This window comes from Ruegeria sp. HKCCA4633, from assembly GCF_013034605.1.
Classification (GTDB): domain Bacteria; phylum Pseudomonadota; class Alphaproteobacteria; order Rhodobacterales; family Rhodobacteraceae; genus Ruegeria.
This window is the reverse complement of sequence record NZ_WQGJ01000002.1, coordinates 519,044-576,714: the sequence shown is the minus strand read 5'-3', so window position 1 is coordinate 576,714 and position 57,671 is coordinate 519,044. Positions and strand designations below refer to the sequence as shown.

Annotated in this window: 52 protein-coding genes (2 of these 52 running past the window's edge); 21 read left to right on the top strand and 31 right to left on the bottom strand. The window is 57.5% G+C overall.

Annotated elements, in window-relative coordinates:
* From napF to GOV85_RS09050, 21 genes are all read right to left on the bottom strand, one after another.
* A protein-coding gene (gene napF / locus GOV85_RS09150; RefSeq protein WP_245224427.1) for a ferredoxin-type protein NapF crosses the window boundary here: on the bottom strand, positions 1–74 show its 5' end (the start). The gene continues 463 nt to the left of window position 1, outside the view; the window shows 74 of its 537 coding nt (coding positions 1–74); it begins with the start codon at positions 72–74; its stop codon lies beyond the left edge, outside the window.
* A gap of 109 nt (positions 75–183) precedes the next feature.
* Positions 184–1,080, bottom strand: a complete 897-nt coding sequence (locus tag GOV85_RS09145) for an FAD:protein FMN transferase (protein ID WP_171177192.1) — start codon at positions 1,078–1,080, stop codon at positions 184–186.
* Positions 1,077–1,592: a nitrous oxide reductase accessory protein NosL gene (locus GOV85_RS09140; protein WP_171177189.1), complete on the bottom strand. Its 516-nt coding sequence runs from the start codon at positions 1,590–1,592 to the stop codon at positions 1,077–1,079. Before GOV85_RS09140 ends, GOV85_RS09145 begins: the two co-directional genes overlap by 4 nt.
* Positions 1,589–2,410 carry an ABC transporter permease gene (locus GOV85_RS09135; protein ID WP_171177187.1) on the bottom strand — a complete coding sequence of 274 codons (822 nt, stop codon included), beginning with the start codon at positions 2,408–2,410 and terminating at the stop codon, positions 1,589–1,591. The genes GOV85_RS09140 and GOV85_RS09135 overlap by 4 nt, the downstream gene beginning before the upstream one ends.
* Positions 2,407–3,300 carry an ABC transporter ATP-binding protein gene (locus tag GOV85_RS09130; RefSeq protein WP_171177185.1) on the bottom strand — a complete coding sequence of 298 codons (894 nt, stop codon included), beginning with the start codon at positions 3,298–3,300 and terminating at the stop codon, positions 2,407–2,409. Before GOV85_RS09130 ends, GOV85_RS09135 begins: the two co-directional genes overlap by 4 nt.
* Positions 3,290–4,546 (bottom strand): nitrous oxide reductase family maturation protein NosD, encoded by a 1,257-nt coding sequence (locus tag GOV85_RS09125; protein ID WP_171177183.1) that lies wholly within the window; start codon positions 4,544–4,546, stop codon positions 3,290–3,292. Before GOV85_RS09125 ends, GOV85_RS09130 begins: the two co-directional genes overlap by 11 nt.
* A gap of 3 nt (positions 4,547–4,549) precedes the next feature.
* Positions 4,550–6,457, bottom strand: a complete 1,908-nt coding sequence (gene nosZ / locus GOV85_RS09120; RefSeq protein ID WP_171177182.1) for a TAT-dependent nitrous-oxide reductase — start codon at positions 6,455–6,457, stop codon at positions 4,550–4,552.
* 15 nt (positions 6,458–6,472) lie between these two features.
* Positions 6,473–8,596 carry a NosR/NirI family protein gene (locus tag GOV85_RS09115; RefSeq protein ID WP_217358287.1) on the bottom strand — a complete coding sequence of 708 codons (2,124 nt, stop codon included), beginning with the start codon at positions 8,594–8,596 and terminating at the stop codon, positions 6,473–6,475.
* A 44-nt stretch (positions 8,597–8,640) separates the two neighbouring features.
* On the bottom strand, positions 8,641–9,105 hold the full coding sequence (locus GOV85_RS09110; protein WP_171177177.1) for a DUF2946 family protein: 465 nt from the start codon (positions 9,103–9,105) through the stop codon (positions 8,641–8,643).
* Positions 9,106–9,193: 88 nt separating this feature from the next.
* The gene (locus GOV85_RS09105) at positions 9,194–9,457 is read right to left on the bottom strand and encodes a hypothetical protein (RefSeq protein WP_171177174.1); all 264 of its coding nucleotides are present in this window, start codon (positions 9,455–9,457) and stop codon (positions 9,194–9,196) included.
* Positions 9,414–10,937 (bottom strand): nitrite reductase, encoded by a 1,524-nt coding sequence (locus GOV85_RS09100; RefSeq protein ID WP_171177173.1) that lies wholly within the window; start codon positions 10,935–10,937, stop codon positions 9,414–9,416. Before GOV85_RS09100 ends, GOV85_RS09105 begins: the two co-directional genes overlap by 44 nt.
* A 73-nt stretch (positions 10,938–11,010) precedes the next feature.
* Positions 11,011–12,228 carry a heme d1 biosynthesis radical SAM protein NirJ gene (nirJ, locus tag GOV85_RS09095; protein ID WP_171177171.1) on the bottom strand — a complete coding sequence of 406 codons (1,218 nt, stop codon included), beginning with the start codon at positions 12,226–12,228 and terminating at the stop codon, positions 11,011–11,013.
* Positions 12,229–12,231: 3 nt separating this feature from the next.
* Entirely contained in the window at positions 12,232–12,714 is a 483-nt protein-coding gene (locus GOV85_RS09090) for an AsnC family transcriptional regulator (protein ID WP_171177169.1), read from the bottom strand.
* On the bottom strand, positions 12,711–13,160 hold the full coding sequence (locus tag GOV85_RS09085) for an Lrp/AsnC family transcriptional regulator (protein ID WP_171177167.1): 450 nt from the start codon (positions 13,158–13,160) through the stop codon (positions 12,711–12,713). The genes GOV85_RS09090 and GOV85_RS09085 overlap by 4 nt, the downstream gene beginning before the upstream one ends.
* Complete coding sequence (locus tag GOV85_RS09080) at positions 13,157–14,146, bottom strand: AsnC family transcriptional regulator (protein WP_171177165.1); 990 nt, start codon at positions 14,144–14,146, stop codon at positions 13,157–13,159. Before GOV85_RS09080 ends, GOV85_RS09085 begins: the two co-directional genes overlap by 4 nt.
* Before the next feature lie 3 nt (positions 14,147–14,149).
* On the bottom strand, positions 14,150–15,295 hold the full coding sequence (locus GOV85_RS09075) for a cytochrome D1 domain-containing protein (RefSeq protein WP_171177163.1): 1,146 nt from the start codon (positions 15,293–15,295) through the stop codon (positions 14,150–14,152).
* A complete protein-coding gene (locus tag GOV85_RS09070; RefSeq protein ID WP_245223280.1) occupies positions 15,292–15,672 on the bottom strand; it encodes a cytochrome c in 381 nt (126 codons plus the stop codon). Before GOV85_RS09070 ends, GOV85_RS09075 begins: the two co-directional genes overlap by 4 nt.
* Positions 15,665–16,426: a uroporphyrinogen-III C-methyltransferase gene (gene cobA, locus GOV85_RS09065; RefSeq protein WP_171177160.1), complete on the bottom strand. Its 762-nt coding sequence runs from the start codon at positions 16,424–16,426 to the stop codon at positions 15,665–15,667. Before cobA ends, GOV85_RS09070 begins: the two co-directional genes overlap by 8 nt.
* A 188-nt stretch (positions 16,427–16,614) precedes the next feature.
* Entirely contained in the window at positions 16,615–17,016 is a 402-nt protein-coding gene (locus tag GOV85_RS09060; RefSeq protein ID WP_171177158.1) for a plastocyanin/azurin family copper-binding protein, read from the bottom strand.
* A 54-nt stretch (positions 17,017–17,070) separates the two neighbouring features.
* Positions 17,071–18,855, bottom strand: a complete 1,785-nt coding sequence (locus GOV85_RS09055) for a NapC/NirT family cytochrome c (RefSeq protein WP_171177157.1) — start codon at positions 18,853–18,855, stop codon at positions 17,071–17,073.
* A gap of 123 nt (positions 18,856–18,978) precedes the next feature.
* Positions 18,979–20,655, bottom strand: coding sequence for a cytochrome D1 domain-containing protein (locus GOV85_RS09050; RefSeq protein WP_171177154.1), 1,677 nt, complete (start codon positions 20,653–20,655; stop codon positions 18,979–18,981).
* Positions 20,656–20,899: 244 nt separating this feature from the next.
* Between GOV85_RS09050 and GOV85_RS09045 the strand changes: the two genes are divergently transcribed.
* The gene (locus GOV85_RS09045) at positions 20,900–22,096 is read left to right on the top strand and encodes an NnrS family protein (protein ID WP_171177152.1); all 1,197 of its coding nucleotides are present in this window, start codon (positions 20,900–20,902) and stop codon (positions 22,094–22,096) included.
* Between the two features lie 20 nt (positions 22,097–22,116).
* Here GOV85_RS09045 and GOV85_RS21600 read toward each other — a convergent pair whose 3' ends face one another.
* Positions 22,117–22,608, bottom strand: coding sequence for a Hint domain-containing protein (locus tag GOV85_RS21600; protein ID WP_253282814.1), 492 nt, complete (start codon positions 22,606–22,608; stop codon positions 22,117–22,119).
* Between the two features lies 1 nt (position 22,609).
* Positions 22,610–23,224: a Hint domain-containing protein gene (locus GOV85_RS21595; protein ID WP_253282816.1), complete on the bottom strand. Its 615-nt coding sequence runs from the start codon at positions 23,222–23,224 to the stop codon at positions 22,610–22,612.
* A gap of 239 nt (positions 23,225–23,463) precedes the next feature.
* On the opposite strand from GOV85_RS21595, the gene GOV85_RS09035 reads away from it, so the two are divergent.
* From GOV85_RS09035 to GOV85_RS09010, 6 genes are all read left to right on the top strand, one after another.
* Positions 23,464–23,913, top strand: coding sequence for a cytochrome c (locus tag GOV85_RS09035; protein ID WP_171094608.1), 450 nt, complete (start codon positions 23,464–23,466; stop codon positions 23,911–23,913).
* A gap of 16 nt (positions 23,914–23,929) precedes the next feature.
* A complete protein-coding gene (locus GOV85_RS09030; protein ID WP_171177150.1) occupies positions 23,930–25,297 on the top strand; it encodes a cbb3-type cytochrome c oxidase subunit I in 1,368 nt (455 codons plus the stop codon).
* A complete protein-coding gene (locus tag GOV85_RS09025; RefSeq protein WP_171094613.1) occupies positions 25,297–26,112 on the top strand; it encodes a CbbQ/NirQ/NorQ/GpvN family protein in 816 nt (271 codons plus the stop codon). The genes GOV85_RS09030 and GOV85_RS09025 overlap by 1 nt, the downstream gene beginning before the upstream one ends.
* A gap of 9 nt (positions 26,113–26,121) precedes the next feature.
* On the top strand, positions 26,122–28,047 hold the full coding sequence (locus GOV85_RS09020; protein ID WP_171177148.1) for a nitric oxide reductase activation protein NorD: 1,926 nt from the start codon (positions 26,122–26,124) through the stop codon (positions 28,045–28,047).
* Complete coding sequence (locus GOV85_RS09015) at positions 28,044–28,592, top strand: cytochrome c oxidase subunit 3 (RefSeq protein ID WP_171177146.1); 549 nt, start codon at positions 28,044–28,046, stop codon at positions 28,590–28,592. The genes GOV85_RS09020 and GOV85_RS09015 overlap by 4 nt, the downstream gene beginning before the upstream one ends.
* A gap of 83 nt (positions 28,593–28,675) precedes the next feature.
* Positions 28,676–28,885: a nitric oxide reductase F protein gene (locus GOV85_RS09010; RefSeq protein WP_245223281.1), complete on the top strand. Its 210-nt coding sequence runs from the start codon at positions 28,676–28,678 to the stop codon at positions 28,883–28,885.
* Between the two features lie 56 nt (positions 28,886–28,941).
* On the opposite strand, the gene hemA is transcribed toward GOV85_RS09010, so the two are convergent.
* Complete coding sequence (hemA, locus tag GOV85_RS09005) at positions 28,942–30,165, bottom strand: 5-aminolevulinate synthase (RefSeq protein ID WP_171177142.1); 1,224 nt, start codon at positions 30,163–30,165, stop codon at positions 28,942–28,944.
* A 184-nt stretch (positions 30,166–30,349) separates the two neighbouring features.
* Between hemA and GOV85_RS09000 the strand changes: the two genes are divergently transcribed.
* Positions 30,350–31,042 (top strand): Crp/Fnr family transcriptional regulator, encoded by a 693-nt coding sequence (locus tag GOV85_RS09000; protein WP_171177140.1) that lies wholly within the window; start codon positions 30,350–30,352, stop codon positions 31,040–31,042.
* 175 nt (positions 31,043–31,217) lie between these two features.
* Here GOV85_RS09000 and GOV85_RS08995 read toward each other — a convergent pair whose 3' ends face one another.
* The 7 genes from GOV85_RS08995 to GOV85_RS08965 form a co-directional block, all read right to left on the bottom strand.
* Positions 31,218–34,523: an adenylate/guanylate cyclase domain-containing protein gene (locus GOV85_RS08995; protein ID WP_171177138.1), complete on the bottom strand. Its 3,306-nt coding sequence runs from the start codon at positions 34,521–34,523 to the stop codon at positions 31,218–31,220.
* A 173-nt stretch (positions 34,524–34,696) separates the two neighbouring features.
* Positions 34,697–35,251 (bottom strand): thioredoxin family protein, encoded by a 555-nt coding sequence (locus tag GOV85_RS08990; protein ID WP_171177135.1) that lies wholly within the window; start codon positions 35,249–35,251, stop codon positions 34,697–34,699.
* 109 nt (positions 35,252–35,360) lie between these two features.
* On the bottom strand, positions 35,361–36,620 hold the full coding sequence (locus GOV85_RS08985; protein WP_171177133.1) for a TRAP transporter large permease: 1,260 nt from the start codon (positions 36,618–36,620) through the stop codon (positions 35,361–35,363).
* Positions 36,617–37,150, bottom strand: a complete 534-nt coding sequence (locus GOV85_RS08980; protein WP_171177131.1) for a TRAP transporter small permease — start codon at positions 37,148–37,150, stop codon at positions 36,617–36,619. Before GOV85_RS08980 ends, GOV85_RS08985 begins: the two co-directional genes overlap by 4 nt.
* Positions 37,151–37,213: 63 nt before the next feature.
* The gene (locus tag GOV85_RS08975; protein ID WP_171177128.1) at positions 37,214–38,188 is read right to left on the bottom strand and encodes a TRAP transporter substrate-binding protein; all 975 of its coding nucleotides are present in this window, start codon (positions 38,186–38,188) and stop codon (positions 37,214–37,216) included.
* 24 nt (positions 38,189–38,212) lie between these two features.
* Positions 38,213–38,755: a 3-hydroxyanthranilate 3,4-dioxygenase gene (locus GOV85_RS08970; RefSeq protein WP_171177126.1), complete on the bottom strand. Its 543-nt coding sequence runs from the start codon at positions 38,753–38,755 to the stop codon at positions 38,213–38,215.
* 106 nt (positions 38,756–38,861) lie between these two features.
* Entirely contained in the window at positions 38,862–39,815 is a 954-nt protein-coding gene (locus GOV85_RS08965; RefSeq protein ID WP_171177124.1) for a dihydrodipicolinate synthase family protein, read from the bottom strand.
* A 145-nt stretch (positions 39,816–39,960) separates the two neighbouring features.
* Between GOV85_RS08965 and GOV85_RS08960 the strand changes: the two genes are divergently transcribed.
* From GOV85_RS08960 to GOV85_RS08900, 13 genes are all read left to right on the top strand, one after another.
* Positions 39,961–40,734, top strand: a complete 774-nt coding sequence (locus GOV85_RS08960; protein WP_171177122.1) for an aspartate dehydrogenase — start codon at positions 39,961–39,963, stop codon at positions 40,732–40,734.
* 2 nt (positions 40,735–40,736) lie between these two features.
* The gene (locus GOV85_RS08955) at positions 40,737–41,702 is read left to right on the top strand and encodes a LysR substrate-binding domain-containing protein (protein WP_171177120.1); all 966 of its coding nucleotides are present in this window, start codon (positions 40,737–40,739) and stop codon (positions 41,700–41,702) included.
* 81 nt (positions 41,703–41,783) lie between these two features.
* Positions 41,784–43,214 carry an NAD-dependent succinate-semialdehyde dehydrogenase gene (locus GOV85_RS08950; RefSeq protein WP_171177118.1) on the top strand — a complete coding sequence of 477 codons (1,431 nt, stop codon included), beginning with the start codon at positions 41,784–41,786 and terminating at the stop codon, positions 43,212–43,214.
* A gap of 172 nt (positions 43,215–43,386) precedes the next feature.
* Positions 43,387–45,567, top strand: a complete 2,181-nt coding sequence (locus GOV85_RS08945) for a PAS domain S-box protein (RefSeq protein WP_171177116.1) — start codon at positions 43,387–43,389, stop codon at positions 45,565–45,567.
* Between the two features lie 139 nt (positions 45,568–45,706).
* Positions 45,707–46,810 carry a cytochrome-c peroxidase gene (locus GOV85_RS08940; protein WP_253282818.1) on the top strand — a complete coding sequence of 368 codons (1,104 nt, stop codon included), beginning with the start codon at positions 45,707–45,709 and terminating at the stop codon, positions 46,808–46,810.
* An 11-nt stretch (positions 46,811–46,821) separates the two neighbouring features.
* Positions 46,822–48,006, top strand: coding sequence for a cytochrome-c peroxidase (locus GOV85_RS08935; protein WP_171177114.1), 1,185 nt, complete (start codon positions 46,822–46,824; stop codon positions 48,004–48,006).
* 5 nt (positions 48,007–48,011) lie between these two features.
* A complete protein-coding gene (locus GOV85_RS08930; protein WP_171177111.1) occupies positions 48,012–48,581 on the top strand; it encodes an arsenate reductase (azurin) small subunit in 570 nt (189 codons plus the stop codon).
* A gap of 14 nt (positions 48,582–48,595) precedes the next feature.
* Positions 48,596–51,277, top strand: coding sequence for an arsenate reductase (azurin) large subunit (locus GOV85_RS08925; protein ID WP_171177109.1), 2,682 nt, complete (start codon positions 48,596–48,598; stop codon positions 51,275–51,277).
* Positions 51,278–51,418: 141 nt separating this feature from the next.
* A complete protein-coding gene (locus tag GOV85_RS08920; protein ID WP_171177107.1) occupies positions 51,419–53,629 on the top strand; it encodes a HEAT repeat domain-containing protein in 2,211 nt (736 codons plus the stop codon).
* 14 nt (positions 53,630–53,643) lie between these two features.
* Positions 53,644–54,129: a plastocyanin/azurin family copper-binding protein gene (locus tag GOV85_RS08915; RefSeq protein WP_171177105.1), complete on the top strand. Its 486-nt coding sequence runs from the start codon at positions 53,644–53,646 to the stop codon at positions 54,127–54,129.
* Positions 54,122–55,366, top strand: a complete 1,245-nt coding sequence (glp, locus tag GOV85_RS08910) for a gephyrin-like molybdotransferase Glp (RefSeq protein WP_171177103.1) — start codon at positions 54,122–54,124, stop codon at positions 55,364–55,366. Before GOV85_RS08915 ends, glp begins: the two co-directional genes overlap by 8 nt.
* A 107-nt stretch (positions 55,367–55,473) precedes the next feature.
* A complete protein-coding gene (locus tag GOV85_RS08905) occupies positions 55,474–56,205 on the top strand; it encodes a response regulator (protein WP_171177101.1) in 732 nt (243 codons plus the stop codon).
* Positions 56,206–56,443: 238 nt separating this feature from the next.
* Positions 56,444–57,671 carry the 5' portion of a sarcosine oxidase subunit beta family protein gene (locus tag GOV85_RS08900; protein ID WP_171177099.1) on the top strand. The gene runs 23 nt beyond the window's last position, so the window shows 1,228 of its 1,251 coding nt (coding positions 1–1,228); its start codon is at positions 56,444–56,446; the stop codon falls past the right edge of the window.

Below are 57,671 nucleotides of genomic sequence, written 5' to 3'. Positions count from 1 at the left end.
CTAAGTATGCGCGCGCTGAGAAAAGCGCGTCTACTCGTCATCTGGCTCATGGCTGGTGACTCGAATGTGGACATTTTTTGTTCGCGTGTTTGTTTTGATAACCGCCAAGTCGCGAATCTGACTTGATCCAAGTCATATTCGTTCAGAAATTTTATTGATCACTTTGACACTTTGGCGGCTTTCTTAGGCGTTCAATTCAATCCGGGTGCCGGGAAACCGTTGAACAATTTCCTCTGCGTGACTGTCTGGGGCGGCGCATATGGCGGTTGAAAGCCCATCTGCTAGGCTTGCGTTCGGTGCTGAAACCGAAACTGTTCTGTTGCGGCGCACTGGCCCTGCAGAGGTGAGGATATGTCCAAGCCCGTGACCTAGCTGTGTGCCCAAGGATGACGACGTAGCAACGGCGCGGTTCCGCAACGCAATGCGTTTCAACACCCTTTGATCCGGTTTGGCCAACCCAACTTTCCAAGGCGTTCCATCGCTTCGCGTGCCCAAAGCGGCGACCTCTCCCATGTTTACCAGAACATCTCGCAAGCCAAAGTCGCGTAGCAGAGCAGCGATGCGATCGGTGATGGCACCCTGCGCGATGCCGTTCAACGTCAAGGCCGATTGGCCCGGATCCGGAAGGCGCACATTAGACGCGTCAAAAGACACTTTTTCCCAACCAACCAGGCGTTGAGCCTCAATCAAGTCTTTGGGGCGAGCCCCGTTCGCCAAACCCAACCACATCGGTTGAATACTTGGATCGAACGCACCTTTCGAAGCTTGGTGCAGGGCTGTGCACAAGCTCAACACATTCAACAATTCCTGAGCCGGAGCAGTAAGTACACCGTCCCGGTTCAACCGGCTCAGCTGCGAGTCTGGGCGGTACAAGCTAAAGATGTCTTCCAGTCGGGAAATTTCCGCTTCAACAGCAGCAATGATCGGTGCGGCATCCGTGTTCGACAAACCAACCAGCCGCAAACTTGCAGCAGCACCCAACGCCGTTCCATTCCATCGCGCGTCCGAGGCCCATGCCGGGTTCGCCGCCGCGCACGCGGCTGAGATAAACAGAAATCGACGGCGGGATAGGGCGGTCATACAGGGGTCTCCAACGACAGATCAAGATCAACAGGGCCGAGCACTTCTGCATCGGGGATGTCTGGAAGGGGCATCGCCGTCCCGCCGTAAGTGTCAACAAATGTCTGAGCGTCAGTGGGATTGGCAAACGGCACCACCTCGCGCGCGCCCATGCCCCCGGCCACATTGCCGCCGACGACAAAGGTCGCGTCATTTGCGGCGATCCAGTTGGATATCCCCGGCTGGCGCCAACTTGGCGCAATTCCCATATCGCTGACATAAACGGCCGTGATTTTCGCGTCACGTTCCGGACTTTTGAGATATGCCACCATGTCCCGCACTTGCGCAAAGAACAGTGGGGCTGGGTAGCCTTCCAGGTGAATCTGTCCCTTGGGTCCGCCATGCTCGGCGATGTTCATCTGGCAGAAGAAACTCAGCGCATCTGGGGTCAGATCGACCGGATCGGGGGCTTCGGCGACCTCTTCCTTGCAAGCCGCCAGCGCGACCAGCGCGATCAGCGCGAGACGTTTCATGGTTCAACCCTCCGGAATGCAAGCCGGGCGAGGGCGAAGGCCAACACGGGCCAGATCAGCAGAGACGCAGGCGCGGCCCAGACGGGAAGGGCTTGCGCAGCCCCGGTCATGCCGGATGCCATGGCCACGCCTTCGGTCGCGGCGATGTTCCACAGTCGGAATGCGTCGGCCGGGTTGGCCACCATCACCCATGGAAAGACGGATTGGGTGAAGGTGCCGCCCTTGTCCATGACGACGGCCCCCAACAGGCCCAGATCATAGAGGACGACAAAAACCAGCCAGAGCCCGGCCGACAAACCCGCCGCCGCCGTGGCCCCCTTTGCCAGGGCAGACAGAAGGTATCCCAGCGCCAAAAACACGGCGCCCAACAGGATCGAAGTGAGGATGAGGCGCGCCAGTGCCATTAGGCTTTCGGGCCCTGCGCCGCCAAAGAACGCGGCCACCGCGCCTGCGGTGCCGAAGCCGACGGCCATGGCAAAGGCCAGCGCCGCCAGATGGGCGGTGAACTTACCCAACAGGATTTCCCCGCGACCCGCCGGGTAGGACAACAGCAGCGACAGGCTGCCCCGATCCAAGTCGCCTGCAATCGCGTCGAACGAGATCATTAGGGCCAGCAAGGGCGCAAGATAGACCGACAAGGTGGTCATCGACGCGACCGAGACGGTCAGCATGTCCACGCCCAGTGTGCCGGTTGGTGCGCTGCCCGCAAATGTAAGGGCTAAAGCGAACAGCACCATGATCAATGTCGCAACCAGCAGCCAGCGGTTGCGGCTCAGGATCAGCATTTCGGTGCGGGTGACGGCGAGGAAGCGGGTCATTTCAATTCCTCCTGTGCGTAATGGCGATAGAGGTCTTCCAGTTTCGGCGGTGTCATCTCGACATCCGCCACCGCGTCGCCCATGCCAGCGATGCGGCGCAGGGCTTCCATCTTGTCGGCTGGGCTACAGAGTAGTTCCACCGACGCGCCGTTGATGCGGCTGCCGCCCAATTCGGCGGCCAAGGCATCAGCATTGACGCTGGCGCGTACTTTCAAGCGGATCGGTAGACCGGCCAAAGCCGACAGATTGTTCAGCGTGTCGTCGGCGACCATCTGACCCTTGCGCATGATAGCGATCAGATCGGTGCGAGCCTCGACCTCGGTGAGCGCGTGGGATGCGATCAGTACGGCGGTGCCTTGCGCAGCCAGCTCGTCGATGATGGCATAAAGATCCTGCCGGGAAATCGGGTCCAAGCCGCTTGTCGGCTCATCTAACAGCGCCACTTTTGGCTGGCCCAGCAGCACCTGCGCCAGACCTAATCGCTGCCGCATGCCTTTCGAATAGGCACCAATCCGGCGGTCCAGCGCGTCGCTCAGGCCAACGCGTTCCAGAAGGCCGGGCACATCAGCTTTTGCGCCGGACAGTTTCGCAAACAGAGTCAGTTGCTCGCGTCCGGTCAGGGCAGGGTGGAACGACACTGCCTCGGGAAGGTAGGCCGTCTCGCGCCGCGCTTGCGCGCTGCCCGGGGTTGCCTCTCCGATCCGGATTGTTCCACCGTTGATCGGCGTCAGGCCGAGGATGGATTTGATCAGCGTCGACTTGCCCGCGCCGTTATGGCCCAGCAGCGCAACGCGCTGTCCAGAGGCAAGAGACAGGGTGATGTCGTCAAGGACGCGGGTTTTGCCTCGGTCCTTGAGAACATGGTCGATTGACAGGGCCTTATCCGTCATGAGGCACCTTTTTCATTGCTGGGGGTTCAGGGGCTTGCATCAGTGGATTGCTGTCCATCACACCCCCCGGCAGCAGCGCCGGGAAGGCCGATTGCGACCAGCGCACCAGCTGCACGGCAGGGGAGCCGAGCAGCAGTTTGGCTGCGGGTTGGGTCCACAGCACATGGTCCATCGAGTCATTGGGGCGATAGGGGGCATCGGCAATGCCGTTGCCGTCCACATCAAAGGCGGCGAAATCGGACCAGTAATTTCCGCGCCCGTCCTCAGACCACTCGACCCACTTGGTCGAGACGTATTTCACCTGTGTCCGGTTGCCGACAAAGGCGTTTCCAACGATGCGATTGCGCTCGCTACCAGCGGTAAAATGGATGCCGATGCCGCACCCCTGGAACCAGTTGTCGGTGAATTCGTTCTTGTTCGAGTTATACAGAAAGGTGCATTTCTCTTTCGCACCTTTCACAACGTTGCCGGTGATGACGCTCTTGTTGGCATAGTTCAGCATCACGCCATGTTCGCGGTCGCCAATCGAGACATTGTTGGCCACGGTCACATTGGTCGTAAACATCACCGCGTAGCCCAGATCGTTACCGATCGAGACATTGTCGCTGACCACTGAATTGTCCGCGTACATGTAATGCACCGCGAAACGCAGATCGCGGAACAGGTTGCTGGTAAAGGTGTTCTTCTTCGACGAATTCACAAAGATCCCGTCGCGGCCATAGCGAATGTCGTTGTCTTCAACCCGCGCACCCGGCGCATTCCAGACATAGACGCCATTGCCGCGGTCGTTCATGCGCTGGTCTTGTCGTCCTTCGATCCGGTTGCGCCGCACGATGCTGTCTTTCGCACCGTGGATGTCGATGCCATAGAGATTGCCTAGCAGGACATTATCCTCGACCACCGGTGCGAATGCCGTCTTGGTCAGCTGGATTCCGCTGTCGATCCCGTCATGGTCCGAGCCTGAGCCGATCACCGTCAGCCCGCGCACCGTCACGCCCGGCCCGGTCACGGTGATAACGCTGCCTTGGCCTTGTCCGTCGATGGTGGCCTGTCCCAGCCCGTCAAGGGTGACGGGCCGGTCCAGAACCAACGTTTCAGTATAAACACCGGGGCTCAGGCGGAGGGTGTCTCCATCCGCCGCCTGCGCCAGTATCTCGTTGATGGCCCCCGCCCGGTTGGGCACATCCCAGTCCGCCGCCCAAAGGGGCGAGCCGAGCAGGAGCGGTATGAGCAGGGACCAGCGCATTGCTTATGCGCTCCGCGGCTCAACAAACATCCGGCCGCGCATCTCCATGTGCAGCGCATGGCAGAACCACTGGCAATAATACCAGTGTACACCAGGACGGTCGGCGATGAAGGTGACAGACGCGGTGGCTTGTGGTGCCACTTCCATTGCGATACCGAAGTTCGACAGGCACAGCCCGTGGGTCACGTCATCCACGTCATCCAGGTTGGTGACATAGATGGTTACTTCATCACCCTGTTTGACTGTGAACTTCTCCATGCTGAAAACTGGCGCGGTCGAGGTCATGTAGACGCGGACCTTATTGCCGTCCCGGATGGGCTCTTCGGCACCTTCGTCCAGATCAACACCATCGGCCTCGGCCTGTTTGCGGGCATCTTCCCACATCGGATCATTTCGATCCCAGACATTGACCGGGTTCACTTTGGACCGGTGCACAAGGATCGAGTCGTGCGGTTCCGCGAAGGTCGGGCCATCATGAACTACCTTCATCTTGTCGCCCGAGATGTCGATCAACTGCTCGTTTTCAGGCTTCAGCGGACCCACGTTCAGGAAGCGGTCTTTCGAGAACTTGTTCATCGAAATCAGCCACTTGCCATCGGCTTCGGCGGTCTCACCCATCGAGGTCGAGTTGTGGCCGGGCTGATACTGCACATCCACCTTGTCGAGGATCGGATCAACGTCCGAACCACCATAGGCTTCGATGGCCTTGGCGATGTCCCATTTCACCACCTGGCTGTCCAGGAACAGGGTGGTGTAGGCGTTGCCCTTACCGTCGAACGCAGTGTGAAGCGGGCCAAGACCCAGCTGCGGTTCAGCCACGATCGCGGAACGCGGGTCAGCGTTGTCTGCAAACAGCGCGTCCACTTTTTCGACATCAATCACGGACACGGTCGGCGAAAGCTTACCGTTGATCATGATATGCTTCTTGTCGGGCGCGGCGTTCACACCATGCGGCGAGTTCGGGATCGGGATGTAACGGGTCAGGTTGCCGCCTGCCTCTTTGCGCCCGTCCACGACCTTGACGCCGTTCAACTCTTGATAGTTGCCGGCAGCAACGGCCTCTTCGATGCCTTTCAGGTTGAATACGACCACGTGGTCCAGTTCATTCTCGGTCATCTCGGCCAGATTCATGCCCATTTCCGAGTTATATGAGGTGGAGAAGGCGTATTTGCCCTGATAGTCGCAGTCGGTGTTGTCGAGGTTACCAGAGACCATCACCTGCCACGCGATCTCCATCGTATCACCATCGATGGCGGTGAAGATGTTCACGTATTGCGACGGATCGTCGAGAATCTGGCCGTCGTTGACCAGCGGTGCCTCGTGTTCGCCATTGGCAAAGACATAGCCGGTGCGTGGATATTTCTGCGGACGCAGGCCGTGAATATCGTGTGCGTTCGGGATCTCGATGATCTTGTCGCATTTCATCACGTCGCAGCGTACGCGAGCCACACGGGTGTTGGCCTTGTCGTTCATGAACAGGTAACGACCATCATAGGTGCCATCGGTGAAAGACATGTGTGGGTGGTGCAGGTCCCCGTTGTCATAGGTGACCTTGCCGTTCGCGGCTAGGAACTCTTTGGTTTCGGGCAGCAGGCCTTCGGTCAGAATTTTCAGCGACTCATTGGTCTGACCCCAGCCGGTGGCCGAACAGCGATTGAATACTGGCACCCGCATCAGCTCACGCATCGAGGGCACGCCCAGAATGCGCAGCTCACCGGTCTGGCCCGAGGACCAGAAGCCATAGTACTCGTCCAACTCGCCGGGCTCCAGATGAGCATTAGCGGCGGCGCTGGCCTCTTTGGCGGTCATCAGGGTGCTGCCCAGACCGGTCCCGGCCAGCACGGCGCCAGTTGCAGATGCACCCAGCAGCCCGCGGCGTGTGACGTTTAGTTTCTTGTCATGTTCCGACATGATCGTTCCTCCTTTTTAGGAAACGGATTGCGGTTTGGCGTTCGGATGGTTCGCCGGTGGTTGCCCGAGGGGGGTATTAGGTGTGACCGACCCTGTCTTGGCCCGCCGTTTCAACTGGCGGATAACGACGGGACATTTGTCCTCGGACTGGTAGAGCACCTGACAATGCAGGCAGGTGACGCACTCGTTCGGATTGATCTCGCCTGTGGGGTGGATCGCCTGAACGGGGCATTCGTTGGCGCAGGTCTGACAGGGGCTGCCGCAATCCTTGTAACGGCGCAGCCAGTCGAACATGCGGATACGGGCTGGGATCGCGAGCGCCCCGCCCAGCGGGCAGAGGTAGCGGCAGTAGAACCGTTCGATGAACAGCCCGATCCCCAGCAGAGCCAGCGCAAAGACCACAAATGGCCAGTCGCGCATGAATTTCAGAATGATCGCGGTCTTGAACGGTTCGATCTCGGCATAGGTTTCTGCCAGCGGGATTGACACAAAGCTTAGGCCAAAGAGGCCAAGGAAGATCATGTATTTCGCAGGCCAGAGCCGTTCGTTCAGACCCCAGGGCAAAGTCCATTGCGGCACCTTGAACGCCCGCGCGATCTTGTTGGTCAGTTCCTGCAGCGCGCCGAACGGGCACAGCCAGCCGCAATAGGCCCCGCGCCCCCAAAACAGCAGCGCTGCGGCCACGGCGAACCATTGGATGAACACCAGTGGATCCAGCAGGAAGGCATCCCAGCTGAAACCGGTGCGCAGGCTGCCTGCCAGCGCCATCAGGTTCACCACGCTCAGCTGCGCATTGGCGTACCAGCCGATGAAGAACAGAGTCATGGTCAGGTATCCGATGCGGAACCAGTAGAAGACACGCGCGTCCATGGTGGCATGGAACTGGAAGAAGAACGTCGCTGTTAGCACCAACAGCATCACACCCAGAACCGCGATCTCGACAGTACGGTCCTTCCAGATGCGCTGCCATAGTGCGGCTTTGGCGGCGGCTTCACCGGTGGCGTCATCGACCACCACGGGCGCGGCGACCGGCAGCAGGTACTGTTCCGGCAGCTTGTAACCCAGATCGAAGGTTAAGAATGTCTTTTCGACAGCACCAATCGCGCGTTGCACCAGCAGTTGCAAACGGAACGGTTCAGCCGGATCAAACTCGGCATCGGCGGGGATTTTGAAGATGTCGAGTTCGGTAAAGCTGGGTGCATCCGGCGCGGCAACCTTGCCCAAACGGCGCTGTTGTTTGTCAAAAAAGCGCACCGAGCTGTCGCCTTGGATCAGCTGAATCCGGTCAAAGATGCCACCCCGCACATAGCCCGATCCCTTGAAACTGTAAGCCCCGCGTCCCAGCACCAGAATGGCTTGCTCGCCCTCATCCAGCCAGTTCAACAGGTTATGATATTCGGCCTCGCCCAGCAGCGACTTGCCGATCGACGGAACCGAGACAAGCGCCATATGCATGTCGATGAAGGTGTCATCCGGTTCGCCTGGTTCCGGGCGTTTGATGGCCCGTTGATCGCCAGTGGCCTCGAACGCCGCGTTGACCTGCCCGATATCCAGCGTCAGCCGCCGGACCGAGCCTTCGCCCGACAGGGTGGTCCAGTCGTAAACCGCATCCTGCGCCAGATCGACCTCGCGCTTCGGTCCATCGGCCTGCAGCGGAGACAACCCACCCAGCCCCAGCGCCCGCGCCACCTTGATGCCGCCGCGCACAAGGCTGTCGTCGATGACCATGATCGTGACCGTCGCGCCCGAGATGATGTCGAGGTCATGCCCCTCGCCACCGGTTTCGGCCTCGACCCTAAGGTCCAGACCGGCATAGCCTTCGGTCAGCTCGACCATGCGGGAATTGGGGATCCCGATCAGAACGATGGGTTCCGAATGCTTGACCAGTTGCACGCCAGTCAGCACCGCATCCTCATCGATACCGGCGACCACATGGATGGGTTTGCCGGAATACCCTGTCGTGCCCACAAAGTCAGACGTCAAGAATGCCCAGGCGACAGTTTCGCCATCCTTCAGGACAGGCGCTACCGGAACGTCGTCACGTACCGGGCCAAAGGAATCGGCACCGGGGGCCAGATCGGCGGGTTCAATCTCGGGCAGGAAACTGGCCAGACTGTCGGCATGGGCGCTGATCGCCATCAGGCAGGACAGGGAGAAAGCCAGCAGGAAATGGATTGCGCGACTTACGACCACGGCGCACCTCCGAATATTTGGGTGGACGCCATGGACGCGCGCAGGGCGCGTTCAGATTCTTCTTGGGTCGTAAACGGGGGCCCTCGGGTTTCGGGCCACAGTCGTTTCGAGTTATGGTAATTACACGGATCACCAATCCCAGGGAGTACAATTTGCTGGGCGCGGTCCGCGACCAGCAGCGGAGTGTCTGGCACAGGTCCGGCTGTTGTTACCGCGCATAGCGCACAGTCGGCGCATTTCGGGCAGGGCGCGGTTGGATCGGTGTTTTCCTCTTCAAGGTCCACCTCAACCCAAACCGCGCCTGCCTCCGAGCAGATCTCTACCCACATGCTTTGTCCGGGACTCGCCAGCACAGGACCAAGCATTTGCAACAACAGAAGAAGGGCGCCCGCCACTCCACAGACCGCACGCAAGACGCGGTCAGGGAGGATGTGGAGAAAGTGATAGGCGGACATGGAGAATCCAACTCGGAAGTCTTTCCTGAACCGTATGGGATTCCTGCTTGCCGATACTTGACTTTGGTTAGGCAGACGGACTCTTTGCTCAGCCGTCTGCTTCGTCCATCAAACCGCGTACCCAGCGGCCTGCCAGCCATGTCGCTGGAATGCCCAAAGGGACGGACCACAGAAGTGCGGGAACTGGTTCAATCGCTCCGAACCCGATGCCGTGTGAGATTAAACCCAACAAAAACAGGTTGATAGCCACGGTCAGAGCCGTGGCGGGATAGAGCAGAATGGCAAGTTTCCAAACCGGCCATTTGCCGTCAGTGGCTGGTGCCTTCCGAGAAGGTGATTTTGTTCCAGACATTGTACTTTCCAGACGGTTTGCGCATCGGCAGGCGACGGACTTCTTCCAGCGTCTGCGCGTCATAGACGATCACTGCGCCATCATCTTCCCAGATCGAAACCAGCGCGTGGCTACCATCTTTGGTGAACTCCACGTGAGCCACGGTTTTGCCTGGCGCGGGGCGCAGAGTTTTCACGATTTCAAGGCTCTGCTTGTCGATCACGTGCATCGCGTCCTTGTTCGGGCCAAAAAACACATCGGCCCAGACATAAGGCGAGTTTTCATGACTGCGCATGAAGAACCCGGGTCCCTCTGTCTTGATCCGTTTGACGGTTTCCCAGCTTTCCATATCGATCACGGAAACTGTGCCGTCGGTCAGGTGCGGCGTTGCCATCACGGTCGTATCACCATGCTTCCATGTAATCCCAGAACCAAGATGCGGCATCCCCGGTAGATCCAGATCGGCGACCTTGTGCCCGATCACCAGATCAATCACCTGACCGCCTTTGCCACCACGGGACGCCCCCATGACAAACTCATAGCTCTGATCGAAAAAGAAATCGTCCAGATAGTCTGGCGTGGTGATCTTGCGCACGGGGAAAGGATTAGGATTCTTGAACTGGCCTTCAATGCGGAAATCATGCCCGATTCCGAATTGCGGCGGATTGGCACCATAGAACACCTCCCAAATTTCGGGCACGTCCTTCAGGGCCAAAACAAAGCTCTCCCGCGGTGGAGCCTGATAGACGGCAGACACCCTGCTGGGCACGCCTTTCTTGCTTTTGACTTCAATGACAGTGGCAACCGAGAGGTCCGCGGTCGACAGCAGGGACAGGCTGTTGGGCAAGTAATTTGCAACGGCCACCCATTTTCCGTCGCCTGACATGGCGATGTTGCGACTGTTGAGGCCCGCGCGAACGCGTCCAACCTGCTTCAACGCCCAGATGTCGTATTTCTGAACCCAGCCATCGCGGGACATGATGAAAACGTATCGGCCATCTGGGCTGAATTTTGGCCCGCCATGAACGGCAAAAGGGGTCTCGAACCGGTCCAGCACTTCAAACGTGTCGCCATCCAGAACGCTGACGTGATGATCACCGGTCTCCACCGCCAGCGTGATGTTCATCGGGTCACTATCCCACACGGGTGCTTCGACCGGGGTGTAATCCTCGTCCAGAATACGGCTGGCCATGATGTCAGCTTCACCCCATTCCGGGTCGCTCTCGAGCGGAGATTTTAGCCACCCCGCCAGTTCTTCGATCTGCAAAGCGTCGAGCTCATGTGAAAACGCAGGCATCTGTGTCGCGGTGCGGCCCTCGGCGATCACCGCTGCAACCCGCGGTCCCCGCATTCGCTTTAACGTCTCGGGGATCAAAGCTGGCCCAACGCCGCCTAAGCGGTTCTCGCCATGGCATGACGCGCAGTGCTCAGCGTAATCCGCTGGCGCGTCGGCCCATGCCGAACCAGCCGTCAGAACGGAACACAACAGTCCGATCTTCATCTTTTTCCAAATACTCCCGCCGGAGGCTCCCGCAGGCTCCACAGGTGGCACGATTTGCCGGAACAGGGAGGGGTTATCCAAAGAACTGATGCGCCGGATCATGGCTTTTCCCCCGGAACGGCGTGACCTGCAGGCGCTCTCCTGTGTCATCCACGCCGATTTCTTCGTTAGACAGGTAACAGGCCGGATCTTCGGCCCAGGGATCGCCTGTCAGTTGCAAGGCGCGAATACGCGTGTTGCCACCGCAGACGTCCTTCAGCTCACACGCACCGCAGCGACCTTTCAGTGGGCGAGGACGGGTCCGTAACATGGCCAGCATCGGGTCATCGCTGGTCCAAAGCTCGGAAAACGGTTTGGTTTTCACGTTGCCGACCGTGTAATCGGACCAATAGGTGTCCGGATGAACCCGACCCAGATTGTCGATATTGGCGACTCCCAACCCGCTGGAGTTTCCACCCCATGCGGCCAGATGCGTACGCACATGCGCGGCCTTTTCGGCATCAAAGTGCGCACGGATCCAGTTCAGGAAATACCCTGCATCGGCGTCATTGTTGCCCGTCACGATATCCAACGGTCGCCCGCCTGACGCGGCTTCCCACGCGCGCTCCAACAGCAGGTCCAATCCCTTGCGAGTAAGTTGATGTGCGGCGTCTTCGCCTCGGTTCTTGTCGCCCCGCCCGGCATAGACGAGGTGAGACAAGTAGAACTTGTCGACCCCTTCTTCATCACAGAGCTTCAGCAAGTCAGGCAAGTGATGCTGCGTGCCTTCGGTCAGGCAGAACCGAAGGCCGACCTTGATGCCACGTTTCTTGCATTCACGCACACCGCGCAAGGCGTCAGCAAAAGCGCCTTCGACGCCACGAAACCAGTCATTCGTTGCTCCAATTCCGTCCAGAGAGATGCCCACATAGTTGAACCCCACATCGGCAATCATATCGGCGGTTTCCTCGTAAATCCGCGTGCCGTTGGTCGACAAAGCCAGCATAGGCACCAGATTGCGGGCACGTTTGGCGATGTCGAAGAAATCGAACCGGTCAAGCGGCTCCCCACCCGAGAGGATCAAGGCCGGGACGCGAAACTGGCCAAGATCCTCAAGGGTTACCATGGCTTGCTCATGGCTGAGCTCACCGGGGAACGCCACATCTGCTGAGACGGTATAGCAATGGCGGCACTTCAGGTTGCAGCGTCGCGTCAGGTTCCAGATCACCACCGGCTTCACTGGGCCCGGGCGGCGTTTGCGCACCGGGGTCGGGTTGACCAGTTGGTGCATGTACTCTGTCAGGCGGAACATGTCTCAGCCTTTCTTTTTCAGGCGCAGCCCGGTCTTTTTCAAGATGCGCGTGGAATAAAGGATATCCTTGGCCCGGCAGGCGTCGCCCAGAATTGCGGCGATCTCGGCGCGCTTTTGTTCAACCTCATCGCAGTTGGTGCCATGCACCATGGCAAACAGGTTGTAAGGCCAGTCGGGCAGGGCGCGGGGCCGTTCATAACAATGGGTCACAAAGGGCAGCGCACCGATCTGTGCACCCAGCTTGGTGATGCAGGCATCGTCCACATCCCAAACCGTCATGCCGTTCGAGGTCATGCCCAGTTTGTAGTGATTGGGTGCCGCAGCAATGCGACGGATCACACCCCGTGCTTTCAGGGCTGTCAGCCGTTCAAGCAGATCGGTTTCCTGTAGCTCAAGATCCTTGGCAACCTGCGCATACGGGGTCGGCGACAAGGGTAAGCCCCCTTGCAACGCCTCGATAATCTGTCTGTCGGTTGCATCGATCATGCTGCCACCCGGAAGCCAATGAAAAATTCCTGGAGTTTGGGGAAACGGAGAACATCGATCCCCGTTTCCCGTTCGATGGCATCGGCGGCGGCCTCGATCCCCGCAGGTGTTTCGGTGGCCAGCACGAACCACATGTTCAGCCGGTGCGTACGTTCATAATTATGGGCGACCTCCGGGTGTGCATTGACTTTCGTCAGGACGGTTTCGAAATTTTCAGCCGGAACAGCCATGGCGCAAAGGCAGAAGGCCCCGCCCATAGCAGCAGCGTCGAAAAACGGACCAAAGCGTGTGATGACACGGTCTTCCTTCAGCCGTGTCAGACGCTCCAGCAGCTCGGTTTCGGACAGGCCAAGCTCGTCGGCCACTGCCGCATAAGGATGAGAGGTGAGCGGCAGATCGTCCTGCATCCGGTTCAGGATCGCGCGGTCTTTGTCGTCCAGAGTCATGCGGCAACCTCCCGCGCTTGAATCAAGGCTCCGGTCTGCTTGAAACAGCGGGTCGAAAACAAAACTTTGTTCCGCGCGCCGGCCAACTCGGGCAACTCCATCGCGCCAGCCAGCACACCCAGAGCCTCGTTCCGGGTCCGGGCGTGGATCATCGAATAGAGGCGATAGGGCCAGACATCTTCAACCGGATTTCGCTCATAGCACAGCGTGACACCGGGATAGGCGGCCAGCGCCGGACCGGCCGTGTCAATTTGTTCCGCTGGCAAATCCCAAACGACCATCGCGTTGGCGGACCACCCCAGTGCCCGGTGGCGCACGATAACGCCGAGCCGTGAAATGATACCGGCGGAGTGCAAGGCAACGATCCGCGCCATCACATCATTCACGTTCCGGTTCAATGAACGAGCCAGAGCCTCATAGGGCTCTGCGACCAGTGACAGGCCCGAACTGAGTGTCTGCAGCAAGCAACGATCTCCGTCGCGCATGGCCGATGCGTCGACTTTGCGCGCACTAGGGACGTTCTTGGCGCCAGCAGTCATGCGAAACCCAAGGTCCACGTTGAACGGCCGGACAAGACGCAGATCCAGCACCTGCAACCCCGAGGTCCGGCTGATCCGGGCCAGTGTCTCGTTGACATGTTCCCGGTCCGGGCCTGTTGCGACAAACCAAAGGTTCCAGGCATCCTCTCGCTGGTAATTGTGGTTCACCCCAGGTTCGGCATCGATCAGGGCGGCAACTTCTTCCAACCGATTTTCCGGGGCGGACACAGCTGCCAGAGTGCTGGCCGTCACCGCGCCGGGCGTGATGGTTGCGCCAACCCGCGTGATGCGGCCGGTGGCACGCATCCGGGTCAGCCGGTCAAGTACTTCGGTTTCGTCCAATCCCAGCGCGTCTCCCAGCACTTGAAAAGGGCGCTCTGTGATCGGGAAATCGCGCTGAAAGTCGTCCAACAGGCGGCAATCGATTGGGTCGGTGATATGCTGCATCCGTCAAAGCCCCGTTTTGTGCGCGCGGGCCGTGAAGAAGATGCCCGAAGGGCTGTCGGCATCGATTTCGCGCAATTTCTCAAACGTTTGCGTGTCGTAGACCATCACCTTGTTGGCATCGCGCACGCTGATCCAGACTTCATGCCCGCGCGGCGTGAATTCCATATGCAGCACGGCGGGGCCGGGTTTGAATTCGTGAATGATCTCCTTGCTGACGCTATCGATCACTTGAATGGTATCGTTCAACGGGTGGGCGAAATTCACCCAGACTTGCCGTCCATCAGGGCGGGCCATGGCAAAGACCGGCTGGCCGTGTGTCTTGGTACGCCCGGTTTCCGACAAAGTGTCGGCATCGACCCAGAGCACCTCGTGATGACCCACTGCAGGCAGCACGAATTCGCGCCCGGTCAGCGCCCAGCCTTCCAGATGAGGCATCTTGTAGACGGGCATTTCCTCTTGCCCGCGCCCATAGTCAGGCAGCACACGGATGGGTTCCAGGGTGTCGGCCCACAGATCAAGCGCGGTCAGGCCGTCTTCGCCAAACAGGCCGGTGATATAGGTGCGGCCATTGGCGGTGATCAGCGCGTCATAGGGGTTCTTGCCCATGTCAGGTATCTTGGTGATCGCGGGCTCGCCTTTGGCGAAATCGGCAATCCATGTCTCGCCCGTGTCCCACATGGTGAAGACAAACCGACGTCCTGGCGCGTCCACAAGACCGATGGTTTTGCTGTCGGTGGGTATGTCCGCAACCATTTCCAACGTGTCAGCATCAAACAACCGCACACCACCGGGTTCGTAGTTCGACACGGCAACAAGTGTTCCGTCGTCCGAGATGGCACCGCCAATGGCGTTGCCCGCTTGAACAACGCGGTTCACGATCTGGCGGGTGACGATGTCAACCTTGGTCAGCCCGCCGTCACGGCCAAAGACATAGGCAAAGCGTTCATCGGGCGAATAGACCAGCGAGGCATGGGACAAATCGCCCAAGCCTTCGATACGGGCCAGAGCTGCACGGTCGGATTGATCGACCAAAAGGACCGATCCCTTGGCGCGTTCGATCACAAGACCAAGATCGCCGGTCGCTGTGGGTTCAGCATGTGCGGTGGTCAACATCAATGAGGCTGCAAGGCCGAGTATGAGATGTTTCATTGTGCCTCCTGTTCCAGCAGGTAGCGGGCAATCCATTCGGCCTCTTCTTCGCTGATCAGGGGCCGCCAGGGGGGCATCGCGGTGTCTGGGATGCCGTCAAGGATGACGCCGGTCAGGACGTCCGCATCATAATGTTTCAACGTCTCGCTGCGCAGATCGGGGCCGAGACCGCCTTTAAGCGACAAACCGTGGCAAGAGCCGCAGTCCTGGTGGACAAGGCGTTTCAGGGCGTTGGGGTCGAGGGTGTCAGCGGCGAAGGCGGATGTCGCAATGAGAACAGCCGTTGTCAGCAACACCGAAGGCACCGAGTGCCGCCGCGCGACAGGGCGCTGTACGCCACAGCTTATCGCACCTGTTCTGCACCCCAGCTTAGCCATTGGCTTGCTCCAAAAGCTCGGCCACAGGCCGTTCTGCGTAAAGCGACACAACCTTGCCAATTATGAAGAGCGTGGGTGCTTTCAACCCGGCCTCGCGCACGTCGGTAGCCAATTGGTCCAGCCGAGATACCATGCGGCTTTCATCCGGTGTGGTCGCTTTGCCCACAGCCAGAACCGGTGTGGACCCGGGAAGGTTTTCAGTCATCAGGCCCATGGCGATCTGGCCGATATTGGCAACCCCCATGTAAACCACCAGCGTCGAATCCGGATCGGCCAGACGTTTCCAGTCGAGGTCCAGCACCTTGTCAGCTTGACGGTGCCCGGTGACATACTGCACCGAGGTCGCCAGCCCGCGATGGGTCAGCGGAACGCCGGTAGAAGCGGACGCACCCTGTGCCGCCGTAATGCCAGGCGCATATTCGACAGCAACACCGTGGGCCATCAGATAGGCGGCCTCCTCTGAGCCGCGGCCAAAGATCATCGGGTCACCGCCTTTGAGACGGGCAACCGTGTGACCCGCACTGGCCTCTTCGAGCAGAATGTCGTTGATGCGGTCTTGTGGAACCGTATGGCACTTGGGGGCTTTGCCAACCGGGATCAGCCGTGCGCCTTCCGCGTGAAGGTTCAGGATGTCGGCAGACACCAGCCGATCATAGACCACCACATCTGCTTCTTGCAGCATCCGTAGTGCACGTAGGGTCATCAACTCGGGATCGCCAGGGCCTGCGCCAATCAGAAAAACCTTACCGCTCATGTGCAAACTCGCTTGGTCTGAATGTCATCGAAACCCGAATCTGCCTTGCGCAATAGGGACGTCGCTGGGCCTGCCGGGCGTGTCATGAGAGCAAGGTGGCGCAATCGCAAACCAACCTCCTTGACAAAAGTTAAGGAGCGCGGGATTTGCGCCCACGCTCCTGTCTTTTTTGCCTGTATTTTATTGCCTTAGGGTTCGACGGTGATCATTCCGATCATGTTCTGTGTTTCCCAATGCGGGCCGCACAAATATTCCTGCGGGCCGGGTGTGAGAAACGTCAGATCAACCGATTCCTCAGGGAACAAACGGTCGCTTTCCGGTTCGCTGCCATCTTTCAAAAGAACTGAGTGGCTGGTTCGTTTGTCGACATTCACCCAGCGGACAGTTGTGCCTGCCTTCACGGTCAGCTCAAACGGGCAGAAGTTATATTTATACATCAGCACCACTTCGGCGTCCTCAACGGCAGATGAAGGCTGACCAAACAGCTCGACATAACGCTCTTCTGCCTCGGCACACAGCTCGGCGGTCTCACCCGCCCAAGCAGGCGCGGCCAGGAGCAGCAACGCGGGAAGAAGGCGTGGGGGTTTCATCGTCCAAGTCTCCTCTTCTTGGTGGAAGGGGCCGGATCGCCCGGCCCTTTTTCTTTACTGTTTGACCACGTTGATGAACGCGCTGTCGTCGTCCAGTGCCAAGCTGGTATCCAGCGTCACGTGGTGGAACCTTGCGGCTGCAAAGTCATCGTGGATGGCAAACCCAACAGTGTAGGTCTGGCCTGCCTCCAGCGGCACATCTCCTGGCGCGCCCGAATTCAGAGGGCGGGTTAAAACCACGGTCCATATACCAGCGTCCAAGCTGGCCGAGGCCGTGATTTCGCCGTCATTGACCACGCGTTGCTCCAGCAAGTAGCCATTGGTGGCACTGCCGTCTGCATAGACGCGCATCAGGTCAAGATAGGTGCCGTCGGCCAAGTACTGCTCGATCTGATCCGCAGCCTGCAGCTTGTCCCAACCGCCCAGCGCCTTGCCGCGACGGCCTTTGATTTCGACCTCGGTTCGGCTTTCGCTGATGTATTTGGTCACGGTGTCCTGAGTGTTAAGTCGGCCTGCCGCATCCGCATTGGCGGCAATTGCCTCGGCACCGGGATCAAACGGCATGTAAGAGTTATCCGCGTGGCACGATGCCCAACAGCCCACCTGATCGCCCAGCTCGATTCCTGTACCGGTGATCATCATGGCGACTTTGATCTGGTTGTCGGGGTCCATCTTGCCACCATCGACAAACGGGGCAGGGTTGTGACCAGCATCCGGCCACTGCAAGCGGATATACAGGTTCTCGTCGTCATGCGCTGCCTGGACGGTTGCGTCGATCACACCGCGCTTGCCAGGGATCGGAGTAGGCTCCAGTTCGCCTCCCGCAACGATCTTGTTGCCGATCGCATCCAGTTCCTTAGCGTGACATGTGGTGCACTGATCGCCACCCTTGGTCAACGGCCGCGCGCCACCGTGGGACCTGCCGTTCTGAACCCATTCAAACGAAGCCTGACCAGGATAGAACAGTTTCATGTCCGCACCTGGAACAGCCGCCCAATCGATGCCTGTCCCGACATCACTGCCTCCACCTGCGGGGGCTGTGGCCTCTTCACCTGCTGCTTTGGCGCGTTCTTCGGCCACGGCGGCATCCATAGCCGCGGCGATCTGGGCCTGAACGGCCTCTTGCTGCGCCACACGTGCGGCTTTTTCAGCTTCGGCTTCGGCTGCCTCCTTGGCTTCGACCCGCTCAAGGCTGGCCAGGTATTCGGCGGGGATTTCGCGAATGAAATCAGGATTCGGAGCTTCAAGTTTTTCGAGATACTCTTCGTCGGCCCGGTCACGTGCGTCGGAATGCGCGATGCCCTTGTGGCAGTCGATGCAGGTTTGACCAGCGGACATCGCGTTTAGGTGCTGCTGCCGGGCGCGGGGTTTTTGAAATTCTGGCATCATCGATTCAAAATCGTGACAGTTTCGGCACTCGCGAGAGTCGGTTGCTTTCATCCGCTCCCATTCATTCATCGCCAAATGCACGCGCTTTGCTTCGAACTTTTCTCGGGTGTTGATGGTGCCGACCATTTTGCCATAGAGCTCTTTCGAGGCCTTTATCTTGCGGATGATCTTGTGGGTCCAGTCCTTGGGCACGTGGCAGTCTGAACATACAGCCCCTACGCCGGATCGGTTCACATCGTGGATCGTACCGGTGTATTCCTCGTAGACGAAATCGCGCATCTCGTGGCACGAGACGCAGAATTCCTTGGTGTTCGTGGCTTCCATGGCGGTGTTGAACCCACCCCAGAAGATGATACCGGCAGCAAAGGCTGCGGCAATGCCGGCCACGGGCATCCCCCATAGGAAATACCGGCGCCAGATCGGTGGTTTTTTATCAGGTTCGGAGGTCATATCCGGGCTCCGTCTTGGCTGTCTTGACTGGCGCGGCGTGTTAGGCCGACGCGTTTAGCTGATGGGGAAAACGAAGAAAGGGCGGGCGAGGGGCCCGCCCTTTCTGTTTCATGTGTAAATCCGTCAGGTGACGTGGTTTGACCGATTGTAGACGTTGAACTTGCCGGTGGGCGCAAACAGACCCTTCACGCGGCCGATTTCTTCCAGCGTCTTGGCGTCAAAGATCACGATCTCACCGTTTGGTTCTTTCGAGGTCGAGCGGTTCCACTTGGAAACCCAGACCTCAGACCCATCCTGGTTGAACTCGAAGTGGACGGCGACGTTGCCTTCCTCTTCAGTGATCTGGATCGTTTTCACGATTTCACCGGTTGCCTTGTCGATGACCTGCACCGATTGCTGGATCTCAGGCTCGGGGTGCTTGGTCTGGTCAGCCCAGATGTAGTCTGATTCCGGGTGTGTCCGAATGAACAGACCGGGTCCGTCGGTTTCGACTTCGTAGCAGACCTTCCAGGCATCATCCGGGCGACCTTCGGGGTCGTTGCTCCAAACGGTCACGGTGCCTTCACCCAGGTGGGTTGTACCGGCAACAGGGCCGCAATTCGGATCATCCCAGTTGGCGCCCGGGCCGGGGTGCGGCAGCGGCGCGGTGTCGATCAGAGCTTCCAGCTTGTGGGTTTCGGTATCGACCACAACCATCTTGTTCGACGCGTTCGCGGCGATCTGAAAGTAACGGCCGGTCGGGTCAAAGAACCCGTCATGCAGGAACTTGGCGCTGTCGATCTTGTCGATCCGCAGGTTTTCCAGATCGGTGTAGTCGACCTGCCACAACTGACCCAGTTCTTTCACGGCAACGATCCAGGTGGGTTCGTTTGGAGTGGTGTAGATCGCAGCCACGCGGGCCTCTTCCACATAGTCCCCATCGACGTTGTAGCCGCGGGTCGAGACAACCTTCTTCGGCTCCATGGTTTCGGCGTCGACAATGGCGAAGTGCGGAGGCCAGTAGGCCCCACCGATCACGTATTTACCGTCGCCCGAAACTGCCACGTCGCGGGCGTCATAGCCAATGGTCACTTCGGCCACCAACATGTTCTCGGGGTTCTGCCACAGGTCGATCTTGGTCATCTTGCCGTCGCGACCCATCGTGTACCAGAAGCGGCCCGGGTTTTCCGGTTCTTCCAGTTTATGGTGTTCGGAGGCTTTCAGAACGTGCACGGCGTAACCCGTCGGGATGTGCGCCAGAACTTCCTTGGTGTCACCGTCGATCACGGCCACCTTGCCCACGTCACGTTCGATGACCACGAAGAAGTTTTCCCAGTTGCGGCCATGTAGTGGCTCGGTCGGGTAGTCTTCGGGTTCAACATAGACCTTGCGTGTCGCCATCATCTGTTCAAGCGACATTTCCGGTGGCTGGGGCGGTTCCATCTGGATGTAGGTTGCCATATCGCGGATTTCTTCTTCGGACATAACGTCCGAAAAGTTGTTCATCCCGCCTTCGGTCCCCCAGGCGATGATCTTTTCAAGCCGTTCCTGACCCAGCTTCAGGGTGCCGGATTCGGTTACGGTACCGTCGGCGTTTTTGGTTTCCACCAATGGCTCAAGGCTTTTACCTGTCGCCCCTTTGCGCAGCACGCCGTGACAGCCGGCGCAGCGTTCAAAGTACAGTTGTTTGGATGATTCAAAGGCTTCCTTGCTGAGAGTTGGCTCTTCGGCGAAGGTTGGAGCAGCGACGCTGCCCAACAACATTGCCAATCCGACCCCCAATGTGCGGCCAGTTTTGTTGTAGCTGATTCCAAGTGACATGATCACTCTCCATTTGCGTGGTGAGGCAGGAGAGAGACTGAGCCATCACGGAGATGTCATCCTTGACCAAAGTCAACGGCAAGAGCGCAAACTGAGACTTCCAGGTAAAATTAAAGCGTCGAAACGCCAATAAAACTTGACATTTTCACACATGTTTTAAGGGGGTCTTGATTTCTGTTAAGTCCGTGCACCTGCTGCTGCGATAGAGCTTGATCAACGGCAAGCGAGGCTATGGAGAGCAGGGATGTCTTCCGTAATTACACGCGTTTTCAGTGAGGGTTTTCGTGTCTTTTTCCTATTAGCGGGCCTTTACGGTGTATTCGCCGGCGTTGCCTGGGGCGTGTGGTTGGCTTCACTGGACGGGTTGTTGCCGTTTGTAAACCAAAGCTATGCCATGCCACCTGTTATGTGGCACGCGCACGAGATGATCTTTGGATATGCAACGGCAGCATTGGGCGGGTTTTTCTTGACAGCCGTCCCAAATTGGACCGGAGCGCCCGAGGCGCGGGCACGCTTTATCACTGTGGTGGCGTTACTCTGGATTGCTGGCCGGATTGCAGTTTGGTTTTCCGGTTCGTTGTCCCCCGTGACCGTCGCTTTGGTGGATCTGAGTTTCGTGCCTATTCTGGCGCTGAAGGTTGCAAGCCAGTTGATCCGACGTCCCAAGCCGCAGAACATTGTCTTTTTGTATCTTCTCGGTTTGATCTGGACCGCCAATCTTTTGATCCATCTGGATTGGATCGGGGTCACTTCGGACACCTTGATCACAGGCGTTCGGGCGGGCTTGCTTGCCATATGTTCGATGATTGCGATTTTAGGGGGTCGGATTACGCCTGCTTTTACTCGCAACGCAATGAAGCGGGAAGGTCAGCCCGAGGCGTCCTGGCCCGTTTCCGTGCCGCAAGTCGACAAGGCGGTGATGATCTTGGCCTTGCTTTTGCCTCTGCTCGTGCTGACATTTAACATAAGCCCGGTGGCGGGTGGTGTTGCCCTTCTGCTGGGCTGTGTTCAACTGGTGCGCATGGCGCGCTGGAGGGTTGGCTGGGCTCTGCGTAGGCCAATCCTTATCGCGTTACATCTGGGACTGAGTATGCTGGCATTGGGGCTGATTCTCTGGGGTCTGGCAACGGTCGGGTTTGGCAACGAGATCGGCGCGCTTCACATTCTGGGAATTGGGTGTGTTGGCGGTATGACTTTGGCCGTTATGAGTCGTGCCGCCTTGGGTCACAGCGGGCGTCCTCTGGTTGCGCCTTCTCCGATGGTGGTCGCATACGGTCTTATGGCGGCGGCGGCTCTGGTGCGCTGGCTGGGGTCAGAGCTTACAGGCGGCTACATGGCCGCCATGCTGGCGGCTGATGGCCTTTGGATTGCAGCTGTTGGGCTGTATGTCTTTGCGATGTGGCCTGCATTGACAGGACCTCGGGTATCCAGGCCAAGCTGAAAAACCCGATCCGGCCCGACCTAATTGTCAGAGATCAGTGGGCGTTCATTCTTGATATGGCGGAAAACGAGCGCGCGTGCGCGTCTGCCTTGTTCTGGAATGTGACGGGCTGGTTGAGGGACGTAACCCGGTTGCGCAAGCTCCGGAAACAGTTCAAGGATCTCGGCGCGACCATCTAGATGGATGCTGGCCAAAGCTTGTGTGCCGGTAAACAGGCTTTCGGAAGGTGCACCTTCGGCAAAGACGATCTCGTGCCGGTCGAAAAGAATGTGGTAGTAGACAACGTCCTGCGCACCTGTCTCAACCGTGATGCCGGGAATGCCAACAAGTTTGTGCGCCGGAAGCAGAACCTCTGCGCTGTCAAACATACGCACTGCAATTGGTGAACGCAGCATCATGCGGTGTTGTGGTGACACCACGAGATCTCGTTTGGGCAAGCCACTGCCAAGGCTTCCTGCCGCAATCCGAATGGGCTTCAGCTTGGGACGCGGGGCCAGATCCGCAGCATTCAATTTACGCGCTCCAATCCAGCGATTTTTTTTGCGATCCGTTATCCGCAGTTGCGACCAGATCGCCGACCCTTAGATTTTCGATTGAGACAGGTCCGTCCTGTGTCGTGATCTGTGTTCCTGCTGCGACGCAGGGAACATCGACAATCGCCGTAGGGTCAGACGTATCCGGTGCGTTTGTCGGGGTGACGTTCGATCTGACAAAGGAATAGTTCGTTCCGGGGACCAGCGGTTCTGAGGTGATGTATCCAACCAGATTACCTTCAACTTCGACCCGAAATACATCGATGGTGCCGCCGCCGGGTTTGGCGAGGCTATAAGATTCCTCAAGATAGATAGCGCCCGAATCTATCGTAACTGACCCATCAAGGTTGGTCACGACCCCGGATTGGGTCAGGTCGTCGCCGAATTCGTTGTTGAATCGATCGCCGTTAAAGTCGGTTCCGTTGTCTGGGTCGCCATTGACCAGTGTGCCACCGGCCGTGTCAGTTACGTCAAAGCCCCGACGGTCCGTGGCAGCATCATAGGTCCCGGAAAGCGTAATAGTGCCAGTGCTGAAACCGGTAAAATTGACCGAAATGACCCCCGGATCGTAGCCGATATATGAATAGTTCGCCATTGATTAACCCGTCACCTATTACTGCTGATCAGAAGCGTTGATTCACACTTCCGCCATTTCGCGCCGTACCTGTTATCATTGTATGAATTTAAGTCATTTTAGGGCGTATTTTGGTTTCCTGTCAGCAATTTCAGCCACCTGCGCGCGCTCAGTTTCGTGGTCTTGACTTTCGTTAAGGCACCGCTGCGCACCTCCCGCCATTGTGCAAATACTAGCTAATCTGCGCAAAGGAGAGCGCGATGCGAGAAGTCATGACAAAGAGCATGGCTCGCAACATATTCTATGGCGGGTCACTGTTCTTCATCCTCATCTTTCTGGCCCTGTCGGCCCATTCGCACCTGTATATCGTTAACTCGGAAAACGCCGCCAAACTTGATGAAAGCGTGATCCGCGGCAAGCATGTCTGGGAAAAACACGCCTGTATCAACTGCCACACTATCCTTGGGGAAGGGGCTTACTATGCTCCCGAAGTGGGCAATGTGATGACCCGCTGGGGCGTTCTGGATGACCCGGAATCGGCCTTTGAATCGCTCAAGGGCTGGATGGAAGCACAACCGACCGGCATTCCCGGCCGCCGACAAATGCCCAATTTCAACCTCAGCGACGAAGAAATCCGTGATCTGACCAACTTCCTGATCTGGACGGACAATATCGACGCTCAGGACTGGCCGCCCAACGAGGCAGGCTGAGAAAGGGAACGGAGCAATGAAATACGAATCCCAAAAAATCGCCTACGCCTACTTCGCTGTAGCCATGGCCTTGTTCGCAATACAGGTGATCGGCGGCCTACTGGCCGGTTTCATCTATGTATTCCCAAACTTCCTGAGTGAGCTTCTGCCATTCAACATCGTGCGGATGCTGCACACCAACTCTCTGATCGTCTGGCTGCTGCTCGGTTTCTTCGGTGCAGCGTACTTCCTGATCCCGGAAGAGACTGAACGCGAAATCCATTCGCCAACGCTGGCCTACCTTCAGCTGATCATTCTTGTGGTCGGCACCTTGGGTGTCGTCGTCACCTATGTCTTCAACCTGTTCGAAGGCAACTGGTTGCTGGGCAAAGAGGGGCGCGAGTTCCTTGAACAACCCAAATGGGTCAAGGCGGGCATCGTCGTGGCCGCGCTCATGTTCCTTTACAACGTGTCGATGACCGTCCTGAAGGGCAAAAAGACCGCCATCTCCAACATTCTTCTGTTGGGCCTGTGGGGTCTGGCCTTGCTGTTCCTGTTTGCCTTCTACAACCCCGGCAACCTGTCCCTCGACAAGCAGTACTGGTGGTATGTTGTCCACCTGTGGGTGGAAGGCGTCTGGGAGCTAATTATGGCTTCGATCCTGGCCTACCTGATGCTGAAGCTGACCGGTGTGGACCGTGAGGTGGTCGAGAAATGGCTGTATGTCATCGTCGCCGCCGCGCTGTTCTCGGGCATTCTGGGGACCGGGCACCACTACTACTGGATCGGTACGCCAGCCTATTGGCAGTGGATCGGGTCGATCTTCTCGAGCCTCGAGGTGATCCCGTTCTTTGCAATGATGGCCTTTGCCTTTGTCATGGTCTGGAAGGGCCGCCGTGACCACCCCAACAAAGCCGCGCTGCTTTGGTCGTTGGGATGTGCCACGCTTGCCTTCTTCGGCGCCGGTGTCTGGGGTTTCCTGCATACGCTGCATGGGGTGAACTACTATACCCACGGCACGCAGATCACTGCCGCACACGGCCATCTGGCCTTCTACGGTGCTTATGTCTGCCTCAACTTGGCGATCTTCACCTATGCTATGCCGATCCTGAAAAACCGCGATCCGTATAACCAGGTGCTGAACATGGGCTCGTTCTGGCTGATGACCAGCGGTATGGTCTTTATGACCTTCGTCCTGACTTTTGGCGGAACCGTGCAAACGCACATGCAGCGCGTGGTTGGTGACTACTTCATGGACGTGCAGGACCAGATCGCGGTCTTCTACTGGATGCGTCTTGGTTCCGGTGTGGTTGTGGTTCTTGGTGCGCTGCTGTTCATCTACTCGATCTGGGTGCCCCGGAAAGAGGTCATTGAACCCGGCGCAGCCGAAACCCCTGCGGAGTGATGGATATGGACGGCTCCATGAAACTGAATGAGGGGGCGGCAAACGCCCCCTTCTACCTGCCCCAAGGCGATGAATGCGATGTGTTCTGCGCCGCGTATAACAACGACCTGCCGGTTCTGCTGAAAGGTCCAACAGGCTGCGGAAAGACCCGCTTTGTCGCTCATATGGCGGCCAAACTCGGCCGCCCGCTTTACACCGTGGCCTGTCACGATGATTTGGCCGCAGCCGACCTGATCGGGCGCTATTTGCTGAAAGGTGGCGAAACCGTCTGGGTCGATGGCCCCCTGACCCGGGCGGTGCGCGAAGGCGCGATCTGCTATCTTGATGAGGTGGTCGAGGCCCGTAAGGACGTCACCGTCGTCCTACACCCGCTAACCGACGACCGGCGTATCCTGCCGATTGACCGCACAGGTGAAGAGCTTGAGGCTGCGCCCGGCTTCATGCTGGTGGCTTCATATAACCCTGGATACCAGAATATCCTGAAAACCCTGAAACCCTCGACCCGTCAGAGGTTTATCTCGCTCGAGTTCGACTTCCCGTCGCCTGAAATGGAGGCGCAGGTCGTCGCTCAGGAAAGTGGGTTGCCGCTGGAGCGGTGCAAACCGCTGGTGCGACTGGCGAACAAGCTGCGCGGGCTCAAGGGTCAGGACCTTGAGGAAGGCGTTTCCACCCGTCTGGTCGTTTATGCCGCGACGCTGATTGCGCAAGGCATGTCCACCGACCGCGCCATCCTCGCCGCTATGGTTGAACCTCTGACAGATGACGAGGACATCAAACGCGGGCTCCTCGATCTTGTCACGGCTGTCTTTGGGTGAGGCCGGCCGATGGTCAAGATCGACTTTGAGCCATGGGAACCCGAAGAAACGATCGGGAAACTGTGGCACACCCTAGCCAGTCGCCTCGATGCACCCCAGGTGCATGAAGGAGCCGCGGTTGACCTGTCTCAGGTCGCGGGGCGGCTGGCTGTCCTTTTTCGAGGACTTGGGGGTAGTCCGGGCGTTGAATTGCGCCCGGTCTCACCCGAGGTTTCGCGCCACCGCCTAAGCTGGCGGCGCCGATTGGCGACTGAGGTCGAACTGATGCCCCGCGCATCGTTTGACGGTGAAGTGCTTCGGCTACCGGATCGCCTGGCTGTGTTCCCTGCGCGTGAAGCAAATGGCGCGCTTTATGTCTGGCTGGCCGCCGCTGCGGCTCATGCCGGAACCCGCATCGACGAAGATGACGCATTACGCGCTGACCTGCGCGCCCTGATCGCTGCTCAACACATGGTCGATGCAACATTAGATAACGCCCCCGGGCTCCGTCCGCTTTATACCGAGCTGTGCAAGGGCGTTCTGCATCACCGTAACGTTCCCGACCTGCCGCCCGATGAGGCAGCAGTAGAAGAGCTTGTCCGTCATATGCTGGGCGACCCTGCCCCTCTGTCTTCAAGAGCCGAACAGCTTTTGACTGCAGTAGATAACGACCTGTCTGCGCCGCGGGGCTATCAACATTTCCGCCCGGTTCCCCTGTGGCCCGAATTGCGGGCGGTTGGGTTTTCCGAACATAACGAGGTGGAAAACCCCGAGACTGAGGGCGAACCTGAAGAGTCTGGTGAGAAAACTCACCGGGCCCGCCGCCGAAAGTCCGATCAGGCCGAGCGCAGTGACAGTTTCATACTGCACAAATTCGAAGCGATCCTCAGCTGGGCCGAGTTCCTGAATATCAACCGCCGCATCGATGACGACGATCCTGACAATGCCAAGAAAGCCGCTGACGATCAGGAAGAGATCGGCTTGGGTCAGATCTCAAAAGCGCCGCCAACCAAATTGAAACTGCATCTGGACCTTGCGCCAGAGGATGTGAATCGCGAACGCTTATCTGGTCGGATTCTCTATCCTGAATGGGACGTGCGGACCGGGCAATATCTGCCGGATCACGTCAATGTTCTGCTTTCAGATGCCGATATCCGCGAAGACGCGGCCGAGTTTGGCAAGGATCCCGCAACTGCCCGCCGTATCCGTGCTGTGAAACGCCAGTTCGAGGCTCTGCGCCCTGGTAGGGTGATGACGCGAGGCCATCTGGACGGAGACCAGCTGGACATCGAAGCTGCGGTACGGGCCGAAACTGAGCGAATGGCGAGCGGCGAAGCAAACGAGCGCATCTGGATGCAATCGCGCCCGGAAGCCCGTGATCTGGCGGTGTCGATTCTGTTGGATGTCAGCCGCTCGACCGAAAGCGCGGTCACAGGTCGCGCCGTGATCGACATCGAACGCGAGGCTTTGGCCGCGCTTGCCTGGGGTCTAAACGCCTGTGGCGACGACTTTTCCATCCACGCGTTCAGTTCTTTGAAACGTCAACGTGTCTATGTGCAGCGCTGCAAGCGGTTCGATGAACCAATGGGGGCTAAGGTCGAGCAACGTATTGCCTCACTGCGACCGGGTCACTACACCCGGCTCGGCGCGGCGATCCGCCATTGCTCTGCCGATCTGGCCAGCCAATCCCGCAAGCGTCGGTTGTTGTTGGTTATTACAGACGGCAAGCCCAACGACCTCGACCATTACGAAGGCCGCCACGGTATTGAAGACACCTGCATGGCGGTACGTGAGGCGCGCCGTGCCGGGCAATCGGTTTTTGGCGTCACCATCGACAAAACTGGCAAAAGCTGGTTCCCACGCATGTTCGGGCAGGGCGGTTTCGCTGTCATCCCCGACCCGCACCGCCTGACCATGGCCCTGCCTCAAATCTACCGCCAGCTGGTCGGGGCATGAGCAACGCTTCCTTGATCGACGAATTACCTGGCGAGTTGCTGATGTGGGTTCTGATCATATCGGAACTGCTGGTCTTCGGTGCTGGCCTCATTGCCTTTATGGGCGTGCGACTGACCGATCCTGTGGGCTTTGCCGAGGCGCAATCGCATCTCTATCGCACCGGAGCTGCCTTCAACACTGCGGTGCTGGTCACGTCGGGTTACCTGGCCGCGCAAGCTCTGCACTGGCGTCGCGCCGCGGAACGGTTCAAGGCACGGTTTGCTCTAGTGGCTGCAGTTGCGTTGGGGATCGTATTCCTGGGTATCAAAGGTGTGGAATACGCAGGAAAGGCCGCACAGGGCATCACCTATGAAACCCACCCCTTCTTTCTGTTCTATTACCTTTTGACGGGCTTCCACGCCGCCCATGTTCTGGCCGGGGTCGGAATCCTTCTCGTGGTGGCCTGGCGCGACGATCCACGCAATATCGAAGCAGGCGCGCAGTTCTGGCACATGGTCGATCTGGTCTGGATCATGCTGTTCCCCGTGATCTACCTGCTTGGGTAATTAAAATGCCTGCGTGTTCATCTTTTCACAAATACTCCCGCCGGAGGCTCCCAAACGCGCTCACACGCGCGTGGTTCACCCTGTTGGCGCTCAGCCTAACATCGGCGCTGCTGACGCTGTTTCCGCTTGGACCTAAAATCGTCGGCGCTGGTATTCTGGGTCTTGCGCTGCTCAAGTGCCGCATCATTCTGGCGCAGTATCTGGATCTCGCGACCAGCCCGGCCTTGCTGCGTGGGTTTTCCGGGGTTCTGACGGGCTTTGCGTTGATCGTCTTCGTCCTCTATCTGCTCTGAACAAAAATGTGCCGCCCCGAAGGGCGGCAGTTTTTCAAGCAAAGGGGTGCTTTGAACTATTGTGCGGCCATTGGCATGCGCGCGATCTGACAGCGCTGCCACAGGGCTGAAAGCGCACCGACCAGATGGTCGATATCCTCGTCCGTATGAACCGGAGACGGCGTAATCCGAAGGCGTTCGGTGCCTTTGGGAACCGTGGGATAGTTGATGGGCTGAATGTAGATGCCGAATTCTTCCAGCAGCGTGTCCGAGATGAACTTGCATTTCACCGGATCGCCCACCATCACCGGGATGATGTGGCTGGGGTTGGGCAAATGAGGAATGCCTTCGGCATCCAGACGGGCCCGAACCTGCGCCACCCGCTGTTTTTGCAAGTCTCGTTCCGCGCTCGATTGTTTCAGATGCTGGATCGAGGCCGCAGCCCCAGCCGCGATCGACGGCGGCAATGCGGTGGTGAAGATGAACCCGCTGGCAAAGCTGCGGACGAAATCGCACAGCGCGGCAGAGGCCGCGATATAGCCGCCCACCACACCAAAGGCCTTGCCCAATGTGCCTTCAATAACGGTCAGCCGATCCATCAGCCCTTCGCGCTCGGCAATGCCGCCTCCGCGAGGGCCATAAAGACCGACGGCGTGGACTTCGTCGAGATAGGTCATTGCGCCGTATTTGTCGGCCAGATCGCAAATCTCTTTGATCGGGGCAATGTCGCCATCCATAGAATAGACAGACTCGAATGCGATCACCTTGGGCGCGTTGGGGTCGGCGGCGGCCAATTTAGCCTCCAGATCCTCAAGGTCATTGTGGTTCCAGATCACCTTCTGCGCCCGTGAGTGGCGAATGCCTTCGATCATCGAGGCATGGTTCAACGCGTCGGAGAAAACAATCAGATCCGGAATTTTCGCAGCCAGCGTTCCCAACGCAGCCCAATTGGAAACATAACCCGAGGTAAACAGAAGCGCAGCTTCTTTGCCATGCAGTTCAGCCAATTCAGCTTCCAGAAGCACGTGGTCATGCGTGGTCCCCGAGATATTGCGCGTTCCGCCCGCGCCAGCACCGCAGCGGTCCAGCGCATCGTGCATAGCCGTGATTACCGACGGATGCTGGCCCATGCCCAGATAGTCGTTTGAACACCAGATCCGCACATCCCGCTGGACTGGCCCGTCGGTCTGCCGGGCGTTCGGAAAAGCCCCGCAACGCCGTTGCAAATCGATAAAAACCCGGTAATTGCCTTCGTTCTTCAAAGTATCGAGGCTCTGGCTGAAAAATCGCTCGAAGTCCATCTGACATCTCCCGGGATAACTGGCTTTGAGCAGAGCTTAAGTCAGCTGATCTGGTCGTGACATGACAATTGTCAAGTTTGGGGACAAGAATAGGGGTGGTACGCCGCAACGGGCTTTGGCATAGCATTGGTCAAGGTTGATCATTCGGGCGCTGCCCGGAACGGACAAACAGGGGGACGCCTGCATGCCACATGAGGCTCAAAAGGCAATTGCGCGCCAGTCACTGCTTTTGCGCAGCCTGCCTGAGCAGCATGTCGACACTTTGCTGCGTCAGGCCGTTTGGCGACAATACGACCGGGGTGAGACAATTTTTCTTCAGGAAGAAGAAGCAAAGGCAGTCCATGTTGTTCTGGCCGGTTGGGTCAAACTGTTCCGGGTTACTCCGACAGGTGCCGAAGCGGTGGTGAGCGTGTTCACCAGAGGCGACAGCTTTGGTGAGGCCGTGGCCCTGCGTGATGTGCCATACCCTGTATCCGCCGAGGCCGTGTCCCCCTGTGAAGTTATGCACATCCCAAGCCCCGTGTTGCTGTCGTTGATGCGAGAGGACGCGGAAATAGGTGTCTCAATTCTGGCGGCTACCTTTACGCATCTGCATTCACTGGTCGCTCAGCTTGAGCAACTCAAGGCGCAGACAGGCGCGCAGCGCGTAGCTGAGTTCCTGCTGAATTTGTGTGAAGTCGAAAGTGGCACCTGCGAAGTTGAATTGCCCTATGACAAGATGTTGATTGCCGGGCGTCTGGGTATGAAACCCGAAAGTCTGAGCCGCGCGTTTTCGCGTTTGAAAACAGTTGGCGTAAAGATCAACAGGAACCACGCCGATATCGCGGACATCGACGTTCTGCGTGATTATGCTGAAAACGATCCGAGCGAAAGATAGCGCCAACCCGGATAGGATTGATTGATCGGCTCTGTTCACAACAATGCAGGACGCATGGATCAGTGATCCAACCGTGTGGCGGCAGGTCTGTCTTTTGGTGACAGTAGTGACTGATTATTCTCGGTCGGGGCCACTCCTTCGCAAGCATCTTCACGCAAAAAGCAGGTGCCAGATCTTATGAAGGTCGCGTATTTTCGAGCAGAACCAAGGCGTCTGCGACATCTCTGTTTTGCGTGCTGCCGGTAATCGCGTCTAGTATGCCTTCGATGTCAGGGGGAACCTTGGGCGCACGCCCGCAGCGCTGACAGGTCCGCAGATAATCTACGGCCACGCGAAGCTCGAACATTCTGGCTTGCTGATCGCGCGCAGATTGCAGGGCGTGCGAAAACAGGTGGTCGGCTGGCTTGTCCGAGGACTGTAACAGCGCTTCGATTCGATCTGTTTCAGCCTGCGCCCACCCTTCATTGGTTAAATCTTGCTGCGCACGTGCTTCGTTCAGCAGGTCCAGCGCGGACCTTGAATCTTGCGCGTTCAAAGCAACCTCGGCCATCGCGGTCAGAAACAAGGGTTTGTAGTTTCCGGCCCCACTGGCCCACCAAGCCTCGGCTGCGTCGCGTATCACGCTGAGGGTGTCTGGGTTGGGATTTGTCTGTGCGTCTGCCCAACTGCGCCAGACATTGGCTGTTAAAGTCATAAACGGGAACGCATGTTTGACAGCCAACGCTTCCAGCTGTGCCACAACAGGATAGACCTGTTGGGGGTCGCGCCTCAGCAAATGAAGCATGCAAAGATAGGTCAATGTCTGCGCCATGCTGTGTGCATGTTTCAAATCCTGTGCCGCCGACACAGCCTGAAGCTGAATGTCAAGGGCACGGTCTGGCTCGCCGCGAAGCCAGACCGCTATGCTCAGAAAACAGGACGTAATGGCGGCATGATCAGTGCCATAGACATAGGCCAGTCGGCTGTGCTGTTCCGGATCATACAAACTCAGCGCCTGTTTTAGGTGATCACAAGCAGATTCCAGATGCCCGATATGCAGCAACACGGCGCCCATGGCCCGATGCGCGATCATGGTGTGATGCGATTCCTCGTCAAGTTTTGCCAGATCCAGCAATTGCGCTGCAGTGTCCTTGGCCAGATTGTATTCACCCCGCACCAAATGATAAGCGTAAAGGCCATTGAGAACCGGGAAAAGCTGTTCGGTTTCGCCCAGCCGGTTGCACAGGTCGCGTATTCGCGCGTAAGCGGCGCCCGTTTTATCGGCCGCAATGCCTGCAGTCGAACGGAGAACGCCTGCTCGCAGAACCTGAATGCGGGTCTCGTTTCGATCCCGGTCGACAGAGTCGTCCATCTTTTCAAGCAAGGCGACGGCCCGGCCCAATTGTGTCACCGCTTCGACCGCAGCCGACCGTTCGACAGAGCGTTGCCCAGCCAGATACCAATGATCGATCGCCTCCTTCGGCATGTCTGCCATCGTGTAGTGATGGGCAAGTATCTCGGGGCCGACTGCTGCGTCTTGATGTTTGGTCTGTTTCAATGCTTCGACCACGCGGGCGTGCAGCCCTCGCCGTTCGCGTTTCAGAAGGCTGTTATACGCCGTGTCGCGAATGAGGGCGTGACGGTAGGTAAAGGTCTGCTCTGGAACCGTGCCCGAGCTGTTCACGATGTCTGCCTCCACCAGCAAATCCAGACCTGCCCGCAACGCCCTTTCGTCCAACCGCGCAACCTGGGCGATCAGAGGAAACGAGAAATTTGGTCCGATCACCGCCCCTATCTGGGCCACTTCTTTGGCCGAACTCAGTCGATCTAGCCGGGCCATCAAGGCATCATGCAGTGTCTTGGGAACGGAAGATGAGGCCGACGCACCGCCAGCCGCTAAGGTGTCGGTGCCATCAATCAGAAAGTTGGTCTCAATAAGGTCCTTGGTGACTTCTTCGACATAAAGTGGAACGCCGTTGGAACGGGCCGCGATTACATCATAAGCCGCTTTTGGAACAGGTCTGCCATTGGCGACGCCGTCCACGATTTCTTTGATTTGTTCAAAACCCAACTGCTTCAAGTCGACATGAGTTAGATTTGAGGTGAAGGTCCAACCCGGATCAAAGCCCGTGCGATAACTCATCACCATCAGCACAGGTGCATCAGCGAGGCGTTCAACAACAAGGTCGAGCATCAATTTTGTTGTTGGGTCGATCCAATGCGCATCTTCGAACAGCACAAGCAGCGGAGTCTTCCCGGCTGTTTCAAGCAGATGATCCACCAGCATGTCCAGCGTCTGTTTCATCAACTGATCAGGCGTCAGATCCAGCGGACCCAACTGATCCTCGAATGGAACCGACAGAAGTAATGCAGCCAGTTTCAGCGTGAGGTCAGACGGTGCGCCAAACAAGCGCTTTAACTTGTCCAGTTTCTCCGTCGCGCTGTCGTCCACTCGCAATTCTGCCGCGGCCTCAAGCTGGCGAATGACGGGGTACAGTGCGCTGGCATCGTGATAAGGTGAGCATTGAAACCGGATGTGCTGGAACTTGGTTTCGGGAATCGATCGGCTCAGCTCTTCGATCAGGCGGGATTTTCCGATCCCTGCTTCGCCTGACACTAGCGCCACTTGACCATGCCCTTGCCGGGCCAAATCCCATTTGCTGTGCAGGGTTTTGTATTCAAGCGTTCGACCGACAAGCGAGCTCATCGCTGTGTCATCCGAGGCCATGAACCGGCTGAGAGTTTGGCGCGTACCGGTGACCTGCCAGGCTTCAACCTCTTTGGCGAAACCTTTCAACTGAAATGTACCGCGACGTTCGTATTCAAACGTATCGCCCGCAAGCTCGTGTGTCGTTGGCGCAATGATTAGGGCGCCTGGGTCGGCCATGGATTGCAATCGCGCGGCGAGGTTTGGGGTTTCGCCCATCGCTGTGCCATCCTCGAACATCTTTTCACCACGCAGATCGCCAACGACGACCAGGCCGGTGGCGATACCGATACGCACCTGAAGCTGTGCGTGGGTCTGCAAGTTGGGGATTTCGCGAATGATCCGCAAGCCCGCGTGTATCGCGCGTTCGGGATCATCCTCATGCGCGTGAGGAAACCCAAAGAACACCATGATGCCGTCGCCATAATAGCTGGCGATATGTCCGTCATATGCGGCGACGGCTGCGGCGCAGGTTTCCTTGAACAGCCTTAAAACTTCGGCCAGATCTTCGGGGTCGAGCTGTTGCGACAACGGCGTCGAGCCCACAAGATCTATGAACATCACCGTCAGCTGCCTGCGTTCGGCGACAATATTGCGTTCGGGAACTGAACGTCCCTGCGTGCCTTCGCGGATGGCCTTCAAAAAGCGCCGTCTTGGACCCAACGGCAATCCAATTGTGATCAGGTCGTCATCGTTGAGTTCCGAGAGATCGCTCAACTCGATCTCATGCCGGGAAAAGGCGTCGGCATATTTGGATAAGCCGTGCTTGCTCAGCCAGTCTGAGATATCTGCCATGTGACCCCGCGAATGACTCAGACGCGACGATGCCAAGCTCTTCGCGTTTTCGTATGATCCCTAAGATCGGCGTCTGGGCCGCGCGGGACGATTGATCTTATCAAGAACGACAGGGCCGCGCGGGTCAAGAGTGTGTTGTGGCAACAAGGTACTGCACGTTCATCGCGTTGCTCCTAAACGCTTCCGTGGGTCCATTTGATCGAACAACCCATCGATGGTGTCTGATCCTGAGGGCCTTGGCCGGTTTCGGCGATTCGAAGCATCGCATCGACAAGTTCCGGCACGCGCGCTCCGGTTTCGCCGCGGCGCAGATTGTCCAGACGTCCACGGTATTGCAGCAAGCCATTTGCGTTCAGTCCAAAGAAATCGGGTGCACAGACTGCGCCATATGCTCGGCCAACGGTTTGTTCTTCGTCGACCAGATACGGGAAGTTAAACCCGTTTTCGCGCGCGAATTCCAACATTCTATCCGGTGCATCTTCAGGATAGTCGCGATAGTCGTTCGACATCACCGCCAAGACTCCAATCCCCTTTGACATTAACAGGTCCATGTCCTGCGTCAGCCGATCTGCCAGCGTTTTAACATATGGGCAATGATTGCAAATAAAGGCGATCAACAGTCCGTTTCGCAGATGATCGGACATCGTGAAAAGTTGGCCGTTGGGATCCTTCAGCGTGAAGTCCGGGGCCTTCCAGCCAAAATTGCAGATTGGGGTGTCTAGCAGCATGTTCTTCCCTGCGAGTGCTAAGAACGGCGTTAGGTTCAATCTAGCGGACAACTTTTGTAAAGTTTAGCGCAAGTTTTTCCTGTCGCGAAGATGAGCGTTTGGTTCCCCCTCAGATCAGCAGTGTCGACAGGCTGGGGAAATAGCTGAGCAAAAGCAGAACCAATGTCACCGCGATCAGGAAGGGCCAGAGCGATTTGAGGATTGAGCCCGGTGTGGTACCGCTCATAGATGAGGCGATGTACAATCCGATCCCGACAGGCGGTGTCAGCAGGCCAAGCACAAGGTTCAAACAGGCAACTATGCCGAATTGATAGGGGCTGATGTCATAGGACCCGGTTGCAATGGGCAGAAGGATAGGTGTGATCAGGATAATCGCTGCTATGCCGTCGATCACCATTCCAACCAGCAACAGAGCCAGATTTACAATCAGCAGAAATACAAAGGGGTTCGAGGTGACGGATGTGATCAAACCGGCCAGATGCTGCGGTATCTCTTCGTAGATAATGACCCAACCAAACACACTGGCGGCCGCAATCATGAACAGGATCATCGAGGCATTGGCAGCGGTGCGTTTGAACATCTCGGCTAGGTTTTTCGGTTTCAGATCGCCATACACCAACCAGCCCACTAGAAAGGCGATCAGGGACGCAATCGCGGCGGACTCGGTCGGGGTGGCGATCCCGAACAGGATGCCGCCGATGATCGACAGCGGGATCAGCAAGGCCGGAGCGGCGCTGATAAGGGACCGGAAAGCCTCGGCCCGCGTCATCCAGCGGCCTTTGGGAAACTGTTGCTGCCAACCAATCAAAGTGATGACCAGCGCGAAAGCACCAGCCAGAATTAAGCCCGGCAAAATACCCGCAATGAACATATCACCTATGGGGATCTGGGCCAGCACACCAAAGATCACGAACATCATCGATGGCGGAATGACCGGGGCCAATAAGCCACCAGCGGCTGTGGTCGCGGCGGCAAAGCCTTTGTCATAGCCTTCTTCATCCATCGCTGGGACCATAGCGCGCGACATCACCGCGATCTGTGCTGTGGCAGAGCCGATGATCGCCGCCATGAACATATTGGCCAGCAGGTTGATATAAGCCAACCCGCCACGAAACCCGCCGACAAACACCCGCGCTAGCGCGACAAGGCGTCGGGTCATTCCGCCCTCATTCATAAGCTCGCCGGTCAGCATGAAAAGCGGAATGGCTAAAAGGCCATAGTTCTCAAGACCCCCGAACATTTTCTGCGCGAAGCTGTCATAAAGAACAGTGTTGCCGCTTTCCCAGATGTACCAGATGGCGGTGATGGCCAGCACGATTGCCACTGGGACAGACAGAAGCAGGGTCGCCAGAAAGACGATGGGACTCATGTTAGCGTTCCCTTCGTAGGGGCGCTCAGCAAGTGCATGGTGGAATGCAAAGTTGCACCAAGCGCAAACAGCCACATGACAAGCCAGAACAGGTATTTTGGCAGGCCCAGGGTCAGTGTCGGCTCGGCATAGATGAAATTGAACGTCTGTCCTTGAAAAGCCAAGGTGTCAAAGCCGCTGAGCGCGATGTCCAGCGGCAGAAACCAGAGCCAACAGAACCACAGCATCGTGACGGAGAAGGCGAACACAACGACATCGACCGTCTTGCGGATTACCCGTTTTGCGTGATCCGGCACATTGTCGGAGAGAATGGAAATCGACACCGAACTGCGATGATGCAACGCGGCGGACGCGCCCAGAAAGGTCATCCAGACCATCGCGTAAATCGCCAGTTCATCGACCCAGAACAGGGCGTTACCCGCCGTGCGGGTGACGACATTCAGCAAAATCAAAACGGTTATGCAGACCGCCAGAAAGGCAGCGCACCACAATTCGACCCGCGCCAAGCCAGCCGACAGCCGATACAACATCGCTGTTCTCCCGAGAAAAAGGGCGCAGGATCGACCTGCGCCCTTTCCGTCATGCCGTTTTCGTTATTTTGTTTCTGCCGCAGTCTGCCGCAAAGCGTCAAGGGAAGAGGTCTTCTCGGACCAGATCCCGTTCCACTCTTCAATCGCATCGCCAAAGAACGAGGCATCGACCTTTTTGTAGGCTTTGCCCGTGCCTTCGATCTGCTCCAGCCATTTAGAATCGTTTTCGACATAGGCGTCGATGGTGCTGTCGACGTGTTTGGCCATCAGCTCAGAAATCATCGCCCGGTCTTCTTCCGACAAACCCGCCCAGACCTTGGCCGATACCAGACCAACCATCGGGAACATCATATGATCCGACTGCACGATGGTGTCAGCGTGCTCATAATACTTCAGAACCCAAATCAACTCGGCATCCATATCGATGGCATCGACCTGGCCGTTGGCCAAAGCATCATAGACCGCAGGCAATGGCATCGGCGTAGGCGCTGCCCCTACCGCGTTGTAGAAGTCGAGGATAGGTGTAAACGGCGTGATCCGCAGCTTCAGGCCAGACAGATCGTCGGCGGATGAAACTTCGCCTCGGCTGACGATCTGACGCAGCCCGGCCATACCATATCCCAAGCCCACGACGCCAACTTGACCCGGTAGCGGCTCAAGCATGGATTTGGCTGTGTCAGACCGAAGAATGCGCCCTGCGTGCCCAATGTCATCTGCCAAATAAGGAGCGTAGAAAGCCCCCAACTCGGGCGCGCGGTTCGACACTTCCGCGACTGTCATGAAGGCCATGTCCAACGCGCCGGTTTGCAATTGCTGCAGCATTTCAGCTTCGTTCCCCAGCTGGCGCGCCGGGAAAACCGACACTGAATGCGTGCCGCCACTGGCCTCATTCAACTCAGCCCCAAAGGCCTCTGCGGCTTTGGTCCAGATATGCGGTGGCGGCGTGATCAGGCCCAACCGGAACTCTTCGGCCTGAGCGGCAACGGATGACATTGCCAGCACAGCCGCAGAGGCGGCAATTTTTACAATATGTTTCATGACTTCCCCTGTTTTGATCTTATTTCACAATGTAACCCAGCCCTCGGGTGGTTCCTTGCCCGGATGCACCGCCTGACAATTTGGGCAAGTGCGATCTTTTTCCGAGGCATAGAACTTCTGATAAACCGGAGGCAGGTCATCAACGATGGACTTTAGCTGCATTTCTGCGCGATGCACCAGTGATCCGCATTCGAAGCAGTACCATTCGATGGCGTCCAGCTCACCCGTCTGGCGTTTTGGTTCGATAACAAGCCCGATAGAGCCTTCTTGTGGGCGTTGCGGAGAATGGCGCACATGCGGTGGCAGCAGGAACACTTCACCTTCGCGGATCGGAACGTCATAGAACTCCTCTCCATCAAAGATTTTCAGCACCATGTCGCCTTCCAGCTGATAAAAGAACTCTTCGACCGGGTCGTCGTGATAATCCGTTCGCTTGTTCGGGCCGCCAACAACCGTGACCATAAGATCGGCATCTTCCCAAACCTGACGATTGCCCACAGGCGGCTTGAGCAGATGGCGGTGTTCGTCGATCCAGGCCTTGAAGTTAAATGCTTGCAGTTTCGACATGTCCCACTCCCTATCGTCGAAAGTTTGATGTGTTTTTCCACAACGGCAAAGAAATTTTCAGGATCTAGCTATCAGATTTCTTTATACAGCTCAGTGCGCAGCCTTTTCAGACGCGAAGGCCGCATTCGTCGAATGCCTTATGAATGATCGTCTTCTCGGCCTCGGTCAGTTCCAGCATTGGTGGGCGCACACGGCCACCGACCTGACCCAATAATTCCTGCCAGTATTTTCCAAAGGCCGTGGGTTTACCCGCCGGGCGCGTGCGTTTCATGGCATCCCGGACAGGGTTGAGGCTGTCAAACACACGTCGCGCTTCATCCGCCTTTCCGGCAAAAGCCAAATGTGTGTATTCGTTCATCCGCTGATCGACCTTGCTTTGCAGCTGATAAGGCGGGGAGGAACAGAGATAGAGCTTCCAGTCGAGTTCCAGGATATTGTCCAGCCATTCATGTTCGGCTGAGGTTGAGACATGGATCTTGTCTCCGACCATATGTGTCAGCTTCACATACATCTCACGAGGGACTGAGTATTTGATGGCCACGATATTCGGCAAGTCCGCTATGCGTGCGCATTCTTCGGGTTGCATCAGATAACCGTTGTCCGGATGGCTCCACATGGCGATGCCGATGTCCAGTTCGTCACAGAACCGCTTGTAATATTGGTAAAGAACCTCACCGCGATCCTGCACAAAGCTCAGAACCGGCGCGTGCAGCACGATGTAATCCGCGCCGCAGTTCTGGGCATGGTGGGCCAATTCCAACGCCGTATTCATGTTCTGATCCGAGACCGAGACAATCACCCCGGCCTTGCCCGCGCATTCTTCGACGGCAATTTCGAAGTTGCGCTTGCGTTCTTCGATGCTCATCGAAAAGAACTCGCCCTGTTTGCCGGCGACGAACAGGCCCTGAATGTCCAGATCGTCTATCCAATGCCGGATATTCGCGCGCAGCCCGGGTTCATCCAAGGACAGATCTTCATTGAACGGGTTCAATGCTGCAGCCCAGATCCCTGTCATGTTCTCGCGGGCATAAGCTTTTGCGTCGTGTTTGGTGTATTTCATAGAATGCAGTCCCAGTGGCTTTGGCCCCATGAAAAGCACACTGCGACAGTCGATCCAGCCCGATTTCGGGGAAATGGTTATCTGAAAAAATTATACCGCAAACTTACCAATTCAGATTTCTTCTGTGCTGGTCTAGGATTCAGGTATGAAAATAGCAATCATTGGAACCGGCGCAATTGCGCAATATGTTCAGCGCGCCTTACCAAAGCATGAGCACGAAGTGGTGGCGTTTCTCGTCAGACCACATCGTGTTGAGTCAAAAACGCCTTTATTTGTTGGCTCGGTTGATGACTTGCCAGACGGCACCGACATGGTTTTGGATTGCGCCGGGCATGAGGCCTTGGCCGGTTTGGGGCCGCTCATACTTGCTAAAGGTATCGACATCATCAGTGTTTCTGTCGGTGCACTGGCGGACCGGAAGACCGCAGATCGGTTGGAAAGCGCGGCACGGCAGGGTGGGGGACACTTGCATCTGGCCAGTGGTGCCATCGGCGCTTTGGATTGCCTGAGCGCAGCGGCGGTCGGTTCGCTCACATCTGTTACCTATGTTGGGCGTAAGCCGCCAGCGGGGTGGAAAGGATCGCTTGCCGAACACAGCCTGGATCTCGACAAGTTGAGTGACGCAAAAACCCATTTCCAGGGTTCTGCCCGCGAGGCGGCGCTGTCTTACCCAAAGAATGCAAATGTCGCGGCAGCCGTGGCATTGGCAGGATTGGGATTTGATGACACACAAGTTCGTCTGATCGCAGACCCAACGATCCAAAAGAACATTCACGAGATCGAGGCTGAAGGCGATTTTGGCACCTTTCAGTTTCGGATCAGTGGCACAGCACTGCCTGACAATCCAAGAAGCTCGGCGCTTGCAGCGATGAGTGTGCTGTCCAAACTGAACCAGCTTAATAATCCGATTGTGCTTTAACCATGGTTGGGCGTCACTCTCGCATCGTTGATCGTGCTTTGACACGCCTGAAACTGCGTCAACTGCGTCTGCTGGTTGCCGTGGGTGCGCATGGCAACATTCAAAACGCGGCCCGAGAGTTGGGCATTTCTCAACCTGCGGCCACCAAAATGATCCAAGATCTTGAACTGGATTTTGAGGTCAAACTGTTCACTCGCACCAATCGTGGGGTGGTGCCAACCGTTTTCGGAGAGACCCTGATCCGTCACGGCAAACTGATCTTTGCGCAGGTTTCGAATGCCGCGCAGGAATTGGATGATCTGAACGAGGGTAACTCGGGTCGTGTCGTTGTGGGTACATTGCTTGCTGCATCAACCAGTCTCTTGCCTGCAGGCATTGAACTGTTGCTGGAAGACCGTCCGAATGTTGCGGTCAAGATCAACGAGGGCACGAACGAAGTTCTGATGCCTCGACTTCTGTCGGGTGAGATCGATATGGTTGTTGGCCGTCTGCCGTCACACCGGCATCGCGACAAGATTCGGCAGGAAAAACTGTTCGAGGATCGAATCTTAGCGGTTGTTGGCCCTCAACATCCGCTTGTCCGTCGCAAAGACGTGACGTTTGCTCAAACCAAACCCTTTGGCTGGATACTGCCCCCGCAAGAGACTACGTTGCGGCGTCAGGTCGATCATTTCTTTGTTGGGCAGCAGCAATATGTGCCACCGGTCATGATCGAGTCGGTGTCTTATCTGACGAACCGCGCCTTGCTGCAGTCGCGCGACCTGATTGGTCTTATGCCAGCCGAGGTTGTTGCGCAGGATATCGAACATGGTCACCTTGCCAAAGTTGATTGGAACGTGCCCTTCGGTCAGGGGCCGATCGGTGTTTCTTTTCGTGCTGACGATGATCTGTCACCTGCCGGGCGGGCGTTTAAAACGGCACTGCACAAGGCAGCGCAGGGTAAACAAGCCAGCTATTCGCCAAAGTGATACCCGTATTTGTTCAATTCACTTGAAGTAATGCGAAGCATCGAGCGATCTGAAAACAACGCTAAAAGAGGTGTTAGCTTCATGTATCCAGAGCTTAAACTGTTCATTGATGGCACGTGGCGAAAAACCGACCGCGATATCCCGGTGATCAACCCGGCAACCGAAGAAGAGCTTGGGCGGTTGCCCTGCGCATCGGTGAAGGATCTGGATGATGCGTTGGAGGCGGCTGTCAAAGGTTTCCGCGTTTGGAGCCGCACGTCTCCGCGTGAGCGCGCGGATACAATCCTGCGCGCCGCAGCCCTGATGCGGGACCGTATCGACACGATTGCGCACTCAATGACGTTGGAGCACGGCAAACCCCTGAAGCAAGCCCGGCTGGAAGTGATCCGCGGGGCCGAGTTTTTTGAATGGGACGCTGGCGAGGCCATGCGGACTTATGGGCGGATCATTCCGGCGGCTCCGGGTCACAAATTCGCGGTGCATCGCCTGCCAATCGGAGTTGTCGCAGCATTTTCCCCGTGGAACTTCCCCATGAGCCAACCGGCAAGGAAAATCGCTGGTGCGTTGGCTTCGGGCTGTTCGGTGATCCTTAAGGCTGCGGAAGAAACCCCTGCTGGGGCGTTGCATATTGCCAAAGCGTTTGAAGATGCGGGATTGCCTCCGGGCGTTCTGAACCTGGTATTTGGGGAGCCAGCAGAAGTGTCCGGATATCTGATACCACAAGACCCCGTGCGTCTGGTGGCTTTTACCGGTTCAACAGGTGTTGGGCGGCATTTGACCACCCTTGCGGCCCAGCATGATACGCGTGTGCTGATGGAGTTGGGCGGCCACGCGCCGGTCATTGTCTGTGAAGACACGGATGTTCAGGCGGCGGCGACATCTGGTGCGGTGCGAAAAATGCGCAACGCCGGGCAAGTATGCACGTCGCCGACCCGCTTTTTCGTGCACCAAAGCATCTTTGATCTCTACGCCAATGACTTTGTGAAACGGGCAGCGGCCACAGTTGTCGGCAACGGCTTGGAGTCAGGGGTCGAGATGGGCCCGCTGGCCAATGAACGCCGCGTGCCTGCCCTGACCGAATTGGTCGAGGATGCACGGGCCAAAGGGGCAACTGTCGCCACGGGAGGCGCGCCGATAGGCAATCAGGGCTATTTCTTTCAACCTACAGTCTTGTTGAACGTTCCCGATACCGCGCGGATCATGCAGGAAGAGCCTTTTGGTCCCGTGGCGGTCATAAACCCCGTGGCCTCATTGGATGAGGCAATCGATCAGGCAAATTCTGTCCCTTACGGTCTGGCCGGATATGCCTTTACCAACAGGGCGGATTACATCGACCGATTGATCGATGAGGTTGAAGTAGGAAACCTGTCGATCAACACGCTTGAAGCGTCGATGCCGGAAACGCCTTTCGGCGGTGTGAAATCCAGTGGTTCTGGCCGTGAAGGCGGAACAGAGGGGCTTGAGAATTACATGACGGTCAAACACGTCTGGCATTCGGCTGGCATCGTCTGAGAGAATCCGCAACCCGACTTCTGCGCGATTTGCCGCGCTATAGGCTCTTCGCAATACTCGCTTGAAGCGGGTACCAAGGGTAAACGCACACTGCAAGGATCAGGTCGGAGGTATCATGGTCTTCAGGCACAGCCTTCCCGCGACGGCCACAGGTGAAACATCCGAAAGATCTATGGCCGCACCGCTTGGAGTGGCCATCGCCATGGGGGTCGCGTTGGTCTTCATCCTGTCGGTGTTCCTGTACATGTCGCGCGAAACGACAGACCGGATCGGTGAAATGCGAAAGGTCTGGCAGGGCTATTCAGTCGAGACCACCCCTCGCGGCTATTGGATATCGGAAATCCGGGGATATTTCGGCTATGGCGGGTTGATTCACAACTTCAAAAACTACGTCCTGCGGCACGACGCAGAATACTCGCCGACCTTAAAATCCCAGTCGCAGAACCTTCTGACAACCATCGAAACCTACCGCAACGCCGCGCCGTCGCAGACTGAATTGGATGCATTGCAACGCATCGAACGGGTGGCGCTGGAATATATCGGGAATATTCCCAAGATTGAGGCGGGCATAGCAGCCGGCCTGCGTGCCGAAGAAATAGATGCTTTGGTGCGGGTCGACGACAGTGACGCGCTTGCGGCGCTTTCTACGCTGGAGGCACTGTGGATCACCGAGCGCGATCAAAGCTTGTCGGACATGGTTCAGGCGTTCTCTGAAGGGGAACAGCTGGTGCGCCGCTTCTCGGTTCTGCTGGTCGGTTTAATAGCGGTGGTTGGGGTTATTGCCATCCTGACCACGTTGCTGATCTCAAACATCCTGCGGACCAATCGTCGTTTGAAGGCTGAGTTGGAACTGCGCGAGCAAGTGGAACTGGCCGAGCGCAAGCTTGCGCGGGCTGTCGAACAAAGTCCGGCTTCGATCATCATCACAGACACCGAGCTGAAGATAGAATATGCCAATCGCAAGTTCTTTGACCTCAGCGGATATGAGGCGGATGAGGTCTATGGGCACACGCCCAGAATGCTGCAATCGGGACATTCGGGACAGGGGGTTTACGCCGATCTAAGGCAGAAATTGCAACGTGGTAAAAGCTGGTATGGCGTGTTTCGGAATCTCAGCAAGGATGGCAGCCATTATTGGGTTTCAACTGCGATTTTCCCGCTGGTCGATCAGAACGGCAAAGTCACGCACTATATCGGGATTGGCGAAGACATTACCGAAACCCGGCGCACGCATGAGCAATTTGCCCAAGTGCAGAAGATGGAAGCTGTGGGTATTCTGGCAGGCTCGGTCGCGCATGATTTCAACAACGTGTTGATGAGTATCACTGGAAACGCCGATTTGATCGAACTGGATGCGGAAGGGATTGACGACATCCAGACCTCGGTCAACCATATTCGCATCGCTGCGCGCCGGGCTCAGGCATTGGTTCGCAAGATGCTGACCTTCGCCCGACAAAGACCGCGCAACCCCCGTCGCGGCGATATGGTCAAAGCCACGCAAGAAGCGCTGGATCTGATCCGGGTATCTGCCCCGCCTAGCGTTCAGACGCGCTTTGATATCGAGGTCGAAACTGCCTTTTCCGATTTTGATGGCACACTGTTCTTTCAGACCCTTCTGAACCTGTGTCACAATGCGTTTGAGGCTATGGGCGATCAGCCAGGTGAGGTTGCGTTGCGTATCGGCCTGGTCGACAAGGGTGCGTTGGACGATTTGCCGGACGGCGCTATTGGGGTGATCCGTTTAGACGTCAGCGATACCGGCCCTGGCATTGCTGAGGATTTGCAGCAACAAGTGTTCCAACCTTTCTTTTCCACAAAACCCGTCGGCAAAGGCACAGGTCTGGGTCTGACCATCGTGCACAACAGCGTCGAGGAATGTCATGGTCGTGTCGAACTGCATTCAGAACCGGGCAAGGGCACATGTTTCAGCTTGTTCTATCCGTTGATGCCCGCGCTCAGCCCCGAAGATCAGGCTGAGGTCGAAGCAGTGGCAGGGGACGAACATGTCCTGTTGGTCGACGATGACGAGAACATCCTTTACGTGACGCGGCGGCTGCTGACGCGATACGGATATCGTGTCGAAGCTTATTCCGATCCGTTGAAAGCGCGCGAGGCGTTTCGTGAAGCTCCGGAAAGCTATGACATCCTGATCAGCGACCTGATGATGCCCGGCCTGCGGGGGACGGACCTGATCGAATCCGTGCGCGCAATCCGGTCAGACTTGCCTGCTATTCTGATCAGCAGCTATTTCGATGATGCCGAGGTGTCCGTTGCCGGGGCTTCCCCAATCATGGTTCAAAAGCCGCTGGAAATTCAGTCACTTGCCCGAATTATCCGGTCTCAGATGACCTGAGTTTGTAACATTATTTAACATCTCTTCTTAAAACTTAACAAAGGTCAAATTCTCACGAAACAACTGACCCTTAGTGTTCGCCATACCGATCCCCAATCACCCGGAGAGATCGGATTAGCGATAAAGGGGCTTTTAGATGATGACCAAAGCCAGAACATGGTTCTCGGCGCTTTCGACAGCTTCGCTGCTGACGATGAGCGTCGCGTTCCCGGTTCACCAGGCCCTGGCGGATGAGCCGGGACCGGTAGAAGCCATAGAGTTCGACCCCGCCAAGGCGGCCCTTGGCAAACGTTTGTTTTTTGATCCGCGCCTGTCCGGCGACACCGAGCTGTCTTGCGCCAGCTGCCACCAGCCGGAAAACGGGTTTACCGACGGGCAGGCCCTGTCGGATGCCTATTCCGGCAGCTTGCATTTCCGCAATGTTCCCACGCTGATCAACAGCGCCAAGCGGGCAGCGTGGTTCCATGACGGGCGCATAGGCACCAACCTCAACGACGTGACCCGCGAAAGCATCACCGAGACATACTCGATGAATATGGACATGCGTCTGATGCAAGAACGCATCAAGCAGGACCCCGTCTATGTCGAGATGTTCGAAGCCGCCGGCTTTGGCGAGCCTTCGAACGGCGGTGTCCGCAATGCGATTCCGGAATATTTAAGAACGCTGATCTCGCGCGGGGCACCCTTCGACACCGGTGAGATGTCGGATGAGGCCAAAGCGGGGTACGAGTTGTTCAACGCGAGCGGCTGTAATTCGTGCCACTCGGGCGAGCGCTTCACCGATGACCTGCCGCACAATATCGGCGTTGGCGACAATCCCGATATCTGGGCAACTCCGGAACGTCACATCACTTTCGTGACCATGATGAAGTTCCTCGGCGTCGAGAACTACATGAACCTGCGCGCCGATCCTGGTGCGTATATCCGTACCCACACCGCCGACACGTTCGGCACCTTCATGACACCCACGCTCCGCGAGCTGACCTATACAGCTCCGTATATGCATAACGGCTCGATCGCGACGCTTGAAGATGTGGTGGCCTTCTACAACGCAGGTGGTGGTGACGACGAAAACAAGGATCCGCGCATCAAACCGCTGAACCTGAACGAGACCGAGCAAGCACAGCTGGTGGCCTTCCTCAAGGCACTGTCCGGCGATCCGCTGACCGGCCCCGACTTCGTCGCCGAAGAGATCGATACGGACTATGCGCCGATCGAAAACTGGCAAGACGCAACAAACTGAGGAGTGGACCCATGAAAGACCTTAAGTCTTACCTTTCAGGCACAATCGCCACCGCTGCCCTGTTTGCGGTCCTTGGTTCGCAGGCTATCGCGGAAACCAGCATGGAGATTGAGGCCGGCATCGGTGGGGCAGACCCCGACCCTGATGCGCCGCTTGTGGCATTGGGTGAGCCCCCAATCCCGTTGGACAACCCCCAGACCGAGGCCAAGATCGAACTGGGCAAGATGCTGTTTTTCGATCCCCGTCTGGGCGGTAACCCATCGACCCCGTGTTCGTCCTGCCATCTGCCGGATGTGGGCTGGGATGTCGAAGCCCCGATCTCGTTCGGCTATCCGGGCACGACCCACTGGCGCAACAGCCAGACCATCGTGAACTCGGCCTATTACGGCAAACTGTTCTGGGCGGGCTCAAGCAAAAGCCTTGAAAGCCAGGCCAAATCCGCCGCAGGCGGTGCGGTAGCAGGCAACGGCGAGGCCGACATGATGGAGGCGCGTCTGGCCTTTGTTCCCGAATATGTCGAACGCTTTAACGATGTCTTCGGTGATCAATGGCCGCGCATCAGCAACGCATGGCGGGCCATAGCCGCGTTTGAGCGGACCATTGTTCAGACCGACACGCCCTTCGACAACTATCTGCGCGGGGATGATGCGGCGCTGACCGAGGAACAGAAACGCGGGCTTGAGCTGTTTACCGGCAAGGCGCAATGTTCCGAATGCCACAACGGCGCGCTGCTGTCGGATGAGAAATACTACAACACCGGCGTGCCGCCCTATAGCGGCTGGGAAGATGATGGTCTGGCACAAGTGACCTTCCGGTATGAGCTCTATGCCAAAGGCTCGACCGAGGATTTCTATCGTCACACCAAAGACGACCCCGGCTTCTATTTCCGCACCAAGGAAAAGGCCGATCTGGGCAAGTTCCGTACACCATCCCTGCGCTACACCCTCTACACCGAACCCTACATGCATAACGGCATGTTGGAGACGCTCGAGGATGTGGTCGAGTTCTACAATCAGGGCGGCGGCGAAAATGAATTCGCAGCAACCAAATCCGATCTGATCCAGCCGCTTGGCCTGAACGATCAGGAAAAAGCGGATCTGGTGGCCTTCCTGAAATCCCTGTCCGGTGACGAGATTCTGGTCGAAGAACCTGATCTGCCGGATTACCAGCCGCTTCCCGCGGCAGCAGAGGAGTAAGCGTCATGAAAGATCATAACGCAACCGGATGCAGCTGTTCGGGTGAGGCCAAAAAGGCCTGCACCGTGAACCGCCGCCAGTTCCTGTTCGCCTCGGGTGCCACGACCTTTGCCGTGATGGTGGCCATGCCCACCCGTCACGGCCAGGCCGAACAGGTTCCCGCCCTTGTATCCACCTATCCGCGCAAGCTGATCGGCAAACTGTCCGAACTGAAACAGGATGAGCCGGTCGAGTTTTACTACCCGGATGAGGGCGATTATTCGGACTCGATCCTGGTCAAGACCGGCGTGGAAAGCGGCGGTGGCATCGGTCCGCAAAAGGACGTTGTGGCCTTCAACCTCACCTGCACCCACCAGGGCGGGTCGATGTATGACAGCTACAAGCCCGAACATAAGGTGCTGGGCCCGTGCCCGCTGCACCTGTCCACCTATGACGTGACACGGCACGGCATCCTCGTTTCGGGGCAAGCCTACCAGTCTTTACCGCAGGTTCTTTTGGAACTGGACGGTGATGACATCTACGCCGTTGGCATGTTCGGCCTGATCTATGGCCGTTACGACAACCTGATTGCATAAGGGGAGACGGTATCATGGCAACCCCGTATTACGTACCCGAAACAAACGTCCCGCTGCCGCCCAAAGGCGCCGAGGTCATCTCGACCGCCTGTGATTACTGCATCGTGGCCTGTGGTTACAAAGTCTACCGCTGGCCCGTGACGGCCAAACCCGGTGGCCCAACTGCGGACGAAAACGCGTTTGGCGAGGATTTCCCTGTTGCACCTCTGGGTGCCTGGGTCGCGCCGAACCAGCACAATATCGTGCTGCACAAAGGCCAGCCGCACCATGTGGTGATCATTCCTGACAAGGACACGCAATACGTCAACACTGACGGCGACAGTTCCTTGCGGGGCGGGTGTATCGCGCAGAAATGCTATAACCCGCAGACACCGACACGCGACCGTCTGAAGACACCGCTGATGCGGATCTACGGCACATTGATGCCAGTTCCGTGGGATCTGGCGCTGGATGTGGCGGCCGAGGTGGGCAACCACGTCATCGCCAAGCACGGCACCAACGCTTATGGCGTGAAAACCTTCAGCTATCAGTATATCGAGAACACCTATGCGATCTCGAAATACGCGCTGCGCCATATCAACACCGCCAACTTCACTTTCCACGACACGCCGTCCGATGTGACCTCGACCCCCGGTTTCAGGGATGCGGGCTTTGACAACTTTGGCCCCTCCTATGAGGACTGGCGTGACGCGGAAACCCTGCTGGTCTGCGGCACTGATCCATATGAGACCAAGACTATCCTCTATACCCAGTGGATGATGAAGGGGATGCAGAACGGCCAGAAAGAGATCTATCTGATCCCGCGTAGCTCGGCCGGTGTGGCCCATGCAGTCAAGATGGGTGGTCTGCATATCGATGTTCTGCCCGGTACCGACTTGCTGGTCGTCAACGCCATCGCCCGCGTCATCGTGGAAAATGGCTGGGAAGACAGCGACTGGATCAAGAAATGGGTCAACAACAAATGGGAAAGCTCCTCCGGTTTTGGTCAGGGCACCCGGAACACGCCATGGCAGTGGCGCACGACCTGGGGCAAGTTCCAGACCAAAGGCTTTGAAGACTGGAAAGAGTGGCTGCGGTCGCAAGACGAGTTCTCGCCCGAGAACGCAGCCGCCATGGCCGAAATCGATGTGCAGAAAATCTATACTGCCGCCGAATGGCTTGCCAAACCCAAGGCGGATGGCACGCGGCCCAAAACCTCGGTCATGATCGAGAAAGGGTTCTACTGGTCCAACAACACCGGCAACACACAGGCGATTTCCGCGCTAGGCATCATCTGTGGCTGTGGTGGTCGTCCGGGTCAGGTCATTGGCCGGGCCGGTGGACACCAGCGTGGCGGCGTGAAGGGCGGGAAATATCCGCGCAACAAATCGCCCGAGAAGCTGCCGGGTCGCCGTCGCCGCGCCATGGATACCGACCGGTACCTGATCGCAGGTCATACCCGTATGGCCCACGTGATCGGCACCACATGGATCCAGGCCATGTGCGGCAGCCAACAGCTGGCCGACAAGTTCGAGGAACTAACCGTTCGCAACCCGCACCAGATCGCCTCTTTCGACAAGCAAGAGATGATCGACACGTTGAAGGCCCGCGCCGACAGCGGTGGCATGGTGGTGATCAACCAGGACATCTATCTGCAGGACCCGATCGGCAACCGCTACGCCGACATCGTGTTCCCCGCAGCGACCTGGGGTGAAGAGGACTTCTTGCGCGCCAATGGTGAACGCCGTCTGCGTCTCTATCAGAAGTTCTATGATGCTCCCGGTGCGGCAAAACCCGACTGGTGGATCATCGCGCAACTGGCACAGCGGATGGGTTTTGACGGGTTCGACTGGCAGAGCTCGAACGAAGTCGCCGAAGAAGCCGTGCGCTTTACCCGCGGGTCGCGCAAGGACTTCCACGCTGTCTATCGTTTGGCCAAGAAAGAGGGCAAAGGCCTGCACCAGAAGGTCCGTGAGTTTGGCACTGATGGTGTGCAATGCCCGGTCATGCTGGATGCCGATGGCGTAACGCTGATTGAAACCAAGCGTCTGCACGACACAACCCGCACGCTGCCCGATACCGGTGCAGCCGGCGCGGATGTGTTCAACAAGAAGCTGACGCATTTCAACAGCCAAACCGGCAAGTGCAACATTCAGAAATCGCCGTGGGGCCTGTTCTCGGATTATTGGGAATGGCTGAAACCCAACAAGGACGAAGGCGAGCTTTGGGCCACTTCGGGTCGTATTAACGAACGCTGGCAGTCCGGCTTCGACGACCGTCGCCGCCCGTATATCGTGCAGCGCTGGCCGGAAAACTGGGTCGAAATCCATCCCGACGATGCGGCTGAACGCGGCATCGAAAGCGGCGACTATGTGATGGTGTATTCGGAACGCGTTCCGGGCAACAAACACACGCTGCTGGGTGTGGAGGGCGATGACTTTCAGTTCTCGAAACTAATGGAGAACGGGCATATCGAGTTGACCAAAGCGGCGATCACCGCCGTGGCCATGGTCACGCCCGCCATCAAGAAAAGCGTGGTCTACATGGACTTCCTGCACATGCAGCAGCCTGCGAACGCGCTTGAGGGCCGGATCGTCGACTGGATCAGCGGCAACTACAATTACAAGATGGGCGTTGCCAAGCTGCGCAAACTGGGGCCGAGCCCCTACAAGACCTCGTTCCGCACGATGTCCTTTGCGCCGCGCGATATCGCCTGATGAAAGCATGCCGGGGGGCGGACGCCATGCCGCCCCTCTGGTTCGGTCCCACTGCAGAAGGGACCACCTGGAAGGCAGGTATCGGTTGGGAAACCTGCCTTCCACTTCCCAACCCTCCCAACACAAACATGGCAGCTTGATATGAACATTCAGACCAATACCGCCCTGCGAGATGAGGCCACCGGCCTGTTTTCCGAATATGCAAAATCCGAATATGACGTCATTCGTCTGCGAGCGATTCAGGCCCTGACCACCATAGGCGCCAGCAACAGCCCGGCCCTGATCGAAGCGCTGCTGGACGACGATGAGGACGTCCGGCAGGATGCCGCCCAAGCTCTGGGGGCATTGGGTGTGAAAGAAGCAGCCCCGCAGCTACTTGAGAATCTGATTCACGATCCCTGTGGCGAGGTCAAACTGGCCTGCGTGACGGCCCTGGCCGAGCTTAAGGCCGAAGATGCCGCGCCTTACCTGCGCACCCTCGTCACCGGACGCGGGGATGAGATTACATGGGATGAAGACGAGTTGCACCAGGACGAATGGGATGACTGGCTCGACACCCAGATCGCTGCGATCAGGGCGCTGGGGCAGATGGCGGATGCGACTGCGATTGAGCCCATTGTCATTGCTTTGATGGACGAAGACGGGCAGGAGTTGGGCGATGTTGCCTGCGAGGCTTTGGGACGGATTGGCGTACCAGCCGTGCCAACTCTGGGCGTTTTCACACAGTCTTCAAACCGCCGCCTGCGCCACCGCGCCCTACGTACCCTGGCAACGATTGGTGGTGCCGAAGCCGAAGGTCTTCTGCGCAAGGCTTTGAATGATAAGGATGGAGCTGTTCGTTTGATTGCCCATGAGGCACTGATGCCCAACGATCCGGTTTTGGTCGAGCAAGCATTGACGGACTCAGTGGAAGAAATTCGGATTGCCGCGCTCAATCAGTCCGGTTTTTCAGAACCCGAACTGCTGGACCGTATGATGCGTGACCCCGGCGCCAAGGTTCAAATGGCGCTGATCGATCGACTGGATCGTAGCCAGCCTATCGCGGATCAGGAAGACTTGCGCTGGCAAGTGCTGGACTTCCTTGCCACCGGTCAACAGCCCGAGGTATCGGCGCAGGCGTTGGGCCTGTTGTCAGCTTTGGCGCCGACTTTGGTGGCGGATCGCCTGAATGCGCTTTTTTCTGTTGAAAGCGATGACCTCAAGGCTGAGCGCCTGCAATGGGCTATCGTAGATGCTCTTGCAACTTCTCCCCTGCGCGAAGCGGCTGAATGGTTGCAGCGTGCATGTCGCTCACCCTTCCGGTCCGTTCGGCTCAAGGCTGTGGCGTCACTTGCCTTGATTGTTACTGATGTGGATCGCCCGCATGTGAACCAACAACAGGGCCGAGAGTTGCTGCTGTCCTTTGCGTTGGCCCCGATGCCAGTGGCCTCGGAAAAAGAGGAGACCGAGGAAGACGCCCCGCAGAACGATATCGCCGCGCTGGAAGATGCTGGGCTGGACGTCTCAGAAGGGGGCGAGAATGGTCCAACATCAAGCCTCGGTGCAATCCTCGGCCATGACGCTATCGCCGCTGAGATGACACAAGAGGCCGAGGAAGACACGGTTCAACCCCTGACACCGCGCGAGCAGGCGCTGTTGGCCAAGGCAACCCGTCATCCCAAGCGCCGTCGCGTCGCGCTGGACGACGACGCCGAAGCGCTGGACAGAGAGACCCGCATGTCCGCCATCCGCCTGTTGGGCGAAATTCGCGGGATGCAGATCATGCTTGCTCAGATCGCCAAGGACCCCGAAAGCGATATAGCACAACAAGCCTTTGCAGCGCTTGGCGTTTCAATTGTGCGCAACGGGCTAGAGCTGGGCGAAGCGCAACTGATCGATCTGATCACTCAGGGGCTTTCGCACACAGATTCAACACTTTCGCTGCAAGCATTGAAATTGCTGCAAAAGGCCGATCTGCCACCGCAAGACGCGCTGAGAGGTAAGTTGCGGGCGATGGTAAAAACCGGAGACACCGCCTTTCGCATCGATGCCATGCACGTCCTGACCCAATGGGATGGCACCCCCGACGTGGCGCGTAGCCTGCTGGATGACATTTCGGCCCCGGTGCGGCAAGCAGCGATGCGTCTTTTGTCGGTAACTGCTCCGGATCAGGCAGGCGCTGCTATTGTGCCGTTCCTTCTGGCCAACCCCGAGCAACGAATCCTGACCTATGTCAAAGACGACGCCCCTGCAGTGATGTCCATTGGTCGCCAATTGCTGACCGAGTTGCGCGACGAAGACCACCGCGCCGAATGGCCGGTAATGATAAGCGCGCTGGCCGATTTGTTGGGGGAACCTTCACGGGCGGCCTGAACCCGGAGGGACAGATGGTATTTTCGCTGAAACCATGTGCAGCGATTTTGGCAGGGGTATTGGCATTTGCTCCTGTCGCGAAGGCCTCGGATGTTCCCGAGGTTGCCGTTGTGCATCAGATCATCGATTTGAACGCCGATACCCCGGCGCATACCTTTCGGTTTGAACCGAACCTGTTGCGTGTCCCCGCTGGGGCAACCGTGCGTTTCAAAGGGTCTACTGGGCGTCACACGGTAACGTCGATTTTCCGAATGATCCCCGTCAGAGCCCGTAGTTTCGAGATCAGAGGCAAGCCCGAGATGGACTTGACCTTCGAGAAAGAGGGTGAGTATGGCATCCGCTGCCGCGTGCATGGCCGCCATGGCATGGTCATGCTGCTGGTTGTCGGCGATCCCAACTCGAACCTGGAAGAAGCGCGCGCCTATCTGCCCAAACTCGGCGAGGCTGAGCAGGCTGGATTTGAAGCGCTGTTCGAACAATTGGAGAACAAAAATGGCTGATGGATGCGCCTGTGACCGCCACGCTCACATGTACCTATCTGTCGATCAGGCACAGAACCGCGGTTTGGCCGTTTCTGATCCGTTGACCGACACGGAAACATTGCCGTTGATTCAAGCGATTGGACGGGTTCTGGCAGAGGACTGTGTCAGCAAGGTCGACATGCCAGCCTTTGATAATTCGGCGATGGACGGCTATGCGGTTCGGACTCAGGATCTGAGCGATGGCCCACTGTTCGATTTGCCCGTCGCTGGACGTATTGCAGCTGGCGACAGCGGCGCGCATTCGGCCCCGGCAGGCAGTGCACTGCGCATCTTCACTGGTGCTCCGGTTCCTGATGATTTCGACGCGGTGCTGATGCAGGAGGACTGCGAGACGACCGAAACCGGCATCCGGTTCACCCGCCGCCCGAAACCAGGGCAGCATATCCGCCGCGTGGGCGAGGACCTGAAAGCAGGTGCCCCGATCTTGCGCCGGGGATGCGAGATCACGGCGCGTGAAGCAGCCGCTTTGGCCTCGGCCGGGTACGGAGCGGTGAAAGTGGTCCGCAAACTGAAAGTTACAATCTTCTCGACAGGAAGCGAGTTGAAGCAGCCGGGCGAAGAATTGGGCCCCGGCCAGATTTACAATTCGAACCGCTATATGCTGTTGGCATTGTTGGACAAGCCGTGGATCGAGCTGACCGACAAGGGCCCGGTTGAAGACAACCCGGTCTTGCTGGAACAGGTCTTGCGTGAAGCCTGTGAAACCTCTGATCTGATTATTACCACGGGTGGTGTATCTGTCGGGGATGAAGATCATATGCCACGCCTATTCGCGGAAATAGGCGGCCAGACTGATGTGATGAAGGTTGCGATGAAACCCGGAAAACCGATCATGTTCGGACGGCGAGAGGGTGCTTTATATATCGGGCTGCCGGGTAACCCGGTGTCTGCCTATGTGACCTGGCAGATCATTGGATCGCAGATGATGGCGCGGCGGGCCGGGCTGCATCGCACGCCTCAAATGCCAGAGCAGGCGGTTCTGGCCGAGCCGCTTCAGCGCCGCGCGGGTCGTCAGGAGTATCGCCCGGTCCAGATCGAAGGCGTGTCCGTAGAAGGTGCGCCCCGCCTTCGGTTAATGGCCCCATCCTACAGCGGGCGCGTCGCACTGTTGGCGCAAGCCGACGGTTTAGCCATAATTCCGGCAGAGATCGAAGCCATGCCCGAGGGGCAGGGGCTGCATTTTTTGCGGTTCTGATGCCGTTTGTTGCGAGGAATTCTGTTACCGTTCGCGGCTTGCACGACCCAGGTGGCCGCCGGTACAACGGATCAGCGCCAGCCTGTAAAAAACGCTAGAAAGCCATTATGGTCAAAGAACATATTCTTGTAGTTGATGATGATCCCCAGATCACCTCGTTCTTGCAGAGGTATCTGGAGAAGCAGGGTTGTCAGGTCACCTGTGCGGCGGACGGCGATGCGATGGATGCGATCCTGGCGCAAGGTGGCGTGGATTTGATCCTGTTGGACATTGGCCTGCCGGGACGCAGTGGTTTTGACATTACCCGCCAGTTACGGGTCGAATCGAATATTCCGATCATCGTTTTGTCGGGCCGCGACGACATTTTTGACCGCGTTGTAGGATTGGAATTTGGTGCTGACGATTATATCACCAAGCCCTTCGAAGCGCGTGAAGTGCTGGCACGCATCCGGACTGTGTTGCGTCGAAGCCGCGGGGACGAGGACGTGAGCTCTGCAAATGGGTCTGGGTCTCCACTGATCATGTTCGGCGACTGGGTTCTGAACCCTTATGAACGGACGTTGACATCCAAAGACAGTGGTCAGCAAACGCCTTTGACCACAACGGAATTTGATGTTTTGCAGGCGTTTGTCCTAAGCCCGCATATTGTGTTTTCCCGTGATCAGTTGCTGGAAAAGGCGCGGGGCCGGGACACTGTCGTAGGCGACCGAACAATAGACGTTCATGTTTTGCGTCTTCGCAAGAAGATCGAGCCCGACCCGACCGACCCCACATATATCAAGACGGTTCACGGTATCGGATATTGCTTTGCGGCGAATGTGCAAAAGTCCGGGGCGTGAAGCGCAGGGCTTTCCGGGCGTCAGGTGGTGCTAAGACACCAGCTCTTCTGCTTCTTTCTTTGAGCTAATGAACTATTTGGCGAAAAGAAGGACTTGCGTTTTAATTTCTGCGGCGAACGTTCCCTGAACATCCTAAATTTGTCGCTGTTGTTAAAGTGCATGACGGAATATGCACTGACAGAGGCGATTGGAGTGCGTCACGATGCGTTGGTGCACAGAAAGTTAGGAACACTTCCACATGCGGTATTCGGCGCTCGCTATTTTGCGACAGGTTCTGAACGGACACAGGGGCTGGGGCCCCGCGTGGCGGGATCCCGAGCCGCAATCGGACTATGATTTTATCGTCATCGGTGGCGGCGGTCACGGTCTGGCAACGGCTTACTATTTGGCGAAGGAACATAATGCAGCCCGCGTTGCAGTGTTGGAGAAGGGCTGGATCGGTGGTGGCAATGTGGGCCGGAATACCACGATCATTCGAGCCAATTACTTGCTGGACGGCAATCAGCCGTTCTATGAGTTGTCGCTGAAACTCTGGGAGAACCTTGAGCAGGACCTTAACTACAACGCGATGGTCAGTCAGCGTGGCATTCTGAACCTGTGCCACACGGATTCACAGCGCGATGCGTATCGCCGTCGGGGCAATGCGATGATGTTCACCGACTCGGGGGCCGAATTGCTGGACACCGACGGTGTGCGTGCGATGTATCCGTTCCTGAATTTTGATGATGCACGTTTCCCGATCCTCGGCGGACTGCTGCACCGCCGCGGTGGTACAGCGCGGCATGACGGAGTGGCCTGGGGCTATGCCCGTGCAGCGGACCAACGCGGTGTCGATATTATTCAGAACTGCGAGGTCACTGGATTTCGCATCGAGAACGGCAAGGTTCTGGGTGTTGAAACCACGCGGGGTTACATCGGCGCCAAGAAAGTGGGCGTTGCAGTTGCGGGTTCGTCCGGCCGGGTGATGGCCCATGCGGGACTGCGTCTGCCGATCGAAAGCCATGTGCTGCAGGCCTTTGTGTCCGAGGGGCTGAAACCAGTTTTGGACGGTGTGATCACCTATGGGGCCGGGCATTTCTATATCAGCCAGTCTGACAAAGGGGGGTTGGTGTTTGGTGGCGATATCGATGGCTACAACACCTATGCACAACGCGGCAACCTGCCGGTGGTCGAAGATGTCGTTGAAGGGGGTATGTCCCTTATGCCGATGATCGGCCGAACACGCCTGCTGCGCATGTGGGGCGGAGTGATGGACATGTCGATGGACGGGTCGCCGTTTATTGACCACACCGGTGTAGACGGTCTCTATTTCAACGGCGGTTGGTGCTATGGCGGCTTCAAGGCAACGCCGGCCTCGGGCTTTTGCTTTGCGCATTTGATGGCCACAGATCGCCCGCATGAAGTCGCCACCGCGTATCGTCTCGACCGCTTCAGAACGGGTCGAATGATCGACGAAAGAGGCGCGG

Bases quoted from the DNA above. Each gene is read 5' to 3' on its own strand.
- GOV85_RS09145 (WP_171177192.1), bottom strand. From the start codon at position 1,080: ATGACCGCCCTATCCCGCCGTCGATTTCTGTTTATCTCAGCCGCGTGC.
- GOV85_RS09140 (WP_171177189.1), bottom strand. From the start codon at position 1,592: ATGAAACGTCTCGCGCTGATCGCGCTGGTCGCGCTGGCGGCTTGCAAG.
- GOV85_RS09135 (WP_171177187.1), bottom strand. From the start codon at position 2,410: ATGACCCGCTTCCTCGCCGTCACCCGCACCGAAATGCTGATCCTGAGC.
- GOV85_RS09130 (WP_171177185.1), bottom strand. From the start codon at position 3,300: ATGACGGATAAGGCCCTGTCAATCGACCATGTTCTCAAGGACCGAGGC.
- GOV85_RS09125 (WP_171177183.1), bottom strand. From the start codon at position 4,546: ATGCGCTGGTCCCTGCTCATACCGCTCCTGCTCGGCTCGCCCCTTTGG.
- nosZ (WP_171177182.1), bottom strand. From the start codon at position 6,457: ATGTCGGAACATGACAAGAAACTAAACGTCACACGCCGCGGGCTGCTG.
- GOV85_RS09115 (WP_217358287.1), bottom strand. From the start codon at position 8,596: ATGGCGATCAGCGCCCATGCCGACAGTCTGGCCAGTTTCCTGCCCGAG.
- GOV85_RS09110 (WP_171177177.1), bottom strand. From the start codon at position 9,105: ATGTCCGCCTATCACTTTCTCCACATCCTCCCTGACCGCGTCTTGCGT.
- GOV85_RS09105 (WP_171177174.1), bottom strand. From the start codon at position 9,457: ATGTCTGGAACAAAATCACCTTCTCGGAAGGCACCAGCCACTGACGGC.
- GOV85_RS09100 (WP_171177173.1), bottom strand. From the start codon at position 10,937: ATGAAGATCGGACTGTTGTGTTCCGTTCTGACGGCTGGTTCGGCATGG.
- nirJ (WP_171177171.1), bottom strand. From the start codon at position 12,228: ATGTTCCGCCTGACAGAGTACATGCACCAACTGGTCAACCCGACCCCG.
- GOV85_RS09090 (WP_171177169.1), bottom strand. From the start codon at position 12,714: ATGATCGATGCAACCGACAGACAGATTATCGAGGCGTTGCAAGGGGGC.
- GOV85_RS09085 (WP_171177167.1), bottom strand. From the start codon at position 13,160: ATGACTCTGGACGACAAAGACCGCGCGATCCTGAACCGGATGCAGGAC.
- GOV85_RS09080 (WP_171177165.1), bottom strand. From the start codon at position 14,146: ATGCAGCATATCACCGACCCAATCGATTGCCGCCTGTTGGACGACTTT.
- GOV85_RS09075 (WP_171177163.1), bottom strand. From the start codon at position 15,295: ATGAAACATCTCATACTCGGCCTTGCAGCCTCATTGATGTTGACCACC.
- GOV85_RS09070 (WP_245223280.1), bottom strand. From the start codon at position 15,672: ATGGCTAAGCTGGGGTGCAGAACAGGTGCGATAAGCTGTGGCGTACAG.
- cobA (WP_171177160.1), bottom strand. From the start codon at position 16,426: ATGAGCGGTAAGGTTTTTCTGATTGGCGCAGGCCCTGGCGATCCCGAG.
- GOV85_RS09060 (WP_171177158.1), bottom strand. From the start codon at position 17,016: ATGAAACCCCCACGCCTTCTTCCCGCGTTGCTGCTCCTGGCCGCGCCT.
- GOV85_RS09055 (WP_171177157.1), bottom strand. From the start codon at position 18,855: ATGACCTCCGAACCTGATAAAAAACCACCGATCTGGCGCCGGTATTTC.
- GOV85_RS09050 (WP_171177154.1), bottom strand. From the start codon at position 20,655: ATGTCACTTGGAATCAGCTACAACAAAACTGGCCGCACATTGGGGGTC.
- GOV85_RS09045 (WP_171177152.1), top strand. From the start codon at position 20,900: ATGTCTTCCGTAATTACACGCGTTTTCAGTGAGGGTTTTCGTGTCTTT.
- GOV85_RS21595 (WP_253282816.1), bottom strand. From the start codon at position 23,224: ATGGCGAACTATTCATATATCGGCTACGATCCGGGGGTCATTTCGGTC.
- GOV85_RS09035 (WP_171094608.1), top strand. From the start codon at position 23,464: ATGCGAGAAGTCATGACAAAGAGCATGGCTCGCAACATATTCTATGGC.
- GOV85_RS09030 (WP_171177150.1), top strand. From the start codon at position 23,930: ATGAAATACGAATCCCAAAAAATCGCCTACGCCTACTTCGCTGTAGCC.
- GOV85_RS09025 (WP_171094613.1), top strand. From the start codon at position 25,297: ATGGATATGGACGGCTCCATGAAACTGAATGAGGGGGCGGCAAACGCC.
- GOV85_RS09020 (WP_171177148.1), top strand. From the start codon at position 26,122: ATGGTCAAGATCGACTTTGAGCCATGGGAACCCGAAGAAACGATCGGG.
- GOV85_RS09015 (WP_171177146.1), top strand. From the start codon at position 28,044: ATGAGCAACGCTTCCTTGATCGACGAATTACCTGGCGAGTTGCTGATG.
- hemA (WP_171177142.1), bottom strand. From the start codon at position 30,165: ATGGACTTCGAGCGATTTTTCAGCCAGAGCCTCGATACTTTGAAGAAC.
- GOV85_RS09000 (WP_171177140.1), top strand. From the start codon at position 30,350: ATGCCACATGAGGCTCAAAAGGCAATTGCGCGCCAGTCACTGCTTTTG.
- GOV85_RS08995 (WP_171177138.1), bottom strand. From the start codon at position 34,523: ATGGCAGATATCTCAGACTGGCTGAGCAAGCACGGCTTATCCAAATAT.
- GOV85_RS08990 (WP_171177135.1), bottom strand. From the start codon at position 35,251: ATGCTGCTAGACACCCCAATCTGCAATTTTGGCTGGAAGGCCCCGGAC.
- GOV85_RS08985 (WP_171177133.1), bottom strand. From the start codon at position 36,620: ATGAGTCCCATCGTCTTTCTGGCGACCCTGCTTCTGTCTGTCCCAGTG.
- GOV85_RS08980 (WP_171177131.1), bottom strand. From the start codon at position 37,150: ATGTTGTATCGGCTGTCGGCTGGCTTGGCGCGGGTCGAATTGTGGTGC.
- GOV85_RS08975 (WP_171177128.1), bottom strand. From the start codon at position 38,188: ATGAAACATATTGTAAAAATTGCCGCCTCTGCGGCTGTGCTGGCAATG.
- GOV85_RS08970 (WP_171177126.1), bottom strand. From the start codon at position 38,755: ATGTCGAAACTGCAAGCATTTAACTTCAAGGCCTGGATCGACGAACAC.
- GOV85_RS08965 (WP_171177124.1), bottom strand. From the start codon at position 39,815: ATGAAATACACCAAACACGACGCAAAAGCTTATGCCCGCGAGAACATG.
- GOV85_RS08960 (WP_171177122.1), top strand. From the start codon at position 39,961: ATGAAAATAGCAATCATTGGAACCGGCGCAATTGCGCAATATGTTCAG.
- GOV85_RS08955 (WP_171177120.1), top strand. From the start codon at position 40,737: ATGGTTGGGCGTCACTCTCGCATCGTTGATCGTGCTTTGACACGCCTG.
- GOV85_RS08950 (WP_171177118.1), top strand. From the start codon at position 41,784: ATGTATCCAGAGCTTAAACTGTTCATTGATGGCACGTGGCGAAAAACC.
- GOV85_RS08945 (WP_171177116.1), top strand. From the start codon at position 43,387: ATGGCCGCACCGCTTGGAGTGGCCATCGCCATGGGGGTCGCGTTGGTC.
- GOV85_RS08940 (WP_253282818.1), top strand. From the start codon at position 45,707: ATGACCAAAGCCAGAACATGGTTCTCGGCGCTTTCGACAGCTTCGCTG.
- GOV85_RS08935 (WP_171177114.1), top strand. From the start codon at position 46,822: ATGAAAGACCTTAAGTCTTACCTTTCAGGCACAATCGCCACCGCTGCC.
- GOV85_RS08930 (WP_171177111.1), top strand. From the start codon at position 48,012: ATGAAAGATCATAACGCAACCGGATGCAGCTGTTCGGGTGAGGCCAAA.
- GOV85_RS08925 (WP_171177109.1), top strand. From the start codon at position 48,596: ATGGCAACCCCGTATTACGTACCCGAAACAAACGTCCCGCTGCCGCCC.
- GOV85_RS08920 (WP_171177107.1), top strand. From the start codon at position 51,419: ATGAACATTCAGACCAATACCGCCCTGCGAGATGAGGCCACCGGCCTG.
- GOV85_RS08915 (WP_171177105.1), top strand. From the start codon at position 53,644: ATGGTATTTTCGCTGAAACCATGTGCAGCGATTTTGGCAGGGGTATTG.
- glp (WP_171177103.1), top strand. From the start codon at position 54,122: ATGGCTGATGGATGCGCCTGTGACCGCCACGCTCACATGTACCTATCT.
- GOV85_RS08905 (WP_171177101.1), top strand. From the start codon at position 55,474: ATGGTCAAAGAACATATTCTTGTAGTTGATGATGATCCCCAGATCACC.